Source organism: Streptomyces sp. NPDC048277, assembly GCF_040652235.1.
In the GTDB taxonomy this organism is placed as follows: Bacteria; Actinomycetota; Actinomycetes; order Streptomycetales; family Streptomycetaceae; genus Streptomyces.
Window position 1 is genome coordinate 396,826 of the sequence record NZ_JBEZLQ010000006.1, and the last position, 42,106, is coordinate 438,931.

Below are 42,106 nucleotides of genomic sequence, written 5' to 3' on the forward strand. Positions count from 1 at the left end.
TGCTCGCCTTCGCCCGGGCCGGCGAGAAGCTCTCCAACGACCACGACGTGCACGGCGAGCGCCGCGGCTACCACGGCATCAACATCCCCGCCCCGGCCCGCGGCAGGGGCATCCGCGGCGGCTTCCTGGAGATGGACCCGCCCGAGCAGCGCGCCTACCGCAACGCCCTCAACCCCTATCTCTCCCCGGCGGCGATCAAGCGCTGGATCCCCTTCATCGACGAGGTGACCCGCGCCTGCCTCGACGAACGGATCGAGAGCGGCCGTATCGACTTCGTCGACGACCTCGCCAACATCGTCCCCGCCGTCTTCACCCTCGCCATGATGGGCATCCCGCTGAAGAAGTGGGAGCTGTACAACGAACCCGCCCACGCCGGCGTCTACACCCCGCCCACCTCCCCGGAGATGGCCCGGGTGGTGCAGGCCCACATGGCGATGATCAAGGACATCGCCGCCACCCTCCAGGAGGTTCGCGCGACCCCGCGCCCCGGTCTCGCCGATGCCCTCGCCCGGATGGAGATCGACGGCAGGACCCCGGCGGAGGAGGACCTGGTCGGCGCTCTCGCCCTGCTCATCGGCGGCGGCTTCGACACCACGACCGCGCTGACCGCGCACGCCCTGGAGTGGCTCTCCGAGCACCCCGAGGAACGCGGGCGCCTCAGCCGCGAGCGCGACACCCTCCTCGACACGGCCACCGAGGAATTCCTGCGCTACTACACACCGGCGCCCGGGGACGGCCGTACGGTCGCCGAGGACTGCGAGATCTCGGGCAAGCAGTTCAAGGAGGGCGACCGGCTCTGGCTGTCCTGGGCGATGGCCAACCGGGACCCGGCGGTCTTCGCCGACCCCGACCGCGTCGACCTCGCCCGCGGCGGCAACCGCCACACCGCCTTCGGACTGGGCATCCACCGCTGCATCGGCTCCAACGTGGCCCGTGCGGTCTTCAAGCGGATGCTGCTCCACGTCCTCGACCGCGTCCCGGACTTCGTCTGCGATCCCGAGGGCACGGTGCACTACGAGACCATCGGCGTCATCCAGGGCATGCGCCGGCTCCCGGCGACCTTCACCCCCGGCCGTAGGCTCGGCCCCGGCCTCGCGGAGACCCTGGAGACCCTCCAACGGGCTTGCGAGGAGCAGGGGCTGGCCGAACCGGTGACGGTCCGCAAGGCGGAGGCGAAGCTCCGTTGAGCACGCCCGACGAGAAGACCGGAGCCGCCCGCCCCCGGCCCGTGACCGCCCCGGAGACCGAGTTCTTCTGGACGTCCGGCCGCGACGGACGGCTCCGCTTCCGCTCGTGCGGCTCCTGCTCGTCCCTGATCCACCCGCCGCAGCCGGTCTGCCGGTACTGCCGGGGGCGGGCCGGCGACCTCCGCGAGGTGACGGGCTTCGCCACGCTCATCGGCTTCACGGTCAACCACCGCTTCCCCTTCGCCGGTCTGACCACCCCCTTCGTCGTCGCCCAGGTGGCGATCGAGGAGGACCCACGAGTACGGCTGACCACCAACCTCGTCGGCTGCGCACCGGAGGAACTGCGGCTCGGCATGCGCATGGAGGTCGTGTTCGAGCAGGCCGACGACGTCTGGCTGCCGCTGTTCCGGCCGTGCGCCGAACAGCCTCCGCCCGCAGCACTGCCCACCGACGAACCCGCGCCGGAACGCATACGGCAACACGTCCGTACGGCACCCGTCTCCCGCCGGTTCGAGGAGCGGTCGGTCATCAGCGGCGCCGGCGCCTCCCGGATCGGCCGCCGCCTCATGGTCCCGCCCCTCGAACTCACCGTGGAGGCCTGCGAGAAGGCCGTCGCCGACGCCGGACTCGCCTTCGACGACATCGACGGCCTCTCCACCTACCCCGGTGGCGGCGCCTTCGGCGGCTTCGCCGAGGGCGGGATCACCGCGCTGGAGTCGGCGCTCGGCATCCGCCCCGTCTGGCACAACGGCGCGGGGGAGACCTTCGGCCCCGGCGGCTCGCTGATCGCCGCGATGCTGGCGGTCGCGGGCGGCCTGGCCCGGCATGTGCTGTGCTTCCGCACGGTCTGGGAGTCGACGTACGCCGAACTGCTCAAGCAGGGCAGGATCCGCACGGCCCGACCGGCAGGCCCGGAGGGCTGGTTCAAGCCGTTCGGTGCCGTCTCCCCGGCGATGATGCTGGCGATGAACGCCCAGCGGCACATGCACCGCTACGGCTCCACCCGCGAGACCCTCGGCTGGATCGCCCTCAACCAGCGCGCGAACGCGGCCCGCCACCCGGACGCGATCTACCGCGACCCGCTCACCATGGACGACTACCTCTCCGCGCGCACCGTCACCACCCCCTTCGGCCTGTACGACTGCGACGTCCCCTGCGACGCCGCGACGGCCGTCGTGGTCTCCGCCGCCGAGACGGCCCCCGACCTGCCGAAGCCCCCGGTCCGCTTCGAGGCCGTCGGCACCCAGATCCTCGAACGCCCGGAATGGGACCAGTCCACCCTCACCCACGAACCCCAGGTGCTCGGCCAGGCCGCCCACCTGTGGACCCGCACGGACCTGCGCCCCGCCGACGTGGACGTGGCCCTCCTCTACGACGGCTTCACCTTCAACTGCCTGTCCTGGATCGAGGCGCTCGGCTTCTGCGGCATCGGCGAGGCCCGCGACTTCCTGGACGGCGGCAAGAACATCGCCCCCGACGGCGTGCTGCCCCTCAACCCGAACGGCGGCCAGCTCTCCCACGGCCGCACCCACGGCATGGGCCTGCTGCACGAGGCGGTGCTCCAGCTGCGCGGCGAGGCCGACGCCCGCCAAGTGGCCGGTGCGCGCACCGCGGTGGTCTCCAGCGGCGGGCTCACCCCCAGCGGCGTACTCCTGCTCAGGACGGACGGATGACATCCAGGACGGTCGTATGACCTCGCTCGAACCCGAACTCGCCCACACGGTACGGCGGCTGGTGGCCGACGTGCACGGAGTGCCCGCCTCCGGGCTGCTCGCCGAGGTGCCCCGCCCGCAGGCCGTGATCGTGGCCCTGCACGGCGGCGCGACCAACTCCGCCTACTTCGACCATCCCGGCCACCCCCGGCTCTCCCTGCTGCGCACCGCGGCCGCCGCGGGCTTCACCGTCCTGGCCCTGGACCGCCCCGGCTACGGCAGTTCGGCCGGGCACGAGGAGCTGATGGGCACGCCCGAGCAGCGCACCGACTTCGCCTACGAGGCCATGTCCGCGCTGCTCGACGGCCGCGAGCGAGGCCTCGGCGTGTTCCTCTGGGCGCACTCGGCCGGCTGTGAACTCGCCGTCCGCATGGCCGGCGACCCCCGCGGCTCGGATCTGCTCGGCGTGGAACTCGCCGGCATGGGCCGTGTCCACCACCCCCGTTCGGTACTGGCGATGGAGGAGTGGCGGCGCGATCCGACCCGCACCCGGCCCAACCTCCGCCGCGCGCTGTGGGATCCGCCGCACGCCTACCCACCTGATGTGTACGGCGGCCGGACCATCGGCTCCGCCTCGCCCGCCTACGAGGGCCACCGGGAGAACTGGCAGGAGGAGTTCGCCCGGCTCTCGGGGCAGGTGCCGGTGCCCGTCCACATCACCCTCGCCGAACACGAGCAGGTGTGGGCCAACGGCCCCGAGGGGCTGGCGGACCTCGCCTCCATGTTCACCGGGTCGACCCGCGTCGTCCTGCACGAGCAGCCGGGCGCCGGCCACAACACCAGCGTCGGCCGCACCGCCCTCGCCTACCATCTGCACGTCCTCGCCTTCGTGGAGGAGTGCGCGCTGGGTGTCCAGGCGCTGCCCGCGGAAAGGCGACACGCAGAAGGGCGGCACCGGGATGGGTGAGGCCACCGACACCGCACTGCTGGCCGTACGCCTGGTGCTGGGCGCGGTCATGGCGGCGCACGGCTGGAACCACTGGCGCGGCCCGGGCGGGATCCAGGGGACCGCGGGCTGGTTCGGCGGCCTCGGCCTGACCCGGCCCCGGCTGCAGGCCTGGCTGAGCGTGCTCACCGAACTCGGGGCGGGCGCCCTGCTCGCCCTGGGCCTGCTCACCCCACTCGCCTGCGCGGCCGTACTGTCGGTGATGCTGGTCGCCGGAGTGCTCGCCCACCGGCCGCACGGCTTCTTCGTGTTCAAGGAGGGCTACGAGTACGTCCTCGTCCTCGGCGTGCTCGCGGTCGCGCTCGGCGCCTGGGGACCGGGCAGGTACGCGCTGGACACGGCGGCGGACATCACGGTGACCGGATGGACGGGCGCCGGTGTCGTGCTCGCGGTGGGCGTGGTGGCGACCGCGGGCCTACTGGCGGTGTTCTGGCGCCCGCCGAAGACGACCTGAGGTGAGGAGGGCCCCGTGCGCGTGGGCTTCATCGGACTGGGCAGCCAGGGCGCTCCCATGGCCCGGCGGATCGCCGGGGCGGGACACGAGACGACCCTGTGGGCCCGCAGGCCCGCCACGCTCGTCCCGTTCGCGGACAGCGGTGCCAGGACGGCCGGCTCGCCCGCCGAACTGGCCGCCGCGAGCGACCTGGTCTGTCTGTGCGTCGTCGACGACGCCGACGTCGAGCAGGTGGTCACCGGCCCGGACGGGGTCCTCGCCGGACTGCGCCGGGGCGGGGTGATCGCCGTCCACTCCACCGTGCATCCCGGCACCTGCCGCCGGCTGGAGGCGCTGGCCCGGACGAGCGGTGCCTCCCTCCTGGACGCGCCGGTCAGCGGGGGCGGCCGGGCCGCCCAGCAGGGCACGCTGCTCGTCATGGCGGGCGGTGACCCGCAGGTCTTCGCCTACTGCCGACCGGTGTTCGAGACCTACGGCGACCCCGTCGTCCATCTCGGCCCGACCGGCTCCGGTCAGCTCGCCAAGATCCTCAACAATGCGCTGTTCACCGCCCAGTTGGGGCTCGCCGCCGACGCGCTCGGCATGGGCGCCGCCCTCGGCCTGGACCGTGCCGCGCTCACCCGGGTGCTGCCTCGCGGCACTGCGGCGAGCTTCGCCCTGGAGCGGGTCGCCGACGCGGGCGGCACCCTCGACCGTATCGCCGCCCACGCGGGCGGACTGCTGGCCAAGGACGTCCGCCTGTTCGCCGACCTCGCGGACACGGCCGGCGCCGGCGATGCGGAAACGCTCCGGGAGGCCGCGCTGGCGGCCCTGGCCGCGATGGGGGAATGACAGGAATCCGGTACGCCCTCTCGCCCTGCCGAGTCGCGCCTGCATAGTGTGGGCGGGCACCTCTCCAACGGCGGAAGGGGCCCCACGTGGTGTCCGCGAGGCGTCAGCAGATCCTGGAAGCGGCCCTGGAGGTCTTCGCCGAACGCGGGTTCAAGGGCACCTCGATCGACTCGGTGGCCGAGCGCGCCGGACTCACCCGGCAGGGTGTGCTGCACTACTTCCCCAGCAAGAAGCGGCTGCTCCTGGACCTCCTGGACTTCCGTGAACAGCGCGCCCGGGAGCACCTCTTCGCGGGGCGCCGGGTCGGGGAGGACTGGGCCGGCGACTTCGCCGAGACCGTGGCGTTCGAGCTGCGCCACCCCTCGCTCGCCACCGTGCAGACCGTGGTCCTCGCCGAGGCCGTGACCGGCCAGGAACCCGCCTGCGGCTACGTCCGTGAACGCAGCCGGTCCCTCCAGGAGCACCTCACCACGCGTCTCGTCGAGCGGTACGGGGAACGGCTGCCCAGCGGACTGGACCCGCGGACCGCCGCGGCCGCCGTCCTCGCCCTCATCGAAGGCGTCCACCAGCTGTGGCTCGTGGACCAGGACGCCGAACGCTACCCGGGGATCGTGCGGGAGGCGCTGTCCGTGCTGCTCGGCACCGACAGCGCCCTGGATCCTCAACTTCCGCTGACGAACGGGTAGATACGGGTGAAGTCGACGTCCGGCTCGGCCGCCGAGAACGCCTCCCACACCGCTTCCGTCACGGCGGCGAGCGCCGCGGGTCCGTCCGTCTCGTCCACCTCGCGCAGATACAGCCGTACGTCCTTGGCCATCAGCGAGTTGCTGAACCCCGAGGCGTAGCGGCCGGTCAGCACCTCCTGCGGGAACTTGTCGAGGGTGGCCCCGCTGCGGCCGCTGGACGCGTTGAGCACCTCCAGCAGCACGTCCATGTCCAGTCCGGCGGCCCGTGCGAAGGCGACGGCCTCGCTGGCCGCCGCCAGCGCGGTCGCGGACAGGAAGTTGTTGGCGAGCTTCAGCGCCTGCGCCTGCCCGGGACGGTCGCCGACCCGGCGCCTGCGGTCGCTCAGGCCCGCGAGCACCGGCTCGACGTGCGCGCAGTCCTCGTCGGAGCCCGCGTACATGACCATCAGGGTGCGCTTCCGCGCCCCCGCCACCCCGCCCGACACGGGCGCGTCCACGTACGACAGCCCGGTGCTCGCCAGATGACGGGCGGCCGCCACCCCCACCGTGGAGGTGTCCACGACGTGGGTGACCCGCCGGCCCCGCGCGGCGAGGAGGTCGCCCACGACGTTCCCGCACACCGTGCCGTCCGGCAGGCTGAGCACCACCGTGCCGACGGCCCGTGCGACCTCCGCCGGGTTCGGCGCCCAGCGGGCACCGGCGGGGGTGCGGGCCGGACCGGCGGCGTCGTACGCCACCACCTCGAAGCCGTCGCGCACCAGGTTCGCCGCCAGCGCCCCGCCCATGTTGCCCAGCCCGATGAAGCCCACCGTCCCGTGCCCGCTCACACCGCCTCCCGGGCGGCACGCACCTCGCGCACGATCGCCGAGGCCTCGGTCCCGGCCGGTGCGCCGCAGTAGGCGGTCAGCTGGAAGAGGAGTTCGTCGATCTCGGCGTCGGTGACTCCGGCGCGCGGGGCCGCCTCCAGATGGATCCGGAAGGCGCCCATACGGCCCGTCGAGGCCGTCATCGCCAGGACCAGCAGACTGCGGTCGCGCCGGCTCAGCGGCCCGCCGCGGGCCCAGACGCCCCAGGCCGTCGCCGTGACGAAGTCCTGGTACCCGGGCGGCAGGGTGTCCCCGGCCGCCGTGCCGTCGTCGCCGATCACCTCACGGCGGACCGCCCGTGCGGCCCGCTGCCATCCGTCGTCGTACATCCGTCATCCCCTCCGTGGTCGGTCCAGGCTTGCGCTGACGGTCTTGAGCTGCGCGTACTCGTGCAGTGCCGCCAGCCCCTTCTCCCGGCCGTAGCCGCTGTGCCGGTAGCCGCCGAACGGTGTCTCGATGGTGAGCGGTCCGCCGTTCACGGCCACCTGGCCCGCCTCGATCCGCTCGGCCAGCCGCAGCCCGCGCGCCAGGTCCCCGGTCCACACCGCCGCCACCAGCCCGTAGTCCGTGCCGTTGGCCAGGGCCAGCGCCTCCGTCTCGTCCCGGAAGGGCAGCGTGACCAGGACCGGTCCGAAGACCTCCTCGCGGGCGATGCGCGCCTGCGGGTCCACCCGGGCGTACACGGTGGGCCGGATGTACAGCCCGCGCGCCTCGGGTCCCCGCGGGTAGGGACCGCCGCCGGTCGAGGGCGGCACCGGTGCGTCGGCGAGGAAGTCCAGCACCCTGCCGTACTGGGCCTCGGTGATCAGCGGGCCGAAGTCCACGCCGGGCCGCAGCTTCTCCACGGCCGTGACCACCCGGTCCACCACATCGTCGTGCACGGACTCCTCGACCAGCAGCCGCGCGGTGGCCGAGCACACCTGTCCGGAGTTCGCCGCGACCGCGGTCACCGCGGCGGCCACCGCCCGGTCTAGATCAGCGTCGGCGAACACCACCAGCGGCGACTTGCCGCCAAGTTCCAGCGTGAGCGGGACCAGCCGGCCGCCCGCCACGCCCGCGAGGTACCGGCCCGTGGCCACCGACCCGGTGAAGGCCAGGCGCCGTACGTCCGGGTGCGCGGCCAGGGCCTCGCCCGCGTCCGGTCCGGTCCCGGTGACCACGTTCAGCACCCCGTCGGGGAGTCCGGCGCGGGTGGCCAGCCGGGCCAGGTGCAGGGTCGAGGCCGAGGTGAACTCCGACGGCTTGGCGACGACCGCGTTGCCCATCGCCAGAGCGGGGGCGAGGGCCCGGCAGGCCTGGTTGAGGGGCAGGTTCCAGGGGGTGATCACGCCGACCACCCCGTACGGCTCGTGGCGCGTGTACGTGTGGACGCCCGCGCCCTGCTCGATGACCTGCCCCTGCCCGGCGGCCCGTACGACCCCCGCGTAGTAGCGGAAGTAGGCCGCCGACATGTCCGCCTCCAGGCGCAGCTGCGCGGGGACCTTTCCGGTGCACTCCCGTTCCAGCCGCATCAGGGTGTCCGCGTCGGCCTCGATCGCGTCGGCGATCCGGTGCAGGACCGCCCCGCGCCCGGCGGGGGAGAGGCTCGCCCAGTCGTGTCGCGCCCGGTCCGCCGCGCGGACGGCGCGCTCGACGTCGGCCGGGCCGCCCGCCGCTATCCGGTCGCCGGGCAGCCGGGTGACCGGGTCGAGGGTCGGCAGCCAGGTGCCGTTGTGCGGTGGCTCGGGGCGGCCGTCGATCCAGTGGTCGTGGCGTGTCGTCAAGGGCGTCCTCCACTCGTGAGAAGCGCGTTGCCGAGGACACGACCATAGGTTCCATATGCAGAATACGGAAACGCTATTCTCCAAATCAGAGACGATTGTTATCGTGGGGGTGTCAACCGACCGGAGGTTCCCACTCATGGCGCACTTCCCGAAGCCCGCCGAGGGCAGCTGGACCGAGCACTTCAAGATCGGTACGGAACCGGTCTCCTACGCGGACTCGATCTCACCGGAGTTCTACGAACTGGAGCGGGACGCCATCTTCCGGCGGACCTGGCTGAACGTCGGACGGGTCGAACAACTGCCCCGCAAGGGCAGCTACTTCACCAAGGAACTGGACGCGGCCCGCGCCTCCGTCGTCGTCGTGCGCGGCACGGACGGCGAGGTACGCGCCTTCCACAACGTCTGCCGCCACCGCGGCAACAAACTGGTGTGGGACGACTACCCGCGCGAGGAGACCAAGGGCACCTGCCGTGCCTTCACCTGCAAGTACCACGCCTGGCGCTACGACCTGGAGGGCAAACTCGCCTTCGTCCAGCAGGAGTCGGAGTTCTTCGGCGTCGACAAGTCGAAGTACGGACTGCTGCCCGTGCAGACCGAGATCTGGGAGGGGTTCGTCTTCGTCAACCTCGACCCCGACAACACCACCCCGCTGCGGGACTACCTGGGCAAGTTCGCCCAGGGCATGGACGGCTACCCCTTCCACAAGCTCACCCAGGTGCACAAGTACCGTGCCGAGATCGGCAGCAACTGGAAGCTGTTCATCGACGCGTTCGCCGAGTTCTACCACGCGCCGATCCTGCACTCGGGCCAGTACGTGGCCGATGAGGCAGCCAAGATCAAGAAGTACGGCTACGAGGCGCTGTCGTACGACATCGACGGCCCGCACAGCATGGTCTCCTCCTGGGGCGGCATCGCACCGCCGAAGGAGCGGGCGATGGTCAAGCCCGTCGAACGGGCCCTGCGCAGCGGCCTGTTCGGAGCCTGGGAGGCCCCCGACATCGGCCTGACCACCGAGCAGCTGCCGCCGGCGATCAACCCCACGCGCAGCAAGCTCTGGGGCATGGACTCGTTCGTCTTCTTCCCCAACTTCATGCTGCTGGTCTGGCGCCCGAACTGGGTGCTGACCTACCACTACTGGCCGACGTCCTACAACACCCACATCTTCGAGGGCACCTGCTACTTCGTCCCGCCCGAGAACGCCTTCCAGCGGCTCCAGCAGGAACTCGCGGTGGTGTCGTTCAAGGAGTACGGCCTGCAGGACGGCAACACCCTGGAGGCCACCCAGACCATGCTGGAGTCGCGCACCGTGGACGAGTTCCCGCTGTGCGACCAGGAGGTCCTGCTGCGCCATCTGCACGCCACCGCGCGGCAGTTCGTGCGCGCGTACGAGCAGCCGGTGACGCCGGCCCCCGCGTCCTGAGACGCCCGACGAGTCGAGCAGAGAGGGAGAGTGCAGACATGACCACGGTCTTTCCCGACGGGTTCCACGAGCTGGAGCCGTTCGCGGACTGGGCGCTCCAAGGGGAGCGCGCCCGCTACGCCAAGCGCGTCGCCAGCACCATGGAGGAGTTGCAGGCCTTCTACGACGTGGCGTTTCCACTGCTCCAGAAAGGCACCGCGTACCTGGAGCAGGTCGGTATGGAGGGGATCGGCGAACAGGACAAGCACCTGCTGTGGGCGTTCTGCTCGCTGATCACCGTCGCCTTCCCGGTGGAGGCCTGGGGCCAGCCGCGGGTGCCGGACAGCGGGCCCGCCAGCATCGACGCCGTCGTCGAACCCGCCGTGTGATGGCCGGACGGGAGACGACACCACGGCCGCCCGTGCTGGTGCGGGCGGCCCGGCTGCTCGATGTCGACAAGGGCGAACTGGTCGAGCCGGGTGAGGTGCTGGTGTCCGGCGAGCACATCGCCGAGGTCCAGCCGGGCGGCCGGCTGCCCGAGGGCACCGTAGTCCACGACCTCGGGGACGTGACCCTGCTGCCGGGCCTGATGGACATGGAGGTCAACCTCTTCCTCGGCGGCCCCGACCACCGCAGCCCGCTGATCCCGGTCCAGGAGGACCCGGCGCTGCGCACCCTGCGCGCGGTCGCCAACGCCCGCCGCACCCTGCACCGCGGGTACACGACCGTACGCAACCTCGGTCTCTTCGTGCAGACCGGGGGCGTCCTCCTGGACGTCGCGCTGAAGAAGGCGATCGACCTGGGGTGGGTGGACGGACCCCGAGTGGTCCCCGCCGGGCACGCGATCGCGCCGACCGGCGGGCACCTCGACCCGACCATGTTCCAGGCGTTCGCGCCCGGGGTGCTGCCCCTGACCGTCGAGGAGGGCATCGCCAACGGCGTGGCGGAGGTGCGCAAGGCGGTCCGGTACCAGATCAAGTACGGGGCGAAGGTCATCAAGGTCTGCGCCTCGAACGGTGTCATGTCACACACCGGCCCGGCGGGCGCGCAGCAGTACTCGGACGAGGAACTGCGCGCCATCGTCGACGAGGCACACCGGGCGGGCGTACGGGTCGCCGCCCACTGCATGGGGGACTCGGCGATCCGGGCAGCCGTCGAGGCCGGCATCGACTGCATCGAGCACGGCTTCCTCGCGAGCGACGCCACCCTCGACCTGATGGTGGAGCGCGGCACGTTCCTGGTCGCCACCACGTCGCTCACCGAGGGCATGAACACCGAGCACGCGGACCCGGAGCTGCGGGCGAAGGCCGCCGAGGTCTTCCCGCGCGCCCGGGAGTCCACCGCGCGGGCGATCCGGCGCGGTGTCAAGGTCGCCCTCGGCACCGACGCACCCGCCATCCCGCACGGCAGGGGCTCGCTGGAGCTGCTCGCCCTCGTGGACCGGGGCATGCGCCCGCTCCAGGCCCTGCGGGCCGCGACCACGGTCGCCGCCGAGCTGATCGGCGCCGACGACCGGGGCCGGCTGCGGCCGGGCCTGCTCGCCGACGTCATCGCCGTCCCCGGCGACCCGCTGGCCGATCTGTCCGTCACGGGGCGGGTGTGCTTCGTGATGAAGGGGGGCCGGGTGTACCGCGACGACACACAGGGAGCCTGACGGCAGTACGAGGGCCACGACCGCCGGTCGGTACCGCGCCACAGAGGGGGCGGCACGGCACCGACCGGCGGTCTTCTCACGGACGGCCGTGCCGGCCACGGGGTGCCGCGGGCGGCTTGTTGCGGATGGCTGTGTCGTCCGGGGGCCGGGAGTGGCGGGTCGCGGACAGCCGTGTCGCCCGGGGGCCAGAGGGTGGCGTGTCGCGGATGCCCGTCTCGTCCGAGGTGCCGACGGGTGGCGTCTCGCGGATGGCCGTCTCGTCCGGGGGTGCGGGTGGTTTGTTGCGGATGGTCGTGCTCGTCTGTGGGGTGCTGGCGGTGGCTTGTCGCGGTCGGCCGTCTCGTCCCCAACGCGTCGGCGGAGCGGACGTCACCGGCGGCTCGGGGAAGGTCCGAGCCGCCGGTGACGTCCGCTCCGCTGTGTCCCTTCAGGCGCGGCGTGGTGTGACCAGACCGCTGGAGCACCACGTGCGCAGGAACGCCGCCGTCGCCTCCAGTTGCCTGAGTCCCTGTGCGGAGGAGTCCTCGTAGATCCGCATGTCGACCTCGACCCCCGAGTGCGCCGCGCGGGTCGCGAGGGACAGGGTGTCGTCCAGGAGCATCTCCGTGCCCGCCGCGTGGAGTTGGATCGGCGGCAGCCCGTGGAGGTTGCCGTGCAGCGGGCTGAGCAGCGGGTGGGTGCGCGGTGTCGGGCCCGCGTACGCGGCCGCCCGGACGGAGAGGGCCTCGGCGTCCACCGTTCGGTCGGCGGCCGCGTTGAGCAGCAGACTGGACGCGTCCAGCGTGAAGTCCAGCACCGGCGACGAGAGCACCGCACAGGACGGCGGGTCCGCCCCCTCGTCGCGCAGCCGCAGCAGCAGACCCGCGGCGAGGGCACCGCCCAGCCGCTTGCCGGCCACGGCCGCGGGCCCCCGGTCGCGGCAGTGCTCCCAGGCGGCGTACACGTCCTCCAGGGCCTCCGGGAAGCGGAGCCGGTAGCGGGCGCACACGACCGCGTACCCGGTGATCCGGGCCAGTTCGCGGGCCGTGGGCAGGGCGTCCCGCGGGGTGCCCGCGAGCCGCGGATCGCCGTGCAGATAGAGCACCGTCTGCCCCACGGCCGCGCCCTCGGGCCGTACCTCCGGCCCGAACGGCCCTTCCTCGACGTGGATCTCACCTGCCACGGGACATCACCTTCTCCGCCGCCTGCCAGTGTTCGTCCGCCACCCAGAGCCGGGCGAAGGCCGCCGCGGCCTCGTGCGGCGGCCGGGCCCGGGTGGTGAGGTTCTTGATCTCGCGGGCCTGCGCGGTGGCGAGCGACCTCGCCACCTCCCGCCATCCGTCGGCGAAGCCGGCGCGGGGCAGCACCAGGTCCACCAGCCCCAGCCGTTCGGCCTCCGCCGCGTCCAGCAGGCGCCCGGTGCCCGCCAGCAGCAGTGCCCGGCCGGGCCCCACCAAGCGGGCGAGGCGCTCGGCGCCGCCCCACGCGGGCACGATGGCGAGCTTCGTCTGGTTGAAGCCGATCCGGATGTCGTCGGCGGCGACACGGATGTCGGCGGCGACCGCGACCTCCGCGCCGCCGCCGAAGGCGTGCCCGTTGAGGGCGGCCACCACCGGGCCCGGGAAGGCGGCGATCCGGTCGCACAACGCCCGCATCCGCAGGGCCATCCCGGCCGCCTCGTCCTCGGTGCGCAGCCGCGCCAGCTCCTTGAGGTCACCGCCGGACACGAACGCCTTGTCGCCCGCGCCGGTCACCACCAGCGCCCGCGCCCCCTCGGCCGCGTCCAGGGCCTTGTCCAGTTCGCCCATGGTGGCCGGGTCGATGGCGTTGCGGGCGTGCGGGCGGTCGATGGTGACGACGGCCAGGCCGTCCTCGATGTCCAGATCAACCATGGGTGGCCTTCCGGTCGAACGGGCGGGGTGCCGATGGTGCGGGTGGCGTCGGTTCGGCGGGCGTCAGTCCTCGTAGACGACGGTCACCTCGGCGGTCGTGGGCTCGGCCTGGCAGGTGAGTACGTAGCCCTCGGCGATCTCGTCGGGTTCCAGGGCGTTGTTCACCCGCATCTTGGCCTCGCCCTCGGTCAGCCGGGCCATGCAGGTGGCGCAGTCCCCGGACTCGCAGGAGAAGGGCGGGGTGAAGCCGGCCCGGCGCGCGCTCTGCAGCAGGGTCTCGCCCGCGCGTTGCGGCACGGTACGGCGCTGGCCGCGCAGGCCGACGGTGACGGTGCCCGGGACCGGCTCGGCGGGCGTCTCGGCGGGCGGGGCCGGCGTGAACCGCTCGATGAAGATCCGCCCGGCGGGCGTCCCGGCGGCGAGCAGTGTGCTTTCCACCAGGGCCATGAACGGCTCCGGCCCGCAGATGTAGTGGTCCGCGTCCTCTTCGGCGAGGGCCCGTATCTCGTCGGCGCCGACCAGTCCGTGCCGGTCGTCGAGGTGATCGTGCAGGCGGAGCCGGCCGGAATGGCGTACGGCGAGGGCGTCGAGCGCCTCGCGGAAGATGGCCGAGCGCTCGCTCTGATGGGCCGTCAACAGTCCTACCGCGCGGGGTGTTGTGGCGAGTGCGCTCTTGACCAGGGAGAACACCGGTGTGATACCGCTCCCGCCGGCGTATCCGACCAGCGGCCGGTCCGTCGCGTCGTCGCGCAGGCAGAAGGAGCCGCCGGGCCGGGTGGCCTCAAGGGTGTCGCCCGGGCGCAGCTGCGTGTGCATCCAGCCGGAGACCAGCCCGCCCGGCACCCGTTTCACCGTCACGCACAGCTCGCCGTCGGTGTCGGGCGAGGACGACATCGAGTAACTCCGCAGCGTCCCGCACACCTTGAAGGTGAGGAACTGTCCGGCTCGGTAGGGGAACGACGCGTCGAGGGCGAAGGTGCGCGTGTCCGGCGTCTCGTCGACGATCCGGGTGATCCGCACCGGATGGAAACCATGGTCCCGTGCCATGTATGGAACTTACCTTCTCGCTATGGGAGAGTGCAATTCTCCTACAGGTGCAATGGTGACTGCGGTGAGGAGATCCCCTGTCATGTCGACGACTTCTCTCGGTGCCCTGCGGCCGCTGCCGCCCGAACTGCCGGCCCGCTACGAGGCCGAGGGCTGGTGGACCCGCGAGACCCTCGGTGAGCTGCTGACCGCCGGACTGGCCACGGCGCGGGACACGGAGTTCCGCGTGCACTCCGAGGTACGGCCGTGGGCGGGGACCTTCGCCGACGTCGAACGGACGGCGCGGCGGCTCGCCGCCGGGCTGCGGGCGCGTGGGATCGGCCCCGGCGATGTCGTCGCCATGCAGCTGCCCAACTGGATGGAGGCCGCGGCCGTGTTCTGGGCCGCCGCCTTCCTGGGCGCGGTGGTCGTGCCGGTCGTCCACTTCTACGGCCCCAAGGAGGTCGGCTACATCCTCGGCGCGACCCGCCCCAAGGCGTTCTTCGCGGCGGAGCGCTTCGGCCGGTCCGCGTTCCGGCCGGAGCTGTGCGCCGACGTGCCCGTCGTCGGCGTCGTGGGCCGCGACTTCGACACCCTGCTCGCCGACGAACCCCTGGCCGGCGTCCTGCCCGTCGATCCGGACGCCCCGGCGCTCATCGCCTTCACCTCGGGCACCACCCGGGACCCCAAGGGCGTGATCCACAGCCACCGGACCCTGGGCTACGAGACCCGGCAGCTCGCCGCGAGCTATCCGCCCGACCGTGGACGGCAGTTCACCGTGGCGCCGGTCGGACACTTCATCGGCATGATCAACGCCTTCCTCATCCCCGTCCTCGACGGCACCCCGGTCAACCTCGGCGACACCTGGAACCCCGCCCAGGCCCTCGCCCTGATGCGGGCCGAGGGGCTCACGGTCGGCGGGGGAGCGACGTACTACATGACGAGCCTCCTCGACCATCCCGACTGCACACCCGAGCACATCGCGCACCTCAGGTACGCCGGTCTGGGCGGCGCCTCCGTGGCCTCCGCCGTCACGACCCGGCTGGAGTCCCTCGGCATCGGAGTCTTCCGCGCCTACGGCTCCACCGAGCACCCGTCCGTGACCTGCACCCCCTACGACGGTCCCGCCGCCAAGCGGCTGCACACCGACGGACTTCCGCTGCCCGGCGTCGAGCTGAGGCTGGCCGAGGACGGCGAGATCCTCACCCGCGGCCCCGACCTCTGCCTCGGCTACACCGATCCGGAGCTGACCGCCGCCGCCTTCGACGCGGACGGCTGGTACCGCACCGGCGACATCGGCGTGCTCGACGCCGACGGATACCTGACCATCACCGACCGCAAGGCCGACGTCATCATCCGCGGCGGCGAGAACATCGGCGCCCTGGAGGTCGAGGAGGTCCTGCTCGGGATGCCCGGCGTCGCCGAGGCCGCCGTGGTCGCCGTCCCTGACCCGCGGCTCGGGGAGCGGGCCGCGGCCGTGCTGCGGATGCGTCCCGGCTGGTCCGCGCCGGTCCTGGCCGAGCTGCGGGTGCACTTCCAGCGGTCCGGGCTGGCCCGGCAGAAGTGGCCCGAGGAGATCCGTACGGTCGACGACTTCCCCCGTACGCCGAGCGGAAAGGTGAAGAAGTTCGAGCTCCGCCGCAACATTGCCACTACCGCACAGTGAGAATACGATTCTCAAGATTGGTGAAGGAGGATCTCATGCCCTCTCGCGCACTCGCGTATCCGCTCTTCGACGCGGACAACCACCTCTACGAGACGCAGGAAGCGCTCACGAAGTACCTGCCCAAGGAGTACGACGGGGCCATCGAGTACGTGACCGTCCGGGGCCGCACGAAGATCGCCATCCGCGGGCAGATCAGCGAGTACATCCCCAACCCCACCTTCGAGGTGGTCGCCCGGCCGGGCGCCATGGAGGAGTACTTCAAGGTCGGCAACCCGACCGGCAAGACCCGGCGGGAGATATTCGGCGAGCCGATGCACTCGGTGCCGGCCTTCCGTGAACCGGCCCCGCGCCTGGAGCTCATGGACGACCTGGGCATCCAGCGCAGCCTGATGTTCCCCACGCTCGCGAGCCTCATCGAGGAGCGTATGAAGGACGACCCGGAGCTGATCCACGCGGTCATCCACGCCCTCAACCAGTGGCTGCACGACACCTGGTCCTTCACCTACAAGGACCGCATCTTCACCGTGCCCGTCATCACCCTCCCGATCGTCGAGAAGGCGATCGAGGAGCTGAACTGGGTGGTGGAGCGCGGTGCCCGCGCCATCCTGGTCCGGCCTGCGCCCGTGCCCGGGTTCGGGGCCACGCGCTCGTTCGCCCTGCCGGAGTTCGACCCGTTCTGGAAGCGGGTCGTCGAGACCGGTGTGCTGGTCGCCTTCCACTCCTCCGACAGCGGCTACGCCCGCTACGCGAACGACTGGGAGGGCAACACCCGCGAGTTCCTGCCCTTCAAGCCCAACGCGTTCCGCCAGGTCACCGAGTGGCGGCCGATCGAGGACGCGGTCTCGTCCCTGATCTGCCACGGTGCGCTCTCCCGCTTCCCGGAGCTGAAGGTCGCCGTGATCGAGAACGGCGCCTCCTGGGTGGAACCGCTGCTCGGCCGGCTCGCGGACGTGCACAAGAAGATGCCCCACGAGTTCCGCGAGGACCCGGTCGAGGTCTTCAGGCGGAACATCCACATCAGCCCGTTCTGGGAGGAGGACATGGCGCACCTCGGCGACCTCATCGGCATCGAACGCGTCCTGTTCGGCTCCGACTACCCGCACCCGGAGGGCCTGGCCGACCCGGTCACCTACGTCGACCACCTGGCCAAGCTGACCGAGGCCGACAAGGCCAGGGTGATGGGCGGCAACCTCGCCCGGCTGATCGACGCATGACCGCGACGATGCCGTGGCGCAGCATCCCCGAACTGGTGCTGAGCGCCGCCGACCGGTTCGGGGACGCGGAGGCCGTGGTCGACGGGGAACTCCGGCTCACCTTCACCGACTTCGCCGACCGGGTCAGGCGCACCGCGGGGGCGTTCGACGCCGCGGGCGTCGGGCCCGGCGACCGGGTCGCGGTGTGGGCGCCGAACTCGGCCGAGTGGGCCGTCGCCGCGTTCGGCGCGCTCACCGCGGGAGCCGTACTGGTCCCGGTGAACACCCGGTTCCGGGACGAGGAGGCCCACGACATCGTCGTCCGCAGCGGCGCCAGGATGCTCTGCGTCCAGAACGGCTTCCTGGACCGGGAGTTCACCGGGCCGCCCGGTGTCCCCGTCGTCGACCTGCGGGCGGACGGGTTCCTCGGCTCCGGGAAGCCGCTGGAGCGCGAGGTCGACGAGGACGACCTCGCCGACATCATCTTCACCTCCGGCACGACCGGCCGCCCCAAAGGCGTGATGACCACCCACGGCCAGACCCTGCGCCTGTACGCGGAGTGGTGCGACCTCGCCCGACTCCGCCAGGGCGACCGCTACCTGATCGTCAACCCGTTCTTCCACATCTTCGGCTACAAGGCGGGACTGGTCGCCGCCATGATCCGGGGCGCCACCGTCCTCCCGGTCGCCGTCTTCGACCTGGACCGCGTCCTCGACCTGGTCGAGCGCGAGCGGGTCACCGTCCTGCCGGGCCCGCCGACGCTGTACCACTCCCTGCTCCAGGCGGGCGCCGGACACGACCTGTCCTCGCTCAGGGTCGCGGTGACCGGCTCCGCCGACATCCCCGTCGAACTGGTCCGCCGTATCACCACCGAACTGCCCTTCACCCATCTCATGACCGGCTACGGCCTCACCGAGGCCGGCACCGTCACCGCCTCCCGGCCCGGCGACCCGTACGAGGCCGTCGCCACCACCGTCGGCAAGCCCTGCGAGGGCTTCGAGGTGCGCCTCGCCGAGGACGAGGAGGTCCTCGTGCGCGGCTACTCCGTCATGCTCGGCTACCTCGACGACCCCGAGGCCACCGCCGAGACCGTCGACCCCGACGGCTGGCTGCACACCGGCGACCTGGGGGAGATCGACGGCGACGGACGGCTGAGGATCGTCGGCCGCAAGAAGGACATGTTCATCGTCGGCGGCTTCAACGCCTACCCGGCCGAGATCGAGGGCTTCCTGCTGCGGCACCCGGCCGTCGCCCAGGCCGCCGTCATCGGGGTGCCCGACGCCCGCATGGGCCAGGTCGGCAAGGCCTTCGTGGTGCCCCGCGGCGCGGTGACGGAGGCCGAGCTGATCGCCTGGGCGAAGGAGCGGATGGCCGGCTTCAAGGTGCCCCGGCAGGTCGAGTTCCGCACGGAGCTGCCGCTGAACGCCACCGGCAAGGTGATGAAGGACCAGCTGTCATGACCGACGACCCCCGCACCGCGTCCGGCATCCCCCTCAGGCCGGTCTACGGCCCCGCCGACCCGCACACCGCACCCCCCGACCCCGGCGTCTTCCCCTTCACCCGCGGCAACTACCCCACCGGCTACCGGGGCCGGACCTGGACCCTGCGCCAGTACTCCGGCTTCGGCACCGCCGAGGAGTCCAACCGCCGCTACCGCTACCTCCTCGACCAGGGCGGCACCGGCCTCTCGGTCGCCCTCGACCTGCCCACCCAGTGCGGCTACGACTCCGACGACCCGGAGTACTCGGACGAGGTCGGCCGGGTGGGAGTCGCCCTCGACACCCTCGCCGACGCCGAGATCCTCTTCGACACGATCCCCCTGGACCGGATCAGCACCAGTTTCACCATCAACGGCACGGCGGCCGTCCTGCTCGCCTTCTACGTCGCCGCCGCCGAGAAACGCGGCATCCCGCGCGCCAAGCTGACCGGCACCATCCAGAACGACATCCTCAAGGAGTACGCCTCGCGCGGCACCTGGATCTGGCCGCCCGTGCCCTCGCTCAGGCTCATCGCCGACACCATCGAGTTCTGCGCCGCCGAGGTGCCCCGCTTCAACGCGATCTCGGTCGCGGGCGCCCACTTCCGGGACGCGGGCGCCAACGCCGTCCAGGAGATGGCGTTCACGCTCGCGGACGGGGTGACGTACTGCGAAACGGTCCTGGAACGCGGGCGGATGACCATCGACGAGTTCGCCCCGCAGATCTCCTTCTTCTTCTACACGCACGGCGATTTCTTCGAGGAGATCGCCAAGTACCGGGCAGGGCGGCGGCGTTGGGCGACCATCGTGCGTGAGCGGTTCGGGGCGCGGACCGACAAGGCGTGCATGTTCCGCTTCGGCTGCGTGGCCGGCGGGGCCTCGCTGTACGCGCCGCAGGCCCGCAACAACACCGTGCGCGTCGCCTACGAGGCCCTCGCCTCCGTGCTCGGCGGCGTGCAGTCCATGTTCACCGCCGCCTGGGACGAGCCCTTCGCACTGCCCAGTGAGGAGTCGGCGACCCTCGCCCTGCGCACCCAGCAGATCCTCGCCCATGAGACGGGGGTGGCCCGCGTGGCCGACCCGCTGGGCGGGTCGTACTTCGTGGAGGCGCTCACCGACGCCACCGAGGAGCGGATCGCCGGGATCATGGCCGATCTGGAGGCGCACGGCGGAATGGTCCGCTGCATCGAGGACGGCTACCTTCAGGGGCTCATCGCCGACGAGGCCTGGCGGCTGCACCAGGAGGTCGACTCCGGGGCGCGGCCGGTCGTCGGCGTCAACCGCTTCACCGCCGAGGAGCCCCCGCCCGACCTGGCCACCTACGAACTCGACGCCGAGGGCCGGGAACGCCAGCTCAAGCGGCTCGCCCAGGTCAAGGCCGAGCGCAGCGCCGCCGGGGTACGGGCCCGCCTCACCGAACTGAAACGCGCCGCCGAAGGAGACACCAACCTCATGGCCCCCCTGATCGCCTGCGCCAACGCCTACTGCACGGTCGGCGAGACCGCCGGAGCCCTGCGCGAGGTGTGGGGCGAGTTCCGGCAGCCGGTGGTGTTCTGATGGCCGCGCCGGTGCGGGTCCTCGTCGCCAAGCCCGGGCTCGACGGCCACGACCGCGGGGCCAAGCTGGTGGCGCGCGGACTGCGCGACGCCGGCTTCGAAGTGGTGTTCACGGGCATCCGGTGGCGGGTCGCGGACATCGTCGCCACCGCCGTCCAGGAGGACGTGGCCGTGGTCGGTCTGTCGATCCTCTCCGGCGCCCATCTGGCGCTGACCAGCCGTACCGTGCGCGGACTGCGGGAGGCCGGGGCGCACGACGTGTCCGTCGTGGTCGGCGGCACGATCCCGGCCGCCGACGTGGCGCTGCTGCGGGAGGCCGGCGCGGCCGCCGTGTTCCCCACCGGCACCCCACTGCACGCCATCGTCGCGGACATCCGCGCCCTGACCGCCCGGGAGGGCTGACATGCGAGTCGGAGTGATGAGCGGCCCCGAGCGGGGCGACGCGGCGCACAAGGCGGCGCGCATGGCCGACGACGCCCGCTGGGCGGAGGAGGCCGGGTTCGACACCGTGTGGGTACCGCAGGTGCCCACCGACTTCGACGCCCTGACCGCCATCGCCCTGATGGGGCAGGCCACTTCGCGCATCGAACTGGGCACGGCGGTCGTCCCGGTGCACGCCCAGCACCCGGTGGCCCTGGCCCGGCAGGCGATCTCGGCCCAGGCGGCCGCCGGAGGGCGGCTCGCCCTGGGGGTGGGCGCCTCCCACCACTGGATCGTCCGCGACATGCTCGGCGTCCCGTACGAGAAGCCGGCCGCGTACACCCGCGCCTACCTGGAGGTCCTCAACGCGGCGCTGAGCGGCGCGAGTTCCGTGGACGTGGAGAACGACGTCTTCCGCGTGCACAACCCGCTCACCCTCGCCCCGGTCGCCCCGCTGCCGGTCCTGGTCGCCGCCCTCGGCCCCGTGATGCTGCGCATCGCGGGGGAGCACACCGACGGCACCGTCCTGTGGATGGCGGACGAGCGGTCCGTGGCCGAGCACGTCGTGCCGACGATCACCAAGGCGGCCGAGGCGGCGGGCCGTCCGGCCCCGCGCGTCGTCGCGGGCATCCCGGTCTGCCTGTGCGCCCCGCACGAGGTGGACGCGGCCCGCGAACGCGCCAACCGGATCCTCGGCGAGGCCGAGGTCTCGCCCAACTACCAACGGCTCCTGGAGTACGGCGACGCACGCGACGTCGGCGACCTGTGCGCGGCCGGCGACGAGGCGGCCATCGCGGCCCGCTTCCGGCGCTTCGCCGACGCGGGCGTGACCGACCTGTCCGTCCGGCTGCTGCCCATCGGCAGCGGGCGGGACGAACTGGTCGCCTCCAAGCTCCGCACCCGGGACACGGTCGCGGCCCTCGCCGCGGACTTCCGGTGACCGGGGGGCCGGGCCCGCTGGCGGCGCTGCGCGTCCTGGAAGTCGGCCACATCCTCGCCGGCCCCTACGCCACGATGCTGCTCGCCGACCTCGGGGCGCAGGTCACCAAGGTGGAGCCGCCCGGCGGGGACCTGTCCCGGCAGGTGTCCGACGCCTACTTCGCCAGTCTCAACCGGGGCAAGCGCTCGATCCGCTTGGACCTGACCACGCCGGCCGGACAGGAACGGCTGCACGACCTCGTCCGCGAGTCGGAAGCACTGCTCGTCAACCTCAAGCCGTCCGCCATCCGCCGCTTCGGCCTCACCTACGAGGACCTGAAGCCCTACAACGAACGCCTGGTGTGCGTCGCCCTCACCGGCTGGGGCATGGACGCCGGCGACGAACCCGCCTTCGACTACGTCGTCCAGGCCGCCACCGGCATCGCCGCCCTCACCGGCGACCCGGACGGCCCGCCCCTGCTGCCCGGCTACTCCTCGGCCGACAACTCCGCCGGACTCGCCGCGGCGCTCGGCCTGCTGGCGCAGGTGGTCTCCGGGCGGGGCGGGCAGATCGAGGTCTGTCTGCGGGACGTGATGCTCTCCCAGCTCAACTACCACGCCTCGGTCTGGCTCAACGACGGCGTCGCCCCCCGCCGCCTGGGCGGAGCGCACTCCTACTACGTCCCCGCCCAGCTCTTCCCGACCGCCGACGGCCATCTGGCCCTGTTCGTCACCCACGACGGCTTCTGGCGCTCCTTCGCCGCCGAGGCCGGTATCGAGGGCTTCCCGACGATGGCCGAACGCGCGGCGCGCCGCGAGGAGGTGATCGCGGCGGTGACCAAGGCGCTGGCCGCCGACACGGCCGTCGGCTGGGAGGCCCGCCTGCGCCCGCTCCGGGTCCCGGCCGCGGCCGTCCGCACCCTTCCCGAGGCGCTGGCCCAGGCTCCGGACGCGGTGGTGGACGCCGGCGGCCTCCGGCTGGTCGGCAGCCCGTTCCGGGTCACCGGCTACGAGCCGTCGTACGGGCCGCCGCCGCGCCTGGGCGAACACGGCACCGCCGACACCCCCTAGACCGTCACGGCATTCCGCCGTCCACCCGCAGGGTCGCCCCGCTGGTGTACGAGGACGCGTCCGACATCAGGTAGAGCGCGGCGCCCACGACCTCGCGCGGGTCACCGATGCGCTGCAGCGCGTGCGCGCGGACCCCCTCGGCCAGCTGCTCCGGGTCCTCCTGCCAGCCGCGGGTGGCCCAGGTGGCGAACGGGCCGCACATCAGCGTGTTGACCCGCACCGCCGGGCCGAGCGCCTGCGCCAGCCCCACGCTCACCGCGTTGAGCCCCGCCTTGGCGGCCGCGTACGGCACGATCGCCGGACGCGGCCGGACCGAGCCGGTCGAGCTCACGTTGACGATGGTGCCGCCCCCGGCCTCGGCCATCCGGGTCCCGGCCAGCACGGACAGCCGGAACGGTCCCTTGAGGTTGAGGCCCAGCACCGCGTCGAACATCTTCTCCGTGACCCCGGCCAGGTCGTCGTAGACGGGCGACATCCCGGCGTTGTTGACCAGCGCGTCGAGCCGGCCGAAGCGCGCGTACACGGCGTCGACCAGGCCGGGCAGTTCGTCCCAGCGGCCCACGTGGACGGCGTACGGGAGCGCCGCGCGCCCGGTCTCCTTCTCGATCTCGGCGCTCACGGCGGCGCACGCGTCGTACTTCCGGCTGGCGACGACGACGTCCGCGCCGCAGCGGGCCGCCGCGAACGCCATGGCCCGCCCCAGCCCGCGACTGCCGCCGGTGACGAGGACCACCCGGCCGGAGAGGTCGAACAGCTCGTCCGCGTAGCCCATGCCCGCCTCCTGGAGCGTTCTCGATGGTGAGAGTACCGTTCTCCATTGTGCAGAATAGCATTCGGGATCGTGATGCCCAGGCGTTGCTGGACGCCGGGCTGGCTCTGATGGTGTCGGGTGACGGGCGCCGGCCCCGCGTGGCCGACATCGTGGCCGCCGCGGGTCTCTCGAACGACGCCTTCTACCGCTCCTTCGCGAGCAAGGACGCCCTGGTCGAGGCCATCGTCGAGCGCGGTGCGCGCACCCTCGTCGCCTATGTCCGGCACCGGATGGCGCGGGCGGCCGGGCGCGGCCCGGAGGCCCGGTTGCGGGCGGGGCTCGAAGCGGTCGTACGGCAGGCCTCCGACGCGGCCCTGGCCCGGCAGACCCGGGCCGTCCTGGCCAACGCCACTGGTCAGGCGCCCAAGGCCGCGCATGTCACCGTCGCGTTGGTGGACGCCCTGGCCGCGCTGTTCGCCCAGCCCGCCGCCGAGTTGGGCTCCGGCGACCCGATGCGCTCCGCCCGGACCGCGGCCGGTGCGGTCGTCGCGGCCCTGCAGTACTGGCTGTTCACCGAGGAGGTGCCGGGGCGAGCCGAGACGGAGCATCTGGTCGGCTTCCTGCTCGCGGGGGTGCGTGCCCCGGATCCCCGCAGAGGGTGAGTTCCGTTGCTGGACGCGAGAATGGCGTTCTGTTAATTTCAGAACGGCATTCTGAGGGAAGGTGGATGCGTCATGTGGGACTTCAGTACCGACGCCGCGTTCCAGGAGAGGCTCGACTGGGCCGCGGGGTTCGTCCGTGAGGAGATCGAGCCGCTCGACGTGCTGTTCCCGGGCAACGCCGAGCCGTACGACCGCGACAGCGAGGTCTTCCGGGAAGTGGTCCGTCCGTTGCAGCGGCAGGTGCGGGAACAGGGGCTGTGGGCCGCCCACCTGCCGCCCTCGCTCGGCGGCATGGGCATGGGGCAGGTGAACCTCGGGCTGCTCAACGAGATCCTGGGCCGGTCCAGTTGGGCGCCGATGGTGTTCGGCACCCAGGCCCCCGACTCCGGCAACGCGGAGATCCTCGCCCACTACGCCACCGAGGAACAGCGCAAGGAGTACCTGGAGCCGCTGCTCGACGGGCGGATCGTCTCCACCTTCGCGATGACCGAGCCGACCGGCGGCGCGGACCCGGGCGGCTTCACCTGCCGTGCCGTCCGCGACGGCGAGGAGTGGGTGATCAACGGCGAGAAGTGGTTCGCCTCCAACTACCCCCACGCGGCCTTCGTCATCGCCATGGTGGTCACCGACCCCGACGTGCCCGTGCACAAGGGCGCCTCCATGATCCTGGTCCCGGCCGGCACACCCGGCATGGAGATGGTGCGCGGCACGGGTATGGCCGGCGAGCCGCTCGGCGAGGGCGTCCACGCCTATCTGCGGTTCACCGACTGCCGGGTGCCGGCCGCGAACCTGCTCGGCGAGCCCGGCTCCGGGTTCCTGATCGCGCAGACCCGCCTCGGCGGCGGCCGGCTGCACCACGCGATGCGGTCGGTCGGCCAGTGCCGGCGCGCCCTGGAGATGATGACCGAGCGCATCGCCTCCCGGCGCACCCGCGGCGGCCCGCTCTCCGGCCAGCAGGCCGTGCGCCACCAACTGGCCGACACCTGGGTGCAGATCGAGCAGTTCCGCCTCCAGGTCCTGCATGCCGCCTGGCAGACGGACCGGGCGGCCGAGACCGGCGACCCGGCCGACGCCCGCCGGGCCAGGCTGCACGTCTCCGGCGTCAAGGTCGCCACCCCCAGGGTCCTCGTGGACGTCGCCTACCGGGCCCTCCATCTGCACGGCGCGCTCGGCGTCTCCAACGAGCTGCCCCTGGCCAAGATGTGGCTCTCCGGCCCCACCCTCGGTGTCGCCGACGGCCCCACCGAGGCCCACCAGGACGTCATAGCCCGGCTGTTGCTGAAGGACGCGACCCCGGCCGAGGACCCTCTCTTCGGCTCCTCGCACCTTCCCACCCGACTGGCCGCGGCCCGCGCGAAATACGCGGACCGCCTGAAGGAGACGGCGGTGACCCGGTGAGCACGCGCGAGGCGCACGGCGCCGACGACACCAAGCCCGACCTCGACCGCCTCAACGCCTGGCCCGGCCTCGCCGAACTCCCCGGCGACGGCCCCGTCACCGCCCTCGAACCCCTCACCGGCGGTGCGCAGAACCTTCTGTTCACCCTCCACAGGGCCGACGGCACCGAACTCGTCCTGCGCCGCCCCGGACGCCACCTCCGGGCCGGTGCCTCCGACGCCTTCCGCCGCGAGGGCCGCGTCCTGGGCGCCCTCGCCGCCACCGACGTACCGCACCCGCACCTGCACGCCAGCGTCCAGGACGAGTCGGTGCTCGGCGCGCCCTTCTCCGTCCTGGAGAAGATCGACGGCTTCATGCCCCGGGGGCAGCTCCCCGGCCGGTACGCCGAGGACCCGGAGTGGCGGCGCGCGGTCGCCTTCGCCTTCGTCGACGGCGCCGCACGGCTGGCCGCGGTGGACCCCGGTGCGCACGACCTGTCCGACCTCGGCCGTCCGGAGGGCTGGCTGGAGCGGCAGACCCCCAAGTACCTGAAGATGCTGCACGGATACCGGGCCGACCCCGCCTACGTGGAGAGCGAGAGCCCGCACGTCGACACGGTCGCCGACTGGCTGGTCGCGCACGCCCCGAAACAGGGGGCGACCGGGATCGTCCACGGCGACCTGCAGTTCGCCAACGTCATGTTCGCGCACGACGCGCCGCGCCTCGCCGCGATCGTCGACTGGGAGATGGCCTCCCTGGGCGACCCCCTCCTCGACCTGGCCTGGATCCTGACGGCCTGGCGGGAGCCGGGCGACCCGCCCGGCAGCGACCCCCAGCTCCAGCCGTGGGACGGGATGCCCTCCCGGGCCGAGCTCGTCGCGTACTACGGCGAGCGGACCGGCCGGGACGTGTCCGCGTTCCGGTGGTACCAGGTGCTGGCGTGCTTCCGGCTGGCGGCGCTGCTGGAGGGCAGCCATTCGCGTGCGCTGGCGGGGAAGTTGAACCGGAAGATGGGGGATGCGTTTCACGCTTATGCGGGGTGGTTGTGGGAGAAGGCTCTGCAGGAGATGGGGGGTGACTGATGTCGGTCCTCCGCGGCGCCGTCGTGGCTGGTCGCGCCCCACGGCGGAGCCGCTGACCGATGCAGCCCCGCGCCCCTTTGGGGCGCGCTGGTGTGCACGTCACTTGGGCGGGAACCGCAACGCCCCGTCCAGGCGGACCACTTCGCCGTTGAGGTAGCCGTTCTCGCACAGGTGCTGGACGAGGGCGGCGAACTCCTCCGGGTGGCCCATCCGGCGCGGGTGGGGCACCTGCGGTCCCCAGTACGCCTCCAGTTGGTCGGCGGCCTTGCCGTACGCGGGGGTGAGGACCGTGCCGGGCGCGATCGACACCACCCGGATGCCGAGCGGCGACAGATCGCGGGCGGCCACCAGGGTCATCGCGCTCACCCCGCCCTTCGCGGCGGCGTACGGCAGCTGGCCGATCTGGCCCTCGTACGCCGCGATCGAGGACGTCGTCACGATCACCCCGCGCCCGCCGTCCGCCCCGGCGGGCGCGGTGCGGGCGATGCCCGCGGCGGCGAGGCGGAGCACGTTGAACACTCCGGTCAGATAGACGTCGACCGTGGTGCGGAACCCGGCGAGATCCAGTGGCGCTCCGTCCTTGCCGACGAGTCGGCCGCCGTGTGCCGGCCCGCCGTGGCAGTCCACCGCGGTACGGAACTCGCCCTCGCCTTCGGCCACTTCGACCGCCGAAGCCACCGACTCCTCGTCGGTGGCGTCCGTGCGCACGTACCGCACCCCCAGCTCCTCCTCAAGCGCCTTGCCCTTGTCGTCCGCCAGGTCGGCGACCACGACCCGCACGCCCGTCGCGTGCAGCCGCCGTACCGTCGCCTCGCCCAGCCCGCCCGCGCCGCCGACCACCAGGGCCGAGGAACCCTCGATGAGCATTGCCGTTCCCTTCTCTTGCTAGTGGGCCTCTGAGTGTATGAGAATGCCATTCTCATGAACATAGCCGTGATTCTGGAAATGGCCGCCTCCGCGGGGGACCGGCCGGCCGTCACCGTGGGCGGCCGTTCGCTCTCCGCCGCCGAACTCCAGCGCCTCGCGCGTCATGCGGCCGACCGCTTCCGTGACCGCCCCGCGGTCCTGTACCTCGGCGTGAACCACCTCGCCTACCCCGTCGCCCTGTTCGGCGCCGCCCTGGCCGGCGTGCCCTTCATCCCCCTCAACTACCGCCTGGGGGAGGAGCAGTTGGCCGCCCTGCTGGAACGGCACCCGGGCGCCGCCGTCCTCCGCCCGGAGGACCTCGACGCCCTCCTCGCCCTCACCGGTGAAGCCGAGTGGCGGCCGACGCCCGACGACCGGGACGCCACCGCCGTCACCCTCTACACCAGCGGCACCACCTCCGCCCCCAAGGCGGCACTGCTGCGCCACCGCCATCTGCTCGCCTATGTCTTCAACACCCAGGACTTCGGCTCGGCCGAGGCCGAGGACGCGACCCTGGTGGCGCTTCCGCCGTACCACGTGGCCGGGCTGATGAACCTGCTGACGAACCTCTACGCGGGCCGCCGGATCGTCTACCTGGCCTCCTTCGAGGCGGCCGACTGGCTGGCCACGGTCCGCCGCGAGCGCGTCACCCACGCCATGCTGGTGCCGACCATGCTCGCCCGCATCACCGCCGAACTCGGCGAGGACCAGGCCGGGACACCCACCCTGCGCAGCCTCGCCTACGGCGGCGCACGCACCCCGCGCCCGGTGGTGGAGCGGGCGCTGCGGCAGTTCCCGGGGACCGGTTTCGTCAACGCCTACGGCCTCACGGAGACCGCGTCCTCCATCTGCGTCCTCGGCCCCGACGACCACTGGCAGGCGCTGGTGTCGGAGGACCCGGCCGTGCGGGCCCGGCTCGGTTCCGTCGGCCGTCCGCTGCCCGGGATCGAGGTCGAGATCCGGGACGAGGACGGCAAGGCGCTCGACCCGGGGGAGACCGGGCTCGTCTTCGTGCGCGGTGAGCAGATCTCCGGAGAGTACGCCGGCGCCCGGGCACTGGACGGGCACGGCTGGTTCGCCACCCGCGACCGGGGCCGGCTCGACGACGAGGGCTATCTGTTCGTCGAGGGGCGCGCCGACGACACGATCATCCGCGGTGGCGAGAACATCGCTCCCGCCGAGATCGAGGACGTGCTCCTCCAGTACCCGGGGGTGCGGGAGGCCGCCGTGCTCGGTGTCGCCGATCCGGAGTGGGGGCAGCGGCTGGTCGCCGTCCTGGTGGGTTCCGGTGATCCCGACGACATCAGGGCCTTCGCCCGCCGCCATCTGCGCTCCTCGAAGACGCCCGATGCCGTCGTCTTCCGCCCGGAGCTGCCCCGCACCCCCACCGGCAAGCTGCTGCGCCGCACACTCGTCGCCGAACTGGAGGAGACAGCCGATGCCTGAGGCCGTGATCGTCACCGCCCTGCGCACGCCGATCGGAACCGCGTTCAAGGGCACCCTGCGCAGCACCACCGCCTACGACCTGGCCGACCGCATCGTCTCGACGGTCGCGGAGGGGCTGGACCCCGCCCTCCTCGACGACGTGATGCTCGCCGAGTCCCACTACGGCGGCGGGGTCGTCGCCCGGCACGCGGCCCTCACCGCCGGACTGCCCCGCGTCCCCGGCCTCGCCCTGAACCGGCACTGCGCCGCCGGACTCGCCGCCGTACAGACCGCGGCGGCCTCGATCAGGGCCGGCATGGACCGCCTCGTCATCGCCGGCGGCGTCAACTCCTCGTCCACCGCACCCAAGTTGACCTTCCAGGACACCGAGCGCTGGGTGCCCCCCACGCACCCCGACCGCCCGGACGCGCCCAACCTCGACATGTCGATCACGGTGGGCTGGAACACGGCCGTACAGGAGGGCATCGGGCGGGAGGAGATGGACGCGTGGGCGCTGCGCTCGCACCGCAACGCCGTACGCGCCCAGGACGAGGGCCGCTTCAAGGCCGAGATCGTGCCCGTCGAGACGCCGTACGGCCCCTTCGAGGCCGACGAACACCCGCGCCGGAACACCAGCGCGGAGCGCCTGGCCGGGCTCAAGCCGCTGCACCCGGAGATCGAGGGCTTCTCGATCACCGCGGGGAACGCCTGCGGCGCCAACGACGCGGCGGCCGCCGTCGCGGTCGCCGACGAGCGGCTCGGGCTGCCCGTACTGGCCCGGGTGCGCTCCTGGGCCTCGGTGGCCCTGGACCCGGCCGAGACCGGACTGACCCCCGTGCACGCCATCCCCAAGGCGCTGGAGCGGGCCGGTATGTCGGTGCCCGACGTCGACCTCTTCGAGATCAACGAGGCTTTCGCCGTCGTACCGGTCGCCGTGAACCGGCGCCTCGGCCTCGACCCGGACACGGTGAACGTCAACGGCAGCGGCTGCTCGCTCGGCCACCCCGTGGCCGCCACCGGGGCACGCATGATCGTCACCCTCGTCCACGAACTGCGCCGCCGCGGCGGGGGAGTGGGCGTGGCCGCCATGTGCGCGGGCGGCGGCATGGGCTCCGCCCTGGTCCTGGAGGTGCCCGCGCCCTGACCCCGCCAGGGGCCTACCCGCCGAACCGCAGCAGCGCCTCCTGCGCGAAGGAGGCGAGGAGCATGCCGTCCTGGTCGAGGACGTCGCCGCGTCCGAAGCACCGCCCGTGTGCGGCCAGCGGGCTGTGCTGGCGCAGCAGCAGCCATCGCCCGGTGGTGAACGGGCGGTGGAACCAGACGGTGTGCGCGGTCACGGCCGAGGCGAACGCCCGGCCCGCGTCCGCCTGGGTGACGCCCTCCAGGGGGCGCAGCGCGGTGCCGATCAGGGTCAGGTCGGTGGCGTAGACGAGCAGCGCGGGTCCGAGCTCCGGCGCCACCTCGGGGATACGCGTCCACAACTCGTAGGCGGCCGGCTCGGACTTCGCGGTGTCGAGGTCGGTGGCCGCCCGCGACTCCCAGGGCAGCAGCCCGAGTTCGACGCTCCGCTCCGGGCCGGGCAGCGCCGCCGCCGGCTCCGCCGTCTGCCGGTCCGGGCCCTCCTCCCAGGCGTGCAGGCTCGCGCTCGCCACCGCGACGACCCCGTGCTCCTGGCGGGCGGTGAGCCTGACGGTCGCGAAGGTACGGCCCTGCTGCGGCACGTCGGTCTCGTAGCGCACCGGCTCCCCGGTACGGCCCTCCCGCAGGAACTGCGTGTGCAGCGACTTCAGGGCCTTGCCGGGGGCGGCCAGACAGGCGCCGCGCGCGAACTGGGCGAGGAACTGGCCGCCGAACAACCGCCGGTACTCCAGTTGCTGCGAGCGGCCTTCGTAGGTGGCGGTGCCCTGCGGGGTGAGGTCGAGGCAGCCGAGGAGGTCTTGCCAGAGGTCCGTGGTCACGTGCTTCCTCACAGGTCGACGAGGCGGCGCGTCCGCCGTTCGAGCAGCAGCAACGCGCCTGCCTCACGGGTCAGTTCACGGGTGGAGCCGAGCAGCCCGTCGAGCACGAGAGCCCGTTTGACGTGCCGGTGCAGGGCGTGCTCCGCGGTGAAGCCGATGCCGCCGAGGGCCTGTTGGCAGTGGCGCGCGGCGGTGAGCGCGGCCCGCCCCGCCGCGGCCTTGGCGAGCAGCGAACCCGTGTCGTCCGTGGCCGCGGCGAGGGCCGCCTCGGCTCCCTCCAACGCCACGAAGGTCTCGGCGAGCCGGTGCCGCAGGGCCTGGAATGAGGCCAGTGGCCGTCCGAACTGCTGCCGGTCCAGGACGTGTTCACGCGCCAGAGCGAGCATCGCGCGGCCGGTGCCGAGCAGCCACCAGCCCAGCGCCCGCCGCCCGGCGGCCAGCGGAACGGCCTCGCCCGGGCCCACCCGGCGCAGCGGCAGACCCGGATCGAGCGCACTCGCCGCGGAGGATCCGTCCCGCGCCCACTCGACCCACGTCCCTCCCGCGTACGGCAGCGGCAGTGTCCCTCCGACGGGCCGCCCGGCCGCCCGCAGGACCACGTCGTTGAGGACGGCGGCCTGCGCCCCCGTCTCCCCGAGCAACCGGAAGACCGACGGGACGGCGGTGTCCGGCTCCTCGGCGAGCATCTGCGTCCAGCCCAGGTCGGCGAGCGCGGCGTCGAGCCCGGCGCCGGGCGCGGTCGTCGTCATGGTCTTGCGCAGTGCCTCTTCCAGAAGTTCGCGTTCGGCGGTGTCCACTGCGGGTCACTCCCTTCCGAGGCCGAGCAGGCGCCGGGCGACGATGTTGCGCTGGATCTCCGCGGTGCCGCCGTAGATGGTGGCGGCCCGCGCGTACAGATAGCCGGTGCGCCACCCGGCCTCCTCGGCCAGTTCGACCGCACCCGGCAGGAGTTCGCGCGCGGTGTCGAACAGCCGTTGCTCGGCGGTGGCCAGGAGGATCTTGTCCACCGACGTCTCCGGGCCGAGCCGTCCGCCCTCCGCCAGCGCCCGCTGGGTCGCGGCCGACCGGCAGCGCACGGTGTGCAGATCGAGCCAGACCGCGCCGAGGGCGTCGGCGTCCGGCTCGCAGCCGTCGGCCAGAAGGCGGTCCAGGGTGCCGTACAGATGGGCGGTGCGGTGCCAGAAGCAGGTGGACCGCTCGTGCGGCAGCAGGTCCATCGCCAGCCGCCAGCCGTCGCCGGGACCGCCCAGCATGCGGTGCGCCGGGACGCGCACGTCGTCGAGGAAGACCTCGGCGAACTCGTCGACGCCGTGCATGGTGCGCAGCGGCCGTACGGTGATGCCGGGGCTGTCCATGTCGACGAGGAAGGCGCTGATGCCGGCGTGGCCCGGTCCGCCGGTGCGGGCCAGCAGGACGCAGCGGGCCGCGTACTGGGCGAGGCTCGTCCACACCTTCTGGCCGGACACCACCCAGACGTCCCCGTCGGGCACGGCACGTGTGGCCAGCGAGGCCAGGTCACTGCCCGAGCCCGGCTCCGAGAAGCCCTGGCACCACTGCTCGCGGCCCGACAGCAGCCGCGGCACCATCTCGGCGGCCAGCGCGGGCGGCGCGTAGTCGACGATGGTGGGCACCAGCACCTCGACCATCGACCAGATGCCGGGCTCCGCCAGCGCCCGCGAGGCGACCTCCTCGCCGAGCACCGCGCGCAGGGTGCCGGTCCCGCCGAGCCCGCCCACCGCACGCGGCCAGCCGTGGCGCATCCAGTCCGCGTCCCACAACGCCGCACGCACCCGGGCCAGTTGGGCGACCTGGGCATCGAGGGAGTCGTCCGGCGGGGGTGTCAGGTCGTGCGTGTCCAGCCAGGCCCGCAGGCCCCGCCGGAACTCCTCGGTCCTCATGACCGCGTGCGGTCGAAGGCGTGCGGACGGCCCGAGTCGTGCGCACCGCTGCGGCGGATGAAGGTCATGGCCCGGGTGCGCAACCGCCAGCCGTCCGGGGTGCGGGCGTAGGTGTCGTTGTAGTAGCCGATGCGCATCCGGTGTTCGGAGTGCTCGACGAAGCACAGCGGCTGGGTGCCGGTGGCGGTGTCGCCGGCCAGCTCGACCTCCGGTGTGCCGACCAGGAAGAGGCCCTTGGGAGCGGCGGCGATCAGCGCCGGGAACTCGTCCAGCGGATAGGTGTCGCCGAACGCGCTGTAGCTGCCGTCCGGGGTGAAGACGCCGAGTACCCGGTCCACGTCCCCACGGGTCATGGCGACCGCGTACCGGGCGAGGAGCTGCTGGATCTCGATCAGGTCGTCGGTGGCACTCAAGGGGCCTCCAGGTGACAGGGGGAGAACATGGGCGAGAACGTGATTCTCGTAATCGAGTATCACGCTTCCATGCGGGCCCGTCGCCGTCAACGTGGACGGCACGTGAAGGAACCTCCCCTTGTGCGAATGGTTGATTCTCCATTAATGAGAAGCTAGTTTCCAATCCATGGATCAGTTCCTGGCCTTCACGGTGGTCGGCCTGAGCACCGCCGCCATCTACGCCGTGATCGGTAGCGGCCTGGTGCTCACCCACACCACGGCCGGGGTCTTCAACTTCGCCCACGGTGCGGCCGGAATGCTCGCGGCCTTCGCCTACTGGCAGCTCGCCGTCGGCTGGGGCTGGCCGGTGCCGGTCGCCCTGGCCGTCGTGCTCCTCGTCCTCGCGCCCGCCTTCGGCCTCTTCGTCGAACGCGTCCTGATGCGCCCCGTACAGGCCCTGGGGGAGGCCGAACGCCTCGTGATGACGGTCGCGTTGCTCGCCGGCTGCATCGCGCTCGCCCGCTGGGTCTGGGATCCCAACACACCCCGCCCGCTCATCCCCTTCTTCGCCGGCGAACCCGCCATCCGGCTCGGCCCGGCCGTCGTCACCTGGCACCAGGCGATCACCATGGCGACCGCGCTCGCCATCGCCGCCGGCCTGTGGTTCCTGCTCCACCGCACGCGGGCCGGCACGGAGATGCGCGCCTCCGTCGACGACCGTGCCCTCGCCGGGCTGACCGGCGCCGACCCGCTGCGCGCCGGCCGGCTCGCCTGGGTGCTCGGCATCCAGCTCGCCGCCGTCGGCGGCATCCTCATCGCCCCCACCGTCGCGCTCGACGCCCAGCAGCTCTCCCTGCTCATCGTCAGCGCCTACACCGCAGCCGTCTTCGGACGACTGCGCAGCCTGCCCCTCACCTTCCTCGGCGCGGTCGTCGTAGGCCTCCTGGAGGCCTACCTGGCCGGCTACCTGCCGCAGAACGACTACCTGCCAGGACTGCGCCTGGCCGCCCCCGCCCTGCTGCTCTTCCTGGCCCTGCTCGCCTTCCCGCACCACCGGCTGCGCGGCCGCGACCGTACGGTCGTCCGCGTCCCGCTTCCGGGCAGGCGCGGCAGCCTGGTCCTGGCGGGCTGTGTCCTCCTCCTGGCGCTGGTCCTGGTCAGCGTGCTCACCGAGGACCAGGTCATCTCGTACGGCACGCTCTTCTCGCTCGGTGTGATCGCCCTGTCCTATGTGCCGCTCGCCGGCTACGCCGGGCAGGTCTCCCTCTGCCAGCTCTCCATCGCCGGAATCGGCGCGGTGGTCTGGGGCCACCTCGGCGCGCACGGCGAGCTGTGGGCGCTGCCGGCCGCCGTCCTGGTCGCCGCGGCCGTCGGCGCCCTGGTCGCGCTGCCCGCGCTACGGCTGTCGGGCATCTACCTGGCGCTCGGCACCGTCGCCTTCGCCACCGTCCTCGACCGCTGGATCTTCACCCTGCCCGCCTTCGACGTCCTGGGCGTACACATCGCCCTGTTCGACCAGGGCTCGGTCTCCGTGTCCGGCCCCGACCTGTTCGGCCTGCACCTCACCTCACCGGCCGAACTGCTCCTCCTCGCCGCCGTCTGCCTGGCCGTCACCTCGGTCGGCGTGGCCGCCCTGCGCCGCGGTCGCTTCGGACGGCGGCTGATCGCCCTGCGCGACAGCGAGGCCGCCTACGCCACCCTCGGCGGCCGCCTGCTGGTCGCCAAGGTCGCCGTCTTCGCCCTCTCCGCCGGCATCGCGGGACTGGGCGGCGCGCTCTACGGCATGCAGCTCCAGACCGTCACCGCCGACCAGTTCAACCTCGTCGCCGGACTGCCCGTCTTCCTGATCGCGGTCGTCGGCGGTCTCGGATCGGTCGGCACCGGCCTGTTCACCGGTCTCGCCTACGTCGTGCCCACGCAACTGCTGGACGGGCTCGGCACCTGGGCACAGAACCTGGCCGCCCTCCTCGTCGCCCTCGCGGGGATGGGCTTCGCACACAGCCCGAGCGGTGTGATCGCACAACTGCGGGCCGACTGGGCGCCGCTGGGCCGCGACCGGCGACTGCTGCCCGCCCTGCTCGGCGTGCTCGCCGTGTGCTGGGCGCTCGCCGTGTTCGTCCCGGGCGGCGGATGGCCGTCCGTTGTGGCCGCTCTGCTGGTGGCCGTGACCCTGCGCGGCCGTGCCGCCGCACGCGAGGCCGCCCCCGCCGACATCCCGCCCGAATGGTGGGGCGTACGCCGTCCCTGGCGGCCCGAGGACGAGGAGGTGCTGACCCGTGCCACCGTTGTTGCAGGTTGACGAGATCACCGTCGCCTTCGGCGGCCGACGCGCCCTGGACGGGGTGTCGCTGGCCGCCGAGGCCGGCCGGGTCACCGGCCTGATCGGCCCCAACGGGGCCGGGAAGAGCACGCTGTTCGACACCGTCTCCGGGCTCCGCCGCCCGGGGACCGGCCGGGTACGGCTCGACGGACGCGACATCACCCGCGAAGGCCCCGCCCGCCGGGCCCGGCGCGGCCTGTCCCGGACCTTCCAGCACCTGGAACTCTTCGGCCGCCTCTCCGTCCGCGACAACCTCCTCGTCGCCGCCGAACTCGGCCCCTGCCACCGACGCGCGGCCCGTACGACGGACGCCGTACTGGACCGGCTCGGCCTGACCGGCACCGCCGAAGCCCCGACGGACGCCCTGCCCACCGGCATCGCCCGCCTCGTCGAGGTCGGCCGCGCCCTCGTCCAGGAACCCCGCGTCCTGCTCCTCGACGAACCCGCCGCCGGACAGGACGCCGAGGAGACCGAGCACTTCGCGGCCCTGCTGCGCTCCCTCGCGGCCGAGGGCACGGCGGTCGTCCTGGTCGAGCACGACATGAGCCTGGTGATGGCCGTCTGCGACGAGGTCTACGTCCTCGACCTCGGCCGTGTCGTCGCCTGCGGCCCGCCTTCGCAGATCCAGCAGGACGAGACGGTCCTCGCGGCCTACCTGGGGGAGACATGACCGTGCCCGACACACCACTGCTGGAACTCTCCGGCGTCCGCGCCGCCTACCACGGCATCACCGTGCTGCACGGCGTGGACCTGGCCGTCACGGCAGGGCAGGTGGTGGCGCTCCTGGGCCCCAACGGCGCGGGCAAGACGACCGTCCTCAAGGTCGCCGCCGGACTCCATCCGCCCAGCGGCGGACGGCTGTCGATGGGCGGCCGGGATGCCGCGGGGATCCGCCCGGGCCGCCTGGCCCGCGCGGGCGTCTGCCTGATCCCGGAGGGCCGCGGAGTCTTCCCCAACCTCACCGTCCGCGACAACCTGCTGATGATGACCTTCTGCGGCCGCGGCCGCAGTCGCGAGGAGATCGAGGAGACCGCCTACGGCCGCTTCCCCGTCCTCGCCGCCCGCCGCACCCAGCAGGCCGGCACCCTCTCCGGGGGCGAGCAGCAGATGCTCGCCCTCGCCCGCGGCCTGGCCACCGACCCGGCCGTGCTCCTGCTCGACGAACTCTCCATGGGGCTCGCCCCGATGGTCGTCGCCGAACTCTACGAACTCGTCGCCGAGATCGCCCGGCAGGGCGTCGCGGTCCTGGTCGTCGAGCAGTTCGCGTCCGCCGTACTGAAGATCGCCGACCATGCCGCCGTCCTCGTCCGCGGCCGGATCCAGTGGCAGGGGCACCCCGACAGCTCCCTGCAGGCCGAACTCTCCTCCTACTACCTGGGGAGCGCCCCATGACGTCAGCACCCGTACCGGCCTCGCGGGCGGACCGGTTCGTCCGCGAACTCGCCGAACTGAAGATCCCCGACCCCGCGGCGGCCCGCACCACCCTCTGGCTCCGCCTCGGCGGACTGCTGATGGCCGCGGGACTCGTCCTCGGCGCCCTCGCCTTCCCGCTCGCCCACGCCACGGACAGCTCCCTCGCCCAGGGCGACGCACTCGCCCTCGGCCTGGGCGGCATCACGGCCGCCGTGGTGGGCGGCGCCCTGTTCCTGCGCTACTCACTCACCAACTTCCTGCGCTTCTGGCTCGCCCGTCAGTCCTTCGACCTGGACCGGCTGGGGGAGCGCCTCAGCGAAACCGCCGGAGCCGCGAAAACCCTCCCGAGCGAAACCGCCGTAGCCGCGCGGACGGACAACTCACCAGCACCAGAAGGAGATCCACGCAATGGCGCTGCCCCCACGCCCAGGTGACCAGCTCGCCTCCGCCACCTCCACCACCCGCGTGATCGTCATCCGGGCCCCGTCGGACACGGCGACCGGCGCCATCGAGTGCGGCGGCGCGCCGATGGTGTCCGCCAAGGAGGCGCCCGCCCCACCGTCCGGCGGCGAGCGGCCCGACACGCTCATCGGCAAGCGCTACGTCGACGCCGCCGACACCCTCGAACTCCTCTGCACCGCCTCCGGAGCAGGCCACCTCACCGTCGGCGGACAGCCGCTGCAGATCAAGGCACCGAAGGCGCTGCCCGCCTCGGACTGACCCAAGCCCCAAGGAGCCCTCATGAACCGCGACGACATGATCCTCATCAGCGTCGACGACCACATCATCGAGCCGCCCGACCTGTTCGCGAACCACCTGCCGGACCGCTACAAGAAGGACGCCCCCCGCCTGGTCCACCGCGAGGACGGCAGCGACGTCTGGCAGTTCCGGGACAACCGCATCGGCAACGCCGCGCTCAACGCCGTCGCCGGCCGTCCCAAGGAGGAGTACGGCATGGACCCGCAGGGCCTGGACGAGATCAGGCCCGGCTGCTACGACGTGGACGAACGCGTCGCCGACATGAACGCCGGCGGTGTCCTCGCCCAGATGAACTTCCCGTCCTTCCCCGGCTTCTCCGCCCGCCTCTTCGCCACCGAGGACTCCGACTTCTCGCTCGCCCTGGTCCGCGCCTACAACGACTGGCACATCGACGAGTGGTGCGGGGCCCACCCCGGCCGGTTCATCCCGATGGCCCTGCCCGCCATCTGGGACGCCGAGCTGTGCGCCCAGGAGATCCGCCGGGTCGCCGAGAAGGGCTGCCACTCGCTGACCTTCCCCGAGAACCCCGTCCCGCTCGGCTACCCCAGCTTCCACACCGAGTACTGGGACCCGGTATGGCGGGCCCTGACCGACTGCGGCACGGTGATGAACCTGCACATCGGCTCCTCCGGCCGTCTCGCCGTCACCGCTCCCGACGCCCCGCCGGACGTGATGATCACCCTCCAGCCCATCAACCTCGTCCAGGCCGCCGCCGACCTGATGTGGTCCCGGGTGCTCAAGGAGTACCCCGGCATCAGGATCGCCCTGTCGGAGGGCGGCACCGGCTGGATCCCGTACTTCCTGGAACGGCTCGACCGCACCTACGAGATGCACGCCACCTGGACCCTCCAGGACTTCCACGGCAAGCTCCCCTCGGAGGTTTTCCGCGAGCACTTCCTCACCTGCTTCATCAGCGACCCCATCGGGGTGCGGCTGCGCAACGAGATCGGCATCGACAACATCTGCTGGGAGGCCGACTACCCCCACAGCGACTCCATGTGGCCGAACGCGCCGGAGGAACTGCACCAGGTGCTCACCGCGAACTCGGCGACGGACGAGGAGATCGACAAGATGACGCATCGGAACGCGATGCGCTGGTACTCGTTCGACCCGTTCGCCCACGTCCCGCGCGAGCAGGCCACCGTAGGCGCGCTGCGCAAGGCGGCCGAGGGACACGACGTGTCCGTCCAGCCCCGCAGCCACCAGGTCATCGCCCCCGCGGAGAAGCTCGCCACCTACCGCCGGAAGGCGCAGGCGGCGCTGGCGGCCGCCGAACAATGAGGCAACGCCGCTGACGGGAGGGCGCGGGCGCGATGCCCCGCCCTCCCCCCGGCGTCACAGCAGTGCTCGCCGCTGACGGCTACGACTCCCGCGCGGGGGTCGAGAACCGGCCCGCCGTCAACTCCGTGCGGCGAGACTCTCCAGCAACTCGACCGCCAGGGCGGCGTTTTCGTACGGAACGAACAAGTGATCGTGATAGAAGCCGGCGATGACATTGCAGCTGATCCCTGCGTCGGCGAGGACCTGTGAAACGGCGGCCGTGAGACCGACCGCTGCCAGGGAGGAGTGCACACGCAGGGTGATCCGGGCGGCAACGTAGTCGTATCGCAGCCCGATCCTGTCGGCGTCCTCCCGGAGGAGAACCAGAGTGAGCCCCTCGTCCTCGGCGACGGTCGCGACCGGGGCGATGCCCGGCGGAAGTTCCTTGCCGCCGCTTGAAACGAACACGTACTCACCGGCGTGACGTTCGGGATTCATGGTGCCGAGCAGAACCGACAGCTGGGTTTCTCCGGACATGGTTCTACTCCTGTGCGTGATGCGAAGACCTGACCGGCGACGGATCCCAGGCCGTGTGTGGCGGTGCGGGGCGGTCACCCAGGGGATTGCGGACATGCCGACGCACGGCTCGCCACCGTATACCGCCTGTCAGCTGCCAGGCGGTATCCATGCCGGTGGACGGTTCGGCCCGATCAGCGCGCGGCAGGCGGATTCCGTTGGTCTCGGCAAACCTTCGGGTGATCACAGTGTTCCTTTACGGTGATGTGTCGGATCCGCCGAAGCGGGGCAGCGAGGCACCTCAGGCCGTTCCCGCCGTGCGGTGGGCCCGGGCGTGACCGAGGATGAGCTCGGTGACGGCGTCCGGCCGGTCGAGTTGGAAGAAGTGGCCGGCGCCCGCGGCACTCGTGTGCAGACTGCTCTGGATCAGGCCCAGGATCGGCACGACGAGCGTCTGCATCATCGACACGAGCATGGAGGCCAGCCCCAGCGCGAGGACGATGACCATCTCATTCCCAGTTGGCGTGCCCATGGGGGACCGGCTCCTTCGGCTGTCGCGAGGAATCAATTCCTTGAGGGCATCGATAGATGAGGTCCTCAAGGAATTACGCGGCCGACAGTAGGGGCAGATGCTTGAGGTGGTCAAGCTTCGAAGTCATCAAGTAGTTCGGGTACGCTCTGTGGTCATGAGTACCTCTGTGCCTGGTCAGGTGACGCCGGTGTCCGTCCCGTCCAAGATCGAGCTCCTGGAGCTCCTCTCGGCGGTGGGCAGCGCGGTGTGCCAGGACTTCGCGGCCGCCGCGGCCCCGCACGGCCTCACGCACATGCAGGTCAAGGTCCTGACCCACGTCCACCGTGACCCGGCCTCGATGCGGGAGATCGCCGAGCAGCTGTCCTGCGACGCCTCCAACATCACCGGGATCGTCGACCGCCTGGAAGCGGGCGGCTTCGTGCGTCGCGAGGTGAGCCCCACCGACCGCCGCGTGAAGAACGTGATCGCCACCGACGCCGGCCGCGACGTGCTGCGCGGCATCCGCGGCACGATGCAGGCCCACGGCGCCGTCGACACCCTCGACTCCGGCGAACGAGCCACGCTGTACGCACTGTTGGAGCGGCTGCGTCCGGCGATTCAGCAGGGTGGCCTGTCGTCGAACGGCTGACCGGGCCTGCCGGCGTCGAGGGCGTGATCGCCCGGCGTGCGCTTCCCGCGCCGCGCCGTCTGCCTCACGCGCGGCGACGCGCGGTGACAGAGCCCTTGCGGCTTGGCGCGGAAGTTGTCACGCTGGTTGTCCAGACCGCTTGCTCCAGCCCGCTCCACGGCGTTCGCGAGATCGCCGGCCCGACCAGTCCCGGCTCGATACGTTCGTGCGCGCTGCTCTTCCTCCCGGCGCTGATGCGCGTACACCGCGCACACGTACTTCAGCGACTGGCCGGACAGCCGCCGCCTCACCTGTGGAGCACACCATGGACGCGAGCGAGGAGGCCGCCCGCGGCCTGACCGACATCCAGGACTTCCTGTACCAGCAGGCTCATCTGCGAGCGGCACGCCGGCGCGTCGCGGACTTCACCGCGCAGGAGCCGGGGCTGACCCGGGAGCAGCGGACCGACATCGAGCGCTGGTACCTCGAGGAACAGGCGTACGTCGCCCGCATGGTGACCGACCACATCACCGCCAGCATCAACGAGGTGGAACAGCGCCATCGCGTCCGCTTCGGGCACTGGCTGCGCGGAACCCTCACCGCGATGATCCTGATCACCGTGGCCATGGTGCTGTGCGTCACGGTGGTGCTGGTCGGCGCGTCGTAGGCGACGCCGTCCGTCGACCGCACGGCCCCGGCACATTCCCAGTACGGCCACGCACGACAGGCACGGCAGCGGCCCCCGCCCACCCGCCTGTTCCCTCCCCTGCGCCTGCTTCCGCGTGCGCAGGCGCGCCGGATCCGTACGGCGTCCTCCTCCCGCACGGTCACGTGTCACAGATTCGCCTGCCGGCCCGTCTCCATGACAGCCACGGCGTGTCCGCGCACGCACGACGAGCACTGGAGGTTTCCGCCGCCATGACCACCACACACGGCGGCCTGACGGTGTCACATCCACGTCGATGAATGGGGGCAGGGGCATGGGTGACCGGAGTCGGGAAAGCGACGTACGGCAGCAGGAGGGAAAGGGGGAGAGGATCGCCGACTGGGTCGACGGACGCCTCGGTGTCCACGGCCTGATCAGAGGAAAGGCACGCAAGGCCTTCCCCGACCACTGGTCGTTCATGCTGGGCGAGATCTGCCTCTACAGCTTCGTCGTCCTCGTAGTCACCGGCGCCTATCTGACGCTGTACTTCCACCCCTCCATGAACGAAGTCCAGTACAACGGAAGCTACGCCCCGTTGAAGGGCCAGACGGTGTCGGAGGCGTACAACTCGACGCTGCACCTCTCCTTCGACGTCCGTGGCGGCCTGCTGATCAGGCAGGCACATCACTGGGCGGCGCTCGTCTTCGTCGGGGCCATGCTCGTCCATATGATGCGGGTGTTCTTCACCGGAGCCTTCCGCAAACCCCGCGAATTCCAGTGGCTGTTCGGGTTTCTCCTGCTGGTCCTCGGAATGTTCGGAGGGCTGACCGGATACGACCTCCCGGACGACCTTCTCTCCGGAACCGGGCTCGCCGTCGTGAACGGAACGATCCTCTCCGTACCGGT

At 72.2% G+C, this 42,106-nt stretch carries 44 protein-coding genes (1 of these 44 cut by a window edge); 30 read left to right on the plus strand and 14 right to left on the minus strand.

The window, feature by feature from the left end; all coding sequences use genetic code 11:
* From AB0D85_RS16950 to AB0D85_RS16975, 6 genes are all read left to right on the plus strand, one after another.
* Nucleotides 1-1,187: the 3' portion of a cytochrome P450 gene (locus tag AB0D85_RS16950; protein WP_362320206.1), read on the plus strand. 172 nt of this gene lie to the left of the window's left edge; only the last 1,187 of its 1,359 coding nucleotides appear in the window; its start codon lies beyond the left edge, outside the window; the stop codon is at nucleotides 1,185-1,187.
* Nucleotides 1,184-2,860, plus strand: a complete 1,677-nt coding sequence (locus AB0D85_RS16955; protein WP_362320209.1) for an OB-fold domain-containing protein — start codon at nucleotides 1,184-1,186, stop codon at nucleotides 2,858-2,860. Before AB0D85_RS16950 ends, AB0D85_RS16955 begins: the two co-directional genes overlap by 4 nt.
* Nucleotides 2,861-2,876: 16 nt before the next feature.
* Nucleotides 2,877-3,806 carry an alpha/beta fold hydrolase gene (locus AB0D85_RS16960; RefSeq protein WP_362320211.1) on the plus strand — a complete coding sequence of 310 codons (930 nt, stop codon included), beginning with the start codon at nucleotides 2,877-2,879 and terminating at the stop codon, nucleotides 3,804-3,806.
* Nucleotides 3,799-4,299 (plus strand): DoxX family protein, encoded by a 501-nt coding sequence (locus AB0D85_RS16965; RefSeq protein ID WP_362320213.1) that lies wholly within the window; start codon nucleotides 3,799-3,801, stop codon nucleotides 4,297-4,299. The genes AB0D85_RS16960 and AB0D85_RS16965 overlap by 8 nt, the downstream gene beginning before the upstream one ends.
* A gap of 15 nt (nucleotides 4,300-4,314) precedes the next feature.
* Nucleotides 4,315-5,130 carry an NAD(P)-dependent oxidoreductase gene (locus tag AB0D85_RS16970; RefSeq protein ID WP_362320215.1) on the plus strand — a complete coding sequence of 272 codons (816 nt, stop codon included), beginning with the start codon at nucleotides 4,315-4,317 and terminating at the stop codon, nucleotides 5,128-5,130.
* An 89-nt stretch (nucleotides 5,131-5,219) separates the two neighbouring features.
* Nucleotides 5,220-5,816 (plus strand): TetR/AcrR family transcriptional regulator, encoded by a 597-nt coding sequence (locus tag AB0D85_RS16975; protein ID WP_362320218.1) that lies wholly within the window; start codon nucleotides 5,220-5,222, stop codon nucleotides 5,814-5,816.
* Here the strand turns inward: AB0D85_RS16975 and AB0D85_RS16980 are convergent.
* Genes AB0D85_RS16980 through AB0D85_RS16990 form a run of 3 tightly spaced genes read right to left on the minus strand, consistent with a single transcriptional unit; the run spans nucleotide 5,792 to nucleotide 8,445 of the window.
* Nucleotides 5,792-6,643 carry an NAD(P)-dependent oxidoreductase gene (locus AB0D85_RS16980; RefSeq protein ID WP_362320221.1) on the minus strand — a complete coding sequence of 284 codons (852 nt, stop codon included), beginning with the start codon at nucleotides 6,641-6,643 and terminating at the stop codon, nucleotides 5,792-5,794. The two genes, AB0D85_RS16975 and AB0D85_RS16980, sit on opposite strands and share 25 nt — an antisense overlap.
* Entirely contained in the window at nucleotides 6,640-7,011 is a 372-nt protein-coding gene (locus tag AB0D85_RS16985) for a carboxymuconolactone decarboxylase family protein (protein ID WP_362320223.1), read from the minus strand. Before AB0D85_RS16985 ends, AB0D85_RS16980 begins: the two co-directional genes overlap by 4 nt.
* A gap of 3 nt (nucleotides 7,012-7,014) precedes the next feature.
* Nucleotides 7,015-8,445 carry an aldehyde dehydrogenase family protein gene (locus AB0D85_RS16990; protein ID WP_362320226.1) on the minus strand — a complete coding sequence of 477 codons (1,431 nt, stop codon included), beginning with the start codon at nucleotides 8,443-8,445 and terminating at the stop codon, nucleotides 7,015-7,017.
* A 136-nt stretch (nucleotides 8,446-8,581) separates the two neighbouring features.
* Between AB0D85_RS16990 and AB0D85_RS16995 the strand changes: the two genes are divergently transcribed.
* Genes AB0D85_RS16995 through AB0D85_RS17005 form a run of 3 tightly spaced genes read left to right on the plus strand, consistent with a single transcriptional unit; the run spans nucleotide 8,582 to nucleotide 11,498 of the window.
* Nucleotides 8,582-9,865, plus strand: coding sequence for an SRPBCC family protein (locus AB0D85_RS16995; protein WP_362320229.1), 1,284 nt, complete (start codon nucleotides 8,582-8,584; stop codon nucleotides 9,863-9,865).
* Nucleotides 9,866-9,903: 38 nt separating this feature from the next.
* Nucleotides 9,904-10,233 (plus strand): hypothetical protein, encoded by a 330-nt coding sequence (locus AB0D85_RS17000; RefSeq protein WP_362320232.1) that lies wholly within the window; start codon nucleotides 9,904-9,906, stop codon nucleotides 10,231-10,233.
* The gene (locus AB0D85_RS17005) at nucleotides 10,233-11,498 is read left to right on the plus strand and encodes an amidohydrolase family protein (RefSeq protein WP_362320235.1); all 1,266 of its coding nucleotides are present in this window, start codon (nucleotides 10,233-10,235) and stop codon (nucleotides 11,496-11,498) included. Before AB0D85_RS17000 ends, AB0D85_RS17005 begins: the two co-directional genes overlap by 1 nt.
* Before the next feature lie 427 nt (nucleotides 11,499-11,925).
* Here AB0D85_RS17005 and AB0D85_RS17010 read toward each other — a convergent pair whose 3' ends face one another.
* From AB0D85_RS17010 to AB0D85_RS17020, 3 genes are all read right to left on the minus strand, one after another.
* Entirely contained in the window at nucleotides 11,926-12,660 is a 735-nt protein-coding gene (locus tag AB0D85_RS17010; protein WP_362320237.1) for an alpha/beta hydrolase fold domain-containing protein, read from the minus strand.
* The gene (locus tag AB0D85_RS17015; protein ID WP_362320240.1) at nucleotides 12,650-13,369 is read right to left on the minus strand and encodes an enoyl-CoA hydratase/isomerase family protein; all 720 of its coding nucleotides are present in this window, start codon (nucleotides 13,367-13,369) and stop codon (nucleotides 12,650-12,652) included. The genes AB0D85_RS17010 and AB0D85_RS17015 overlap by 11 nt, the downstream gene beginning before the upstream one ends.
* A gap of 63 nt (nucleotides 13,370-13,432) precedes the next feature.
* Nucleotides 13,433-14,416 carry a ferredoxin--NADP reductase gene (locus tag AB0D85_RS17020; protein ID WP_362320243.1) on the minus strand — a complete coding sequence of 328 codons (984 nt, stop codon included), beginning with the start codon at nucleotides 14,414-14,416 and terminating at the stop codon, nucleotides 13,433-13,435.
* Between the two features lie 82 nt (nucleotides 14,417-14,498).
* On the opposite strand from AB0D85_RS17020, the gene AB0D85_RS17025 reads away from it, so the two are divergent.
* From AB0D85_RS17025 to AB0D85_RS17055, 7 genes are read left to right on the plus strand one after another with little or no spacing between them, the layout of a single operon-like run.
* Nucleotides 14,499-16,061: an AMP-binding protein gene (locus tag AB0D85_RS17025; protein ID WP_362320246.1), complete on the plus strand. Its 1,563-nt coding sequence runs from the start codon at nucleotides 14,499-14,501 to the stop codon at nucleotides 16,059-16,061.
* A 35-nt stretch (nucleotides 16,062-16,096) separates the two neighbouring features.
* On the plus strand, nucleotides 16,097-17,275 hold the full coding sequence (locus AB0D85_RS17030) for an amidohydrolase family protein (RefSeq protein ID WP_362320249.1): 1,179 nt from the start codon (nucleotides 16,097-16,099) through the stop codon (nucleotides 17,273-17,275).
* Nucleotides 17,272-18,714 carry a FadD3 family acyl-CoA ligase gene (locus AB0D85_RS17035; protein ID WP_362320252.1) on the plus strand — a complete coding sequence of 481 codons (1,443 nt, stop codon included), beginning with the start codon at nucleotides 17,272-17,274 and terminating at the stop codon, nucleotides 18,712-18,714. Before AB0D85_RS17030 ends, AB0D85_RS17035 begins: the two co-directional genes overlap by 4 nt.
* A complete protein-coding gene (locus AB0D85_RS17040; RefSeq protein WP_362320255.1) occupies nucleotides 18,711-20,288 on the plus strand; it encodes a methylmalonyl-CoA mutase family protein in 1,578 nt (525 codons plus the stop codon). The genes AB0D85_RS17035 and AB0D85_RS17040 overlap by 4 nt, the downstream gene beginning before the upstream one ends.
* Complete coding sequence (locus AB0D85_RS17045; protein ID WP_362320258.1) at nucleotides 20,288-20,689, plus strand: cobalamin-dependent protein; 402 nt, start codon at nucleotides 20,288-20,290, stop codon at nucleotides 20,687-20,689. The genes AB0D85_RS17040 and AB0D85_RS17045 overlap by 1 nt, the downstream gene beginning before the upstream one ends.
* A gap of 1 nt (nucleotide 20,690) precedes the next feature.
* Nucleotides 20,691-21,647, plus strand: coding sequence for a TIGR03564 family F420-dependent LLM class oxidoreductase (locus AB0D85_RS17050; RefSeq protein WP_362320261.1), 957 nt, complete (start codon nucleotides 20,691-20,693; stop codon nucleotides 21,645-21,647).
* The gene (locus tag AB0D85_RS17055; RefSeq protein ID WP_362320263.1) at nucleotides 21,644-22,696 is read left to right on the plus strand and encodes a CoA transferase; all 1,053 of its coding nucleotides are present in this window, start codon (nucleotides 21,644-21,646) and stop codon (nucleotides 22,694-22,696) included. Before AB0D85_RS17050 ends, AB0D85_RS17055 begins: the two co-directional genes overlap by 4 nt.
* 4 nt (nucleotides 22,697-22,700) lie before the next feature.
* On the opposite strand, the gene AB0D85_RS17060 is transcribed toward AB0D85_RS17055, so the two are convergent.
* A complete protein-coding gene (locus AB0D85_RS17060) occupies nucleotides 22,701-23,468 on the minus strand; it encodes a glucose 1-dehydrogenase (protein WP_362320266.1) in 768 nt (255 codons plus the stop codon).
* Between the two features lie 47 nt (nucleotides 23,469-23,515).
* On the opposite strand from AB0D85_RS17060, the gene AB0D85_RS17065 reads away from it, so the two are divergent.
* The 3 genes from AB0D85_RS17065 (at nucleotide 23,516) to AB0D85_RS17075 (ending at nucleotide 26,568) form a co-directional block, all read left to right on the plus strand.
* Complete coding sequence (locus AB0D85_RS17065; RefSeq protein WP_362320268.1) at nucleotides 23,516-24,109, plus strand: TetR/AcrR family transcriptional regulator; 594 nt, start codon at nucleotides 23,516-23,518, stop codon at nucleotides 24,107-24,109.
* 72 nt (nucleotides 24,110-24,181) lie between these two features.
* On the plus strand, nucleotides 24,182-25,507 hold the full coding sequence (locus tag AB0D85_RS17070; RefSeq protein ID WP_362320271.1) for an acyl-CoA dehydrogenase family protein: 1,326 nt from the start codon (nucleotides 24,182-24,184) through the stop codon (nucleotides 25,505-25,507).
* Nucleotides 25,504-26,568 carry a phosphotransferase family protein gene (locus AB0D85_RS17075; RefSeq protein ID WP_362320274.1) on the plus strand — a complete coding sequence of 355 codons (1,065 nt, stop codon included), beginning with the start codon at nucleotides 25,504-25,506 and terminating at the stop codon, nucleotides 26,566-26,568. Before AB0D85_RS17070 ends, AB0D85_RS17075 begins: the two co-directional genes overlap by 4 nt.
* Before the next feature lie 99 nt (nucleotides 26,569-26,667).
* Here AB0D85_RS17075 and AB0D85_RS17080 read toward each other — a convergent pair whose 3' ends face one another.
* Complete coding sequence (locus tag AB0D85_RS17080; RefSeq protein ID WP_362320277.1) at nucleotides 26,668-27,435, minus strand: SDR family oxidoreductase; 768 nt, start codon at nucleotides 27,433-27,435, stop codon at nucleotides 26,668-26,670.
* Nucleotides 27,436-27,489: 54 nt separating this feature from the next.
* Here AB0D85_RS17080 and AB0D85_RS17085 point away from each other — a divergent pair, with 54 nt between their 5' ends.
* Nucleotides 27,490-28,920, plus strand: a complete 1,431-nt coding sequence (locus AB0D85_RS17085) for an AMP-binding protein (RefSeq protein ID WP_362320279.1) — start codon at nucleotides 27,490-27,492, stop codon at nucleotides 28,918-28,920.
* Entirely contained in the window at nucleotides 28,913-30,043 is a 1,131-nt protein-coding gene (locus AB0D85_RS17090; RefSeq protein ID WP_362320282.1) for a thiolase family protein, read from the plus strand. Before AB0D85_RS17085 ends, AB0D85_RS17090 begins: the two co-directional genes overlap by 8 nt.
* Nucleotides 30,044-30,056: 13 nt before the next feature.
* On the opposite strand, the gene AB0D85_RS17095 is transcribed toward AB0D85_RS17090, so the two are convergent.
* The 4 genes from AB0D85_RS17095 to AB0D85_RS17110 are packed head-to-tail and all read right to left on the minus strand — an operon-like array spanning nucleotide 30,057 to nucleotide 33,168.
* Nucleotides 30,057-30,857, minus strand: coding sequence for an acyl-CoA thioesterase domain-containing protein (locus AB0D85_RS17095; RefSeq protein WP_362320286.1), 801 nt, complete (start codon nucleotides 30,855-30,857; stop codon nucleotides 30,057-30,059).
* An 8-nt stretch (nucleotides 30,858-30,865) separates the two neighbouring features.
* Nucleotides 30,866-31,654, minus strand: a complete 789-nt coding sequence (locus AB0D85_RS17100; protein WP_362320289.1) for an acyl-CoA dehydrogenase family protein — start codon at nucleotides 31,652-31,654, stop codon at nucleotides 30,866-30,868.
* 6 nt (nucleotides 31,655-31,660) lie between these two features.
* The gene (locus AB0D85_RS17105) at nucleotides 31,661-32,755 is read right to left on the minus strand and encodes an acyl-CoA dehydrogenase family protein (RefSeq protein WP_362320292.1); all 1,095 of its coding nucleotides are present in this window, start codon (nucleotides 32,753-32,755) and stop codon (nucleotides 31,661-31,663) included.
* Nucleotides 32,752-33,168: a nuclear transport factor 2 family protein gene (locus tag AB0D85_RS17110; protein WP_362320294.1), complete on the minus strand. Its 417-nt coding sequence runs from the start codon at nucleotides 33,166-33,168 to the stop codon at nucleotides 32,752-32,754. Before AB0D85_RS17110 ends, AB0D85_RS17105 begins: the two co-directional genes overlap by 4 nt.
* A 166-nt stretch (nucleotides 33,169-33,334) precedes the next feature.
* On the opposite strand from AB0D85_RS17110, the gene AB0D85_RS17115 reads away from it, so the two are divergent.
* The 6 genes from AB0D85_RS17115 to AB0D85_RS17140 are packed head-to-tail and all read left to right on the plus strand — an operon-like array spanning nucleotide 33,335 to nucleotide 38,920.
* A complete protein-coding gene (locus AB0D85_RS17115) occupies nucleotides 33,335-35,446 on the plus strand; it encodes an ABC transporter permease (RefSeq protein WP_362320297.1) in 2,112 nt (703 codons plus the stop codon).
* Nucleotides 35,424-36,137 (plus strand): ABC transporter ATP-binding protein, encoded by a 714-nt coding sequence (locus tag AB0D85_RS17120; protein WP_362320300.1) that lies wholly within the window; start codon nucleotides 35,424-35,426, stop codon nucleotides 36,135-36,137. The genes AB0D85_RS17115 and AB0D85_RS17120 overlap by 23 nt, the downstream gene beginning before the upstream one ends.
* Before the next feature lie 2 nt (nucleotides 36,138-36,139).
* Complete coding sequence (locus tag AB0D85_RS17125; RefSeq protein WP_362320303.1) at nucleotides 36,140-36,859, plus strand: ABC transporter ATP-binding protein; 720 nt, start codon at nucleotides 36,140-36,142, stop codon at nucleotides 36,857-36,859.
* Nucleotides 36,856-37,314: a hypothetical protein gene (locus AB0D85_RS17130; RefSeq protein WP_362320306.1), complete on the plus strand. Its 459-nt coding sequence runs from the start codon at nucleotides 36,856-36,858 to the stop codon at nucleotides 37,312-37,314. The genes AB0D85_RS17125 and AB0D85_RS17130 overlap by 4 nt, the downstream gene beginning before the upstream one ends.
* Nucleotides 37,289-37,600 (plus strand): hypothetical protein, encoded by a 312-nt coding sequence (locus tag AB0D85_RS17135; RefSeq protein ID WP_362320308.1) that lies wholly within the window; start codon nucleotides 37,289-37,291, stop codon nucleotides 37,598-37,600. The genes AB0D85_RS17130 and AB0D85_RS17135 overlap by 26 nt, the downstream gene beginning before the upstream one ends.
* Nucleotides 37,601-37,621: 21 nt before the next feature.
* Nucleotides 37,622-38,920 (plus strand): amidohydrolase family protein, encoded by a 1,299-nt coding sequence (locus AB0D85_RS17140; protein ID WP_362320311.1) that lies wholly within the window; start codon nucleotides 37,622-37,624, stop codon nucleotides 38,918-38,920.
* A 117-nt stretch (nucleotides 38,921-39,037) separates the two neighbouring features.
* Here AB0D85_RS17140 and AB0D85_RS17145 read toward each other — a convergent pair whose 3' ends face one another.
* A complete protein-coding gene (locus AB0D85_RS17145; protein WP_362320314.1) occupies nucleotides 39,038-39,436 on the minus strand; it encodes an ACT domain-containing protein in 399 nt (132 codons plus the stop codon).
* A 280-nt stretch (nucleotides 39,437-39,716) separates the two neighbouring features.
* A complete protein-coding gene (locus tag AB0D85_RS17150; protein ID WP_362320317.1) occupies nucleotides 39,717-39,947 on the minus strand; it encodes a hypothetical protein in 231 nt (76 codons plus the stop codon).
* A gap of 154 nt (nucleotides 39,948-40,101) precedes the next feature.
* Between AB0D85_RS17150 and AB0D85_RS17155 the strand changes: the two genes are divergently transcribed.
* From AB0D85_RS17155 to AB0D85_RS17165, 3 genes are all read left to right on the plus strand, one after another.
* On the plus strand, nucleotides 40,102-40,575 hold the full coding sequence (locus AB0D85_RS17155; RefSeq protein ID WP_362320321.1) for a MarR family transcriptional regulator: 474 nt from the start codon (nucleotides 40,102-40,104) through the stop codon (nucleotides 40,573-40,575).
* A 304-nt stretch (nucleotides 40,576-40,879) separates the two neighbouring features.
* Nucleotides 40,880-41,221, plus strand: a complete 342-nt coding sequence (locus AB0D85_RS17160) for a hypothetical protein (RefSeq protein ID WP_362320324.1) — start codon at nucleotides 40,880-40,882, stop codon at nucleotides 41,219-41,221.
* Nucleotides 41,222-41,534: 313 nt separating this feature from the next.
* A partial coding sequence (locus tag AB0D85_RS17165; protein ID WP_362320327.1) for a cytochrome b N-terminal domain-containing protein occupies nucleotides 41,535-42,106 on the plus strand: 572 nt, incomplete at its 3' end.

Bases quoted from the DNA above. Each gene is read 5' to 3' on its own strand.
- AB0D85_RS16960 (WP_362320211.1), top strand. From the start codon at position 2,877: ATGACCTCGCTCGAACCCGAACTCGCCCACACGGTACGGCGGCTGGTG.
- AB0D85_RS16965 (WP_362320213.1), top strand. From the start codon at position 3,799: ATGGGTGAGGCCACCGACACCGCACTGCTGGCCGTACGCCTGGTGCTG.
- AB0D85_RS16985 (WP_362320223.1), bottom strand. From the start codon at position 7,011: ATGTACGACGACGGATGGCAGCGGGCCGCACGGGCGGTCCGCCGTGAG.
- AB0D85_RS16995 (WP_362320229.1), top strand. From the start codon at position 8,582: ATGGCGCACTTCCCGAAGCCCGCCGAGGGCAGCTGGACCGAGCACTTC.
- AB0D85_RS17000 (WP_362320232.1), top strand. From the start codon at position 9,904: ATGACCACGGTCTTTCCCGACGGGTTCCACGAGCTGGAGCCGTTCGCG.
- AB0D85_RS17005 (WP_362320235.1), top strand. From the start codon at position 10,233: ATGGCCGGACGGGAGACGACACCACGGCCGCCCGTGCTGGTGCGGGCG.
- AB0D85_RS17015 (WP_362320240.1), bottom strand. From the start codon at position 13,369: ATGGTTGATCTGGACATCGAGGACGGCCTGGCCGTCGTCACCATCGAC.
- AB0D85_RS17020 (WP_362320243.1), bottom strand. From the start codon at position 14,416: ATGGCACGGGACCATGGTTTCCATCCGGTGCGGATCACCCGGATCGTC.
- AB0D85_RS17025 (WP_362320246.1), top strand. From the start codon at position 14,499: ATGTCGACGACTTCTCTCGGTGCCCTGCGGCCGCTGCCGCCCGAACTG.
- AB0D85_RS17030 (WP_362320249.1), top strand. From the start codon at position 16,097: ATGCCCTCTCGCGCACTCGCGTATCCGCTCTTCGACGCGGACAACCAC.
- AB0D85_RS17035 (WP_362320252.1), top strand. From the start codon at position 17,272: ATGACCGCGACGATGCCGTGGCGCAGCATCCCCGAACTGGTGCTGAGC.
- AB0D85_RS17040 (WP_362320255.1), top strand. From the start codon at position 18,711: ATGACCGACGACCCCCGCACCGCGTCCGGCATCCCCCTCAGGCCGGTC.
- AB0D85_RS17045 (WP_362320258.1), top strand. From the start codon at position 20,288: ATGGCCGCGCCGGTGCGGGTCCTCGTCGCCAAGCCCGGGCTCGACGGC.
- AB0D85_RS17050 (WP_362320261.1), top strand. From the start codon at position 20,691: ATGCGAGTCGGAGTGATGAGCGGCCCCGAGCGGGGCGACGCGGCGCAC.
- AB0D85_RS17060 (WP_362320266.1), bottom strand. From the start codon at position 23,468: ATGGGCTACGCGGACGAGCTGTTCGACCTCTCCGGCCGGGTGGTCCTC.
- AB0D85_RS17070 (WP_362320271.1), top strand. From the start codon at position 24,182: ATGTGGGACTTCAGTACCGACGCCGCGTTCCAGGAGAGGCTCGACTGG.
- AB0D85_RS17080 (WP_362320277.1), bottom strand. From the start codon at position 27,435: ATGCTCATCGAGGGTTCCTCGGCCCTGGTGGTCGGCGGCGCGGGCGGG.
- AB0D85_RS17085 (WP_362320279.1), top strand. From the start codon at position 27,490: ATGAACATAGCCGTGATTCTGGAAATGGCCGCCTCCGCGGGGGACCGG.
- AB0D85_RS17090 (WP_362320282.1), top strand. From the start codon at position 28,913: ATGCCTGAGGCCGTGATCGTCACCGCCCTGCGCACGCCGATCGGAACC.
- AB0D85_RS17105 (WP_362320292.1), bottom strand. From the start codon at position 32,755: ATGAGGACCGAGGAGTTCCGGCGGGGCCTGCGGGCCTGGCTGGACACG.
- AB0D85_RS17115 (WP_362320297.1), top strand. From the start codon at position 33,335: ATGGATCAGTTCCTGGCCTTCACGGTGGTCGGCCTGAGCACCGCCGCC.
- AB0D85_RS17130 (WP_362320306.1), top strand. From the start codon at position 36,856: ATGACGTCAGCACCCGTACCGGCCTCGCGGGCGGACCGGTTCGTCCGC.
- AB0D85_RS17135 (WP_362320308.1), top strand. From the start codon at position 37,289: ATGGCGCTGCCCCCACGCCCAGGTGACCAGCTCGCCTCCGCCACCTCC.
- AB0D85_RS17140 (WP_362320311.1), top strand. From the start codon at position 37,622: ATGAACCGCGACGACATGATCCTCATCAGCGTCGACGACCACATCATC.
- AB0D85_RS17145 (WP_362320314.1), bottom strand. From the start codon at position 39,436: ATGTCCGGAGAAACCCAGCTGTCGGTTCTGCTCGGCACCATGAATCCC.
- AB0D85_RS17150 (WP_362320317.1), bottom strand. From the start codon at position 39,947: ATGGGCACGCCAACTGGGAATGAGATGGTCATCGTCCTCGCGCTGGGG.
- AB0D85_RS17155 (WP_362320321.1), top strand. From the start codon at position 40,102: ATGAGTACCTCTGTGCCTGGTCAGGTGACGCCGGTGTCCGTCCCGTCC.
- AB0D85_RS17160 (WP_362320324.1), top strand. From the start codon at position 40,880: ATGGACGCGAGCGAGGAGGCCGCCCGCGGCCTGACCGACATCCAGGAC.